We start from the raw sequence: 52,365 nt of genomic DNA on the forward strand, positions 1-52,365 counted from the left end.
CCGTTCAAGGATGCGATCGGCAAGCCGTTGGTCGGCGCGTTCCACAACGGCGCGCAACCGATCGACCCGTTCGCGTTTCGCGATCACGATAGCCAGGTCTATCTGTTCTACGGCGGCTGGAAGCATTGCAACGTCGTCCGGCTCAGCCCCGACCTCAAGCGCATCCTGCCGTTCGCCGATGGCTCGACCTACAAGGAAGTGACGCCGCCCGGCTATGTCGAGGGCTCTTTCATGATCGAGCGCAAGGGCGTGTATTACCTGATGTGGTCGGAGGGCGGCTGGACGGGGCCGGACTATAGCGTCGCCTATGCGACCGGGCCGGGACCGACCGGGCCGTTCACGCCGCGCGGCAAGATCCTGTCGCAGGACCTGCGCATCGCGCGCGGCGCGGGGCATCACTCGGTCGTCAACGTGCCCGGCACCGACGACTGGTACATCGCGTATCACCGTGGCCCGCTCGACACCGATCGCGGCGAACACCGCCAGATCGCGATCGACAGGATGGTTTTTGCCGCCGATGGTCGGATCGAGCCAGTGGTGATGACCGAAGCGGGCGTGAAGCCGCGACCGATCGGCGTGCAGAAGCCGACACGAAATTCAGGGAGAGCGATGTGAGAAACAGGGCGATCGCCTATTTGCGCGGCACGGTAGCGGCGGTCGCGTCGCTCGCTCTCGTCGCGCCCGCGCCGATTCTGGCCCAGACCAAGGCGACGGCGGCCGCGTCGGCCAACGGCGCGATGCAGCCGCAGGATCAGCCCTCGGTCGATCTGGTCAACCCGCTGATGGGGACCGATTCCGACTACACCTTGTCCTACGGCAACACCTATCCCGCGGTGGCGGTGCCGTGGGGGATGAACTTCTGGACGCCGGTCACCGGCAAGACGAACAGCGGCTGGGGCTACACCTACGACGCGAACACAATCAACGGCATCAAGCAGACGCACCAGCCCAGTCCGTGGATGAACGACTACGCCGCGTTCTCGCTGATGGCGACGACCGGTGCGTTGAAGGTGAAGGAGGACGAACGCGCGTCCTGGTACAGCCACAAGGCGGAGGACAGCCGGCCGTACAGCTACAAGGTCTATCTCGCCGATTACGACGTGACCGCGGAGGTCGCGCCGACCAACCGCGCCGCGCAGTTCCGCTTCACCTTCCCGCAGAGCAACGACGCGCACATCATCCTCGACGGCTATGCCGGCGGCTCGATGGTCTCGATCGACAAGGCCAAGCGCCGCATCACTGGCTATGTCCGCAACAACCACGGCGGCGTGCCCGACAATTTCCACAATTACTTCGTCGCCGAATTCGACCACGACTTCACCGTCAGCCAGACGTGGGACGGCAAGGGCCAGGTCACCGCGACGCCGACGCGCGAGGGCGATCATGTCGGCGCGGTCGTCAGTTTCAAGACGCGCAAGGGCGAGCAGGTCGGCGTGAAGGTCGCGTCGTCGTTCATCAGCCTCGAACAGGCCGAGCGAAACCTGCGCGGCGAGATCGGCGGCGACGGGTTCGAACAGACCAAGACCAAGGCAAAGGCGATCTGGCAACGCGAGTTCGACCGCGTCCAGGTCACCGATCCCAACCTCGACAACCGCCGCATCTTCTATTCCGCGCTGTACCGCATGCTGCAGTTCCCGCGGATGTTCCACGAGGTCGATGCCAAGGGCCAGACCGTCCACTACAGCCCGTATGACGGCAAGGTGCACCCGGGCTTCCTCTACACCGACAACGGTTTCTGGGACACGTGGCGCGCGGTCTTCCCGTTCTTTGCGCTGATGTATCCCGAGCGCGACAGCGAGATCATGCAGGGGCTGGTCAACACCTACAAGGAGTCCGGCTGGCTGCCCGAATGGGCCAGCCCCGGCCACCGCGACGTGATGATCGGATCGAACTCGGCGAACCTGATCGCCGACGCGTATCTGAACGGCGTACGCGGGTTCGACGTCGAGACCTTGTATGAGGCGATGGTCAAGAACGCGACGACATCGCAAGGCCGCCCGGTCGACAAGAAGGGTAAGGTCGTCCGCGCGATCGGGCGCGAGGGCGTCGAATACTATAACCGCCTCGGCTATGTGCCGTATGACGTCGGCATCAACGAGAATGCCGCGCGCACGCTCGAATACGCCACTGCGGACTTCTCGATCTCGCGGCTCGCGGCGGCACTCGGCAAGACCGAAGATGCGAAGCTCTACGCCACGCGCGCGCAGAATTACCGCAAGCTCTACGACACGCAGAGCGGCTGGATGCGGGGCCGCAACAAGAATGGCAGCTGGTCGACGCCGTTCAGCCCGTACAAATGGGGCGATGCGTTCACCGAGGGGAATGCGCTGCATTACAGCTGGTCGGTGATGCAGGACGTGCAGGGGCTGGCCGACCTGATGGGTGGGCGCGAGGCGTTCGTGAAGCGGCTCGACTCGATCTTCACCACGCCGCCGATCTTCGACGACAGCTATTACGGGCAGACCATCCACGAGATCCGCGAGATGCAGATCGTCGACATGGGGCAATATGCGCACGGCAACCAGCCGATCCAGCACATGACCTATCTCTACGACTGGGCCGGGGCACCGTGGAAGACGCAATATCACGTCCGCGACGTGATGAAGAAGCTCTACTCGCCCGCACCCGACGGCTATCCGGGCGACGAGGACAATGGCCAGACCTCGGCATGGTACGTGTTTTCGGCGCTCGGCTTCTACCCGGTCACGCCTGCGGTCGGGCAATATGCGATCGGCAGCCCGCTGTTCCAGACCGTGAAGCTGACCATGCCGGGCGGCAAGACGCTGACGATTGAGGCGGCGAACAACGGCCCCGGCAATGTCTACATCCAGTCGGCGAGCTTCAACGGCACTCCGCACGACAAGCCCTGGCTGACGCGCGCGGCGTTGCAACAGGGCGGCACGCTACGGTTCGTGATGGGGCCGACGCCGAACACCGCCTGGGGATCGGCGAAGGCGGATGCGCCGTTCTCGATGAGCGCACCGGTGGCGGGACATTGACCATGGAGACCGGAATGCGCCTTCGTCGACGCGACGTGATGACGGGCGCCGCCGCGCTGGCCGTCACCGCCAGCCTCCCGCGCGCTGCGTCGGCCGCTGCCGCCGCGCCACTCGTGAGCAAGCGACCGCCACGCGGCCAGCGCCGCTTCGTCAGCCCCGCGGTCGAGGCCGAGATCGCGCGCGTGAAGGCGAAGATCGCCGACCCCGAACTCGCCTGGCTGTTCGAGAATTGCTATCCGAACACGCTCGACACCACGGTCAAGATCGGCACGGTGGACGGCAAGCCCGACGCGTTCGTCATCACCGGCGATATCGAGGCGCTGTGGCTGCGCGACAGTTCGGCGCAGATGCAGACCTATGTGCACCTCGCGCCGAAGGATGCCGGCTTGCGCCGCGTGTTCACCGGGCTGATCGCGCGACAGGCGCGCTGCATCCTGATCGACCCCTACGCCAACGCGTTCATGGAGGATCCGACCGCCAAGTCGAACCTCGGCGCGCGGACCGACCAGACCGACATGAAGCCGGGCGTCGCCGAGCGGAAGTGGGAGATCGACTCGCTCTGCTACCCGATGCGGCTCGCGCACGGCTATTGGACCGCGACGCGCGACAAGACGCCGTTCGACGATCTTTGGGCAAAGGCGATGCGCCGCGCGGTCGCGACCTTCCGCGAACAGCAGCGCAAGGACGGCAAGGGCCCGTATCATTTCCAGCGCCTGAACGTCTCGCCGACCGAGACGCTGATGTTCGAGGGCTATGGCGCCCCGACGCGGAAAGTCGGCCTGATCCATTCGATGTTCCGCCCGTCGGACGATGCGTGCCTTTATCCGTTCCTGATCCCGTCGAACCTGTTCGCGGTGTCGGCGCTGCGCATGCTGGCGACGGTCCAGCGTGAGGCGCGCGGCGATATGGCGGGCGCGACCGATAGCGAAGCGCTGGCGAGCGAGGTCGAGGCGGCACTCCGCGCGCATGGCCGGATGCCGGACGGGCAGGGCGGCGAGGTCTGGGCGTACGAGGTCGATGGCTTCGGCAACGCGATCTTCATGGACGACGCCAACGTGCCGAGCCTGTCGGGCCTGCCGCTGCTCGGCGCGGCCGATCGCAGCGACCCGCTGTTCCGCCGCACCGCCGCGCTCGCGTGGAGCGATCGCAACCCGTATTTCTTCACCGGTACCGCCGCGCGCGGGATCGGCGGGCCGCATATCGGGCTCGACATGATCTGGCCGATGTCGATCATCACGCACGCGATGAACAGCGACGACGACGCCATGATCCGCCAGTGTCTCGCCTGGCTGAAGACGACGCATGGCGGCACCGGGTTCATGCATGAATCCTTCAACAAGGACGATCCGGGCAAGTTCACGCGCAGCTGGTTCGCCTGGGCCAATGGATTGTTCGGCGAGCTGATCCTCGACCTCGAGCGCCGCAAGCCTGCCTTGCTGGCCGCCCGCTACTGACCAGCGCGTTACTGATTTGGAATACGGGAGATACACATGACCACCGCCAACCGCCGCCAGGTGCTCGCCGGCACAGGGCTTGCTGGCCTCGCCGCCGCGTTGCCCGTTACCAACGCCGCGGCCGCGCAGGCGCCGGTCGCGGGCAAGCCAGACCTGTTCGTCGGTACCGGCGGGCACGGCCATACCTATCCCGGCCCGTCGCTGCCGTTCGGGATGGTCCAGCTTGGCCCCGACACCGACAACAGCCGTTGGGATGCGTGCTCGGGTTATCACCAGGACGATGGCTCGATCATGGGCTTCAGTCACACGCATCTGTCGGGCACCGGGATCGGTGACATGCTCGACGTGCTGGTCGTGCCGACGCGCGGGCCGTTGCAGCTGAAGCCCGGCGCGCTCGGCAAACCCGAACAGGGGTATCGCCAGCGTTTTACCGACGAACTCGCCGAGCCGGGCTATTACCGCGTGAAGCTCGAATCGGGCGTGCTCGCCGAACTGACCGTCACCGAGCGGACCGGCCACCATCGCTACAGCTTCCCGCAGGGGCCGGGGCACATACTGGTCGACTTCGCGCACATGATCCTCGACGTCTGGGACAAGGGGACATTGATCGACGAGGCATCGCTGGCGCTGTCCGCCGACGGGATGCTGACGGGCAGCCGCCGCGTCCACCGCTGGGCGAAGGGTCGGCGCATCCATTTCGCGATGCAGATCTCCCGCAAGCCCGACCGCGTCCAGTTCTTCGGCGACGACGACGCGGCTGCACCAGCGGGTGCGAAGGGCGTCACCGGCAACCGCCTGAAGGTCGCGTTGTTCTTCGACCAGGCGGGCGGCGCGCCGATCCTGATCAAGACCGGCATCTCCGCGGTCGACGTCGCTGGCGCAAAGGCGGCGCTCGAGGGCGAGGCGGCAGGCTGGCAGTTCGACGCGGTGCGGCGCTCGGCGGCGAAAACGTGGCAGGCAGAACTCGACCGCATCCGCGTCGATGGCGGTACGCCCGAACAGCGTACGATCATGGCAAGCGCGCTGTACCACGCGTTCCTGTCGCCGACGCTCTTCACCGACCGCGACGGCCGCTATGTCGGGCTCGACCGCAAGGTGCACCAGACGACCGCCGCCGAACCCGCGTTCAGCACCTATTCGATGTGGGACACCTACCGCGCGCTGCATCCGCTGCTGACCCTCGTCCAGCCCGACAAGGCGGCGCAGTTCACCCGCGATCTCGTCCGCCAGACGGTGCAGAGCCCGACCGGATCGCCGGTCTGGCCGCTGCAGGGCGTCGAGACCGCGTGCATGATCGGCTGGCATTCGGTGTCGGTGCTCGCCGAAGCCCGCGCCAAGGGAATCAAGGCGGATTACGCCGCGGCGTGGCCGCAGATCCGCAGCCGTGCGTTCGATCGCAGCTTTCCGGACGTCGACAGCACGCTTGGCCGCGGCTTCTATTACGACCTCGGTTTCGTGCCTGCGGACAAGACCTGGGAGTCGGTCAGCCGCACGCAGGAATACGCCTATGACGACTGGGCGATGGCGGTGCTCGCCGACGCGGCTGGCGCCAAGGCCGACGCCGCCGCGCTGCGCAAGCGCAGCCTCAACTACCGCAACGTCATCGATCCCAAGATCGGCTTCGCCCGGCCGCGCTTTGCCGATGGCAGCTGGTGGGTCGATTACGACCCGATCCAGCTTGGCCACAAGCCCGAGAAACAGCGCGACTATACCGAGGCGAACGGCTGGCAGGCGACGTTCCTCAACCAGCACGACGTCTATGGCCTGATCGGTTTGTTCGGTGGCGATGCGGGGTTCGTGACGAAGCTCGACGCGCTGTTCACCGCGCCGTCGACGCTCCCCAAGAATGCGCCGCCCGACATCACCGGACTGGTCGGCCAATATGCGCACGGCAACGAGCCCGACCAGCACGCCGCCTATCTCTATGCCTATGCGGGCGCGCCGTGGAAGACGCAGGCTATGGTCCGTCGCCTGCTGACCGAGATGTACAAGGCCGAGCCCGACGGCGTCATCGGCAACGACGATTGCGGCCAGATGAGCGCGTGGTTCATCCTCTCCGCGCTCGGCTTCTACCCGGTCGACCCGGTCAGTGGCGTCTATGTCTTCGGTTCGCCGCTGTTCGATGCGGCGCAGGTCGATCTCGGCCAGGGACGCACGTTGCGCGTCGTCGCGAAGGGCAATGCGCCGGCCAGCCCCTATGTCCAGTCGGTCCGCTGGAACGGCAAGCCCTGGACACGGAACTGGATCGCGCATGCCGACCTCGCGCGCGGTGGCGAACTGGAATTCACGATGGGACCGAAGCCGTCGTCGTTCGGCACCGCCAAGGCGGATCGCCCGCCGTCGTTCGGATACCAGCCGCGATAGAGGTGCCGCGCCGGGCGCAGGCAGGAGACGTCGGCGTCCGGTCAGCCGTCGAGCCCGTACCGCGCCGCGCGTTTGGCGACGTTTGGGTTGATCGCCAGCGCGGCCTTGCGGTCCGCGTCTGCCGCTTCGATCTTGCCCGCGCGCCGTTCGGCGATCGCGCGGGTGTAGAGCGACCAGGCGTTGCGCGGGTTGGCTTTGACCGCGGCGTCATAGTCGACGAGCGCGGCGTCGAGCTTGCCCAGGCGCAGGTTCACCAGCGCGCGGCTGTCCAGATAGGCGGCATAGCCGGGGCGGAGCTTCACGGCGGTGTTGCAGTCGGACATCGCACGATCGAGCTCGCGGTTCAGCAGTGCGCGCGCCCAGCATCGGCCGTTATACGCGGTGGAGCGGGCGGCGTCCTCGGGATGCATCTTCAGCCAGGCATCGTAATTGACGATCGCGAGCTCGGGCTGGTCGAGATTTTCGTACAAGCCGGCAAGCTGGAGCCGGCGATCCGACCCGGCCGGCAGCGCGCGATCGGCGACCTTGGCATCTTCGCCCGCGCCATCCGGATCGCGGCTCATCAAGCGGAGGCGTGCGCGCAGCAAGCGGACGTCGGTATCGTCCGGCATGAGCGTCACGGCCTTGTCGAGGTCGGCCGCGGCGAGCAGGAGCTGGCCGTGCGCGAGCCGGGCCTGCGCGCGCTGATACACGTAGCGGCCTTCGGTCGGCGCCATCGCCACCGCCTTGTCGAGATCGGCGAGACCTTCCTCGATCCGGCGTTTCGACAGGAACACCGCGGCGCGTCGGCTGAACCCCTCGGCATCGGTCGGCACGGCGGCGGTGTCGGTCAGGTCGAGCTTTTCGCCCGCGGTGGTACGCGCGCCGCTCGGTGTCAGCCCAAAGACCGGGCCGCCTTCATAGGTCATGTAGAGCAGGTGGTTCGCGTTCGACACGAAGATGCGGTGCGTCAGGAAGAAATCGAACCCGATCAGCATGTCGCCGTCGATCCGGATGTCGGCGATCTGGAATTTCGGGTGCGGCACGATCTCACCGCCGAGGTCGATCGTATCGAACGGAGCGCGCCAGGTCGCGAGCTGCTTCGAGCCGATGCCCGAGTTCAATCCGACCGCGGTCACGCCTGGGCTGGTCGGCGTGATGCCTGCGCGCTTGGCCGCGGCGAGCGTCATGACGGTGGTCTGCGCGCCTGAATCGAACACCGCGCGCATCTTGACCCCGTTGACCAGGACAGTGCCGATCGTGTGCGGCTTCCACGGTCCGGTGCCGCCGCGTTCGAGAGGGATCGTCGAAAACGGTTTTCCCGCGGCCCAATAGGCGAGCCCGACATTGCCGCAGCCATCGACCCGGATCAGCCGCACTGCGCTATGCGGTAAATCGTATTCGACATCGGCGAGACCGAGGATGTTCTGGCCGAGCAAGCCGGCCGTCCCCGTGTCGGTGCCGCCGACGATGAAGCTGACCCGCGGAATAGGCAGGCCGGCGAGGGAGAAGTCCTTGGCGGTGGCGACGGCTGCGGACGTGTCGCCGTTGACGCCGCGCAGCCGGAACCAGGGGGGAGCCGGTTCGCTCGACAGCCCGAACTCCGCAGCCGACGCGCGCGACACCGTACTGTAGAACGCGCCGCTGTCGACGATGAACCGCGTGTCGTGCGTGCCGAATTTCGCATCGACCATCGCGCGGCGACCAATGAGGGTCACGGGCAGTTCGGCGATCTTGCTGACCTTGCACGCGGCCACCGCCGGGCCAGCCGCCGTCAGGCCCATCAGCGCGAGCACACTTAACCGAACCCGTACCCGTCCGTGCATGCCCGTCTCCCGATCCCGACTCTCGATTCCAAGCGGAAGACTATCGGAGCGACTGTCACGAGCAAGTGACGACGGTGTCACGCGGAGCATTTGGATGATTGAGCGGAAACCGGATTTCGGGATGAAGTTTTTGTTAAGGAGCAGCCGTACTGGTAGTCGTGCGTTGCGGCGAAGGGGACCCTGGAGCATCACGCTGTGGGACGGCTTCTTTACGGAGCTGGCGCGAAACCGTTCCTGGGCGCGGGCGGTGCGACAAGGGGGCCAGGTGTTCGTTCGATTGAAGTGGAGTCTATCGCGGTTGGCGCCGCTCTCGATCCTGATGGGTCTAGGGGGCTGCACGGCGCTGTCGCACGGGTTCTTCAACCCGCAGGGGCCGGTCGCGGGGCATGAGCGCGACCTGTTCGTCACCGTGTCGATCGTGCTGCTGTTCGTCGCCGGACCGGTGCTGCTGCTGACGCCGCTGTTCGCATGGCATTACCGGTTGTCCAACCGCGGCGACGCGTACCGGCCGAAGTGGAATTTCTCTTGGTGGGTGGAAGGGCTGATCTGGATTCCGCCCGCCGGGATCGTCATCGGGCTCGCCCTACTGCTGTGGCACTGGACGCAGATCGACGATCCGTATCGGCGGTTGCCGGGCGCGGCGCCGGTCGAGGTGCAGGCGATCGCGCTCGATTGGAAATGGGTGTTCGTCTATCCCGACCTCGGCGTCGCGTCGGTCGATCGGCTGACCATTCCTGCCGGGCGGCCGGTACATATCAAGTTGACCAGCGGCACGGTGATGCAGTCGATGCTGATCCCGCAACTCGCCGGGCAGATCTATGCGATGGGCGGGATGACGACCGAGCTGAACATCCAGGCGCACCGGCCGGGACGGTTCCGCGGCGAGAACACGCAGTATAACGGCGCCGGCTTCCAGCAGCAGAAGTTCGATGTCGTTGCGGTGTCGCCGGCGGACTATGATCGCTGGGCGGCGAATGCACGAAGCGGCAAGCGCACGCTCGATGCGCAGACGTGGCGGCGGCTGTCCGCGCGGTCGATCATCACGCACCCCATCGAGTTCGCGCATGTCACGCCGCACCTGTTCGAACACGTCGTCGCCGCGACCGGCGGCATGACCCATTCTTCTCCGAAAGCCGTTCGATGACCGTTTCCGTTCCCCTCTGGCCCGCCGTGCTCGGCCGGTTCGGCTGGCAGGACCTGCCGTTCGTGCGCGTATGGGAGAACCCGACGATCAGCGAGATCATCGGTGCGTTCGCGGGTGCGCTGGTGGTGGTCGGCGCGGTCGTCGTCGCGGCGCTGCTGACGCGCTATGGTAAGTGGCGGTATCTGTGGACCGAGTGGCTCACCAGCCTCGATCACAAGAAGATCGGCATCATGTATATCGTCGTCGCGTTCGTGATGCTGTCGCGCGCGCTGGTCGAGGCGGTGCTGATGCGGATGCAGCAGGCGGTCGCGATCGAGAACCCCGGCTTCCTGACGCCCGATCATTTCGGCCAGCTGTTCTCGACGCATGGTTCGATCATGATCTTCTTCATGGCGATGCCGTTCCTGACGGGGATGATCAACTATGTCCTGCCGCTCCAGATCGGCGCGCGCGACATGGCATTTCCCTGGGCCAATTCGATCGCGTTGTGGCTCACCATCGGCGCCGCGGGGCTGATGATGGCCAGCCTCGTCGTCGGCGAATTCTCGACCGGCGGATGGAGCGGCTACCCGCCCTATACCGAGCGCGCGTTCAGCCCCGGCGTCGGCGTCGACTATTGGATATGGGCGGTGACGTTGGGGTCGATCGGCTCGACGATGGCGGGGATCAACATCGCCTGCACCGTCTACAAGCTGCGTGCGCCGGGGATGCGGTTCATGCGGATGCAGATGTTCGCATGGACCAGCCTGTGCACGTCGATCCTGATGATCTTCGCGATGCCGCCGCTGACCGTCGCGACGCTGCTGCTCGCGCTAGACCGCTACCTGGGGTTCCATTTCTTCACCAACGACCTCGGCGGCAACATGATGAACTATGCCAACATGTTCTGGCTGTTCGGTCATCCCGAGGTCTACATCCTGATCCTGCCCGCGTTCGGCGTGTATTCGGAGGTCGTGTCGACCTTTTCGACCAAGGACCTGTACGGCTACACCTCGCTGGTGATCGCGACGATGGCGATCGCGGTGCTGAGCTTCACCGTCTGGGTCCACCACTTCTTCACGATGGGGCAGTCGGCGAACGTCAACGCGGCGTTCGGGATCGCGACGATGACGATCGGCGTGCCGACCGGCGTGAAAATCTACGACTGGATCTGGACGATGTTTCGCGGCGAGGTGCGGTTTACCGTGCCGATGCTGTACGCGCTCGCGTTCATGATGACCTTCGTGCTGGGCGGCTTCACCGGCATCATCCTGGCGATGCCGCCGCTCGACTATCTCGTCCACAACACGCTGTTCCTGGTCGCGCATTTCCACAACATGCTGATCCCGGGGCTGCTGTACGGGATGCTGGCGGGCTATTATTACTGGTTTCCCAAGGCGTTCGGGTTCCGCCTCAACGAGCGCTGGGGACGGATCGCGTTCACCTGCTGGGTGGTCGGGTTCTACCTCGCCTTCTTCCCGCTGTACGTGCTGGGCGCGAGCGGGATGGCGCGGCGGACGCAGGCGATCTTCGAACCGTCGTTCCGGCCGTGGCTGTACGTCGCGGGCGTCGGCGCGTTCATCCTGCTGGCGGCACTGACGTCGCTCGGCATCCAGTTGTGGGTGAGCATCCGCGACCGTGCCAAGACGCAGGTCGAAGCCGGCGACCCGTGGGATGGCCGCGGGCTCGAATGGTCGGTCAGCGCACCGCCGCCCGAATATAATTTCGCGGTCCTGCCGCTGATCGACGGGCGCAACCCGTTCTACGACCACAAGCATGACGAGGGCCAACCTGATCCCTACGCCTCACCAGCGGCTTATGAGGACATCGTCTTGCCGCGGGGCAGCGCGACCAGTGTCGTGATCGGGCTTGCCGCTGCAGTCGCCGGGTTCGGCCTGATCTGGGAGATCTGGGGGCTGACGATCGTCGCGCTGCAGGTGATCGTCGCGGCGGTCGTGCTGCGCAGCTTCGGTCGCGACCAGCACCGGACCATTCCCGCGGCGGAGGTCGCGCGCGCGCATGAGGCCTGGCTCACGCGCGTCCGGGCGACGCCCGCGGTTCCGCGGCAACTGGAGACCGCCGCGGTCAATCGTGGCCTTGCGGAGATCGTGGCGTGAGCGAACCCGAACTGTCGCACGCCGGCCTCAACCTTGGCGATACCGGCGAACTGACGCAGGACCAGGCGGAGAACGCGATCTTCGGCTTCTGGATTTTCCTGATGAGCGACGCGGTGATCTTCGCGCTGCTGTTCGCCACCTATGGCACGATGATCGCCAGCACCGTCGGCGGCCCGACGCCCGCCTCAGAATTCAAGCTGCTGCCCGCGTTCGTCGAGACGCTGCTGTTGCTGACGAGCAGCGCGACGTTCGGCCGCGCGACGATCGCCATGAAGTACGACGAACCGCGCCGCGTGCTGTTCGGCTGGCTCGGTGCGACGCTAGGTCTCGGCCTCGTCTTCCTCGCGCTCGAGGCGAACGACTTCGCGACGATGTTCGCGCACTGCGCCTATCCGATGCGCAGCGGCTTCCTGTCGTCGTTCTTCGCGCTGGTCGGGCTGCACGGGCTGCACGTCGCGGTCGCGTGCTTCTGGCTGGTCGTGATGGTCGGCCAGGTCTGCGCCTATGGCCTGGATGCGCGGGTGAGGATCAACCTGTTGCGGCTGGGGCTGTTCTGGCACCTGCTCGACATCGTCTGGATCGCGATCTTCTCGGTCGTCTATCTGCAGGGGAACATCGGATGAGCGACCGGACACGCGAACTCAGAACCTATGCGATCGGCTATGGCCTGTCGCTCGTGCTGACTGTGGCGGCTTTCGCGATGGTCCGTTGGCCGTCGTTCGGTGCGCGCGCGATCTTCGGCATCGTGCTGGCGCTGGGGCTCATCCAGATGGCGGTGCAGTTCCGCTGTTTCCTCCACATCAGCTTCAAGCGTTCGTCGCGCCACGACCTGCAACTGATCCTGTTCTCCGCGCTCATCATAGCGTTGATGGTGTCGGGAACGCTGGTGATCCTGTTCAACCTGCGTGGGCGGATGATGGGGTGAGGGAGGGCGACCGCATAGAGGGGTGAACCGAACGAGGGCCCGCAGCGTTTGAACGGCAGCCGACACGCGCGACGTGCGCGGCGCAGTAGGAGAGTAGAGCGTGGCGCAATCACCGTTCCTGAACGATCCGCGGGAACAGCTGGCCAGGCATATCGCTGCGGCGGTCGTCTCACCGATCAACGAGGTCCGCGCCATGCACATCAGGGCGGCGGAGCATCTCTCCGAACTGGCGAAAGAGAACCGCCTGCCGGCGCGCTCGGGCAAGACCAAGACGGCGAAAGACGCTTAGAGGTTTCGGACCGTATCGACCTGTCGGCGAGTCGACGAGGGTGACATCGATCGGCTGGATGCCGGCGGCTCGGCGAGCCTGTGAGAATTTTCGCGCCGCGACCGCCGGTTCGCGCAACGCCAAGCACTCCGTCTATATCGTGCTGCTGCATGATTCGCGGTTCCCGGAGCGGTGGGGATTGTATGTCGGGCAGACGTCGCGCGATCCGGACTGGCGGTTCGATCAGCACAAGCTGGGGTACAAGGCGAGCGGTGCGGTCAGGAGGTTCGGGGTGCATCTGCTGCCCGAGCTCGTCGAGCATCTGAACCCAATGCAGCAATGGGAGTCGCTGGACCTCGAAGCCGCACTCGCCGATGCGCTTCGGGAGGCGGGCGTTCCGTGGGTCGAGGGCGGCCATTAGCGCGCGACTGGCATCGATGCGGAGCCTATCGTTCGATGCAGTGATCGACCTGGTCGTTGGGGCAGAGAAATAATATGCGGCGTAACTGCATGGAAACGCCTCGCTTCTTGGGATACGCGCTATCCCGATCAACGGGAATGGCACGCGCATGGCGACAATCGGGACAGTAATCGACGAGACCGGGATGCTGCTTCGCGATGGCGGTGCCTTCTATCTGCGTCGGGATATCGGTGGTCGCTATCAGCTCGAGCTGCACCGCGTACCGGTCGATCTGGTCGAGAAGCGGGTGCGCGTGCGTGGTACGCTCGTCGGCGCCGACCTGGTCAACGCGGACGGTGTCGCCCCGGAATAGACGCGTTCAGGTATGGATGGCGGCGTGAGGCCTGGGCCGGAGCCGGGACGGGCTCAACTGCCAAAGTCGTTAGGCAGCCGTCATCGTCAGCAGCGATGATTCTGCTGTGAACTCACAGTTACGTCGGCAGGATGTCGGGATCGAGTGGATACGCGATGTCGCGAATCAATCGGCCAGTGCTGCAGGCGCCATTCCGGAACGGCGCATGATGTCGGACCGGGCTTGCACGACCATTATCGTGCAAGACCCGGTCCGGGAACGATCAGTTATCGCGCTCGGCGCGCTTGCGATCGGCCTTGCGTGCACGGCTGACAGCGGCAGCATGCTCTCGTGCACGCTTCTCCGACGGCTTCTCGTAATGACGACGAAGCTTCATCTCGCGGTACACGCCTTCGCGCTGCAGCTTCTTCTTCAAGGCGCGGAGGGCCTGGTCGACGTTGTTGTCGCGAACGATTATTTGCATGCTATCTAGGGCTCTCGGCTATCGTGACGGTCTTTCGAATCAACGCCCGCTTTATGAGCGACGCGACAGGAAGCCAAGTCCCTATCGGCCTGGCCGACCACGCGGCCGTCGTTCAGGGGGTTTTTCGCCTGTTTGGGTCGATCGTCACAGCTTGAAGTTGACGCCGAACGTCACCGTGCGACCGATCCGGGTCTGGAACAGCGTGTCCTGACGGACGCTATCGGTATAAAGCCGGTTCTGCTCGTCGGTCAGGTTGGTCCCCTCGAGGATGAGCTTCACGGTGTCCGTCACTGCAAAAGACGCGGACGCATCGACGAACAGCGTGCTGTCGTTGCCCTGGAGATCGCTGCCGGGGGAGGCGGGGATGCCGCGGATGAAGCCGTCGCGGTAATTGGCGGTGCCGCGGATGCTGAACTTGCTGTCCTCGTAATAGAGCGTGCCGGATGCGGTGTTCGTCGACAGGCCGATCAGGTTCGCGGTGGTCGTGACGGTCGGCACGCCGTTCACGCTGGCGAGGATATAGTCGATCCGCGAGGTGACGTGCGTATAGTTCGCCAGCGCGCCGAAGTTCCTTAGGAACCCTGGCAGGAAGGTGAACGGCACCTGCGCGTTGACCTCGACGCCCTTCAACGGGCCACCTGGCGTGTTGAGCGGCTGCGCGATCGTGAACTGTTCGCTCGGCAACGTGTTGCTGCCCGCAAGGAGTTCGTTCGGTAGGCCGAGATCGCTGAAAGGGATGAGCGTGTTGACGCTCTGCACGTAGGATTTCAGATCCTTGTAGAAGAACGCGGCGGACAGCAGTGCGCCCGGGCGGAAATACCATTCGATCGCGGCATCGAAGGTGTTGGCGCGGATCGGATCGAGCTGTGGGTTCTGTACGCTGCCGTTGCGCGTGATCGCGTTGACGCCGCTAGTGGGGGTCAGCACGCCGAGTTCCGGTCGGGCGAGCACTTTCGCGCCCGAGAAGCGGAACAACAGGTCTTCGATCGGCTCAATGACGAGGTTACCGGAGGGCAGCCAGTCGCTGTAGCGCTTGTTGGCGGTGGCGAACCGCCCGGTCACGCCGGTTGGCGAGCCTGCGAGCGCGACCGAGATGAAGCCCGACGACAGCTGGTCGGTGTGGACGAAGCGGACGCCCGCATCGCCGCGGACACCGATGCCGCCGAGCCGGTCGCCGAGATCGAACGCCGCCATCGCATAAGCCGACGAGACTTCCTCGAGCACCCGGCTGGACTGCGCGCCGCATTCGGTGCCGCAATAGCGCACCGCATCCAGGTTGAACGTGCTGATCAACTTGTCGGGATCGAGCGAAACCCAGCTCGACGGCGCGCCGTTGCCCCAGAGATTGCCGACGCCGCTGATCTGGTGCGTGATGTCGGCGAGCGTGGTACCGGCGGGCAGCGCCCTAGTGAGCGTGTCGGCGGTGTACGGAATGACGTTGCGCAGTGTGAAATCGCTGCGGCGATATTGGCCGCCCGCCTTCAGCGTCAGCACGTCGGCGACCTTCCAATGTAGATTCGCTTCCGCGGTCAGTCCGTTGTTGGTGTTGGTCGAGGGACGCGCCTGGAAGCTGTAGCCGCCGCGCACGGTGCCATCGGCAAGCGCAGGTCCGTAGTTGAAGCGGGTCGGATCGGACACGTCGAAACCGAAGCCAAGCTTCGGCGTATCCTTGCCGTCGCGGTAGTCGATCGAGAAATTGGGCGTGTCGATGGCGTCCATGAAATACTGGAAACGCCGTTTGCCGAAGGCCTTAGCCTGATTGAGCCCGAACAAAGCGGTGATCCCGAAGCTGTCGGTGAAGTCGTGCTTGATGTTGAGATTGACCTGCTTGAACGTCGACGTGAAATCGTCGACCAGCCCTTCGGAGCGAACGTCGACGCCGTCGAACAGGCCGTAGATCAGGCCGCCTTGCGGTGTCAGCTGGACGTCCTTGATCGACATCACCGGCTGGCCGTTGTTCGCCGCCGACCGCGCGAACGAAATCGCTTCGATGTAATTGTCCCGGCGCACGACGTGGAAACGCGAATAAAGCAGGTCGAGCGAAATATCGGTCGCCGCGTCAGGCTGGAACTGGAAGCTGAGCGTCCCGCCGAGCCGCTTCTGCTTTTGCTCCGAATTCAGATAGCGCGGGATGCGCGGGAAGAACGCGCCGCTGCCGGCGGTGTTGGGCAGGTCGGGGCGGCGCGCGGCGAGCACCGTGTTGAACGCCGCCGCCGTGCTGGTACGGGGCGTGCCGGGATAACAGTTCGCGGCATCGGCACCCTTGCTGCCGATCGCCGGCGTGGGGGGCGCGAAGCCGACCGGCGAACAGAACAGCCCGTTGGTATTGGCGGACAGGATGTCGACCGCGGAATAGCCGACTTCGCGGATGTCGCGCTCCTGATAGGCGACCGAGCCGAGGACGCCGAACCGTCCGTCGTCGAATTTCTTCGCGATCAGCAGCGAGGCGCGTGGGTTCACCTTCTTCGCCAGTTCGCTGTAGACGCCGCGGACGGTCGCGCTGAGCGTGAAGTCCTGCTTGCCCGCCAGTGGCTTCGGTGCAGAGAGGTCGACGGTCGCGCCGAGCGAGCCTTCCTCGACATCGGCCGACGGCGTCTTGCGCACCGCGAGCGACGAAAAGATCTCGGTCGGGAACACGTTGAAATCGAAACTACGACCGTTGTTGCCACCGCCATAGATGTCGGACGATCCGGTCTGCGATGTGCCTTCCATGCCGTTGATGCGGACGCGGGTGAACGCCGCGCCCAGCCCGCGGACCGAGATGTTGCGGCCTTCGCCACCGTCGCCGCGGGCAAGCGCGACGCCGGGAATGCGCTGCATCGATTCGGCCAGGTTCGAGTCGGGGAACTTGCCGATGTCCTCCGCGACGATGCTGTCGATCGCGGCGGTTTCGTTGCGCTTCTGGTTGATCGCGGTGGTGAGCGAGGCGCGGAAACCCGTGACGATGATGTCGTCGGTCTGGACTACGTCGGCGGGCGTTGCGGGTTCAGCGGGAGTCTCAGCAGTTGTCGTCGTCGGCGGGGATGCCTGCTGAGCCGTGGCGGTGGTCGCAACCCCGGCAGAGAGCAGCGCGAGCATCGATGTGCCGCTACGAATGCAGGCCGTGAGACATAAACCGTTCATTGGTATCCCCCCTTTGCGCAGAACCACTCTTTGGTGATTTACCACATTGTAAGATGACTGATCACATATCATCTATTTATGGCCGTGTCAGGCCTTTTCCGTGGGGTGGTTGGATGTGACCCGGTCCGCAGGCTGCACGAAGGATTTCCAGTATCAGTTCAAGTCTGGGTTTGACGCGGACATTCTCATCAAGTAATCATTCGTCTCACAAAATGAGATGATGCAAATCATCGGGTGAGACGTGGATATGCTGCGTTGCCGGGTTGAACGAGACCGGGCGGGCAGGACGCGGACATCGTTCGATGGTGTGTACGACGCGCCTCCGGTGGGGCGCGGGGGATGAGGAGCGTTGAGCGTGGCGATTGTGACTTTGCCGAAGATCAAGCACGTCCGGGCGTTCGTCGTTCGTGGTGGTGGTGCCGATTATCACGACCAAGGCGCGGGGCACTGGATAGATGACCACATCGCGACGCCGATGAGCCGCTATCCCGAATACCGCCAGTCGCGGCAGAGCTTCGGGATCAACGTGCTCGGTACGCTGGTCGTCGAGATCGAGGCCGAGGACGGCACGGTCGGCTTCGCGGTCACGACAGGGGGCGAACCCGCGGCGTTCATCGTCGAAAAGCACCTCGCGCGCTTCCTCGAAGGGCGCTCGCCGACCGAGTATGAGAAGATCTGGGACCAGATGTACTTCTCGACGCAATATTACGGCCGCAAGGGGCTGGTCGTGAACGCGATCTCCGGCGTCGATCTCGCGCTGTGGGATCTGCTCGGCAAGCTGCGCCAGGAGCCGGTCTATCATCTGCTCGGTGGTGCAGTGCGCGACGAACTGCAATTCTACGCGACCGGCGCGCGGCCCGACGTCGCCAAGGAGCTCGGCTTCATCGGTGGCAAGATGCCGCTCCACCACGGCCCCGCCGAGGGCGCCGAGGGCATGAAGAAGAACATCGCGATGATCGCCGACATGCGCGAGAAATGCGGTCCCGATTTCTGGCTGATGCTCGACTGCTGGATGGCGCTCGACGTCGACTATGCCACGCGGCTCGCGATCGCGGCGCACGAGCACGGCCTGAAGTGGATCGAGGAGGCGATCAGCCCCGACGATTACTGGGGCTATGCCGAACTGAAGCGCAACGTGCCCAAGGGCATGCTGGTCACCACCGGCGAGCATGAGGCGACGCGCTGGGGCTTCCGGATGCTGCTCGAAATGGAGTGTTGCGACATTATTCAGCCGGACGTCGGCTGGTGCGGCGGCGTCACCGAACTGCTCAAGATCAGCGCGCTGGCCGATGCGCATGGCAAGATGGTCGTGCCGCACGGGTCGTCGGTCTACAGCTATCACTTCGTCATCACGCGCCACAATTCGCCGTTCGCGGAATTCCTGATGATGCATCCCGGACCGACCGAGGTAGTGCCGATGTTCCACCCGCAGTTGCTCGGCGAGCCCGTGCCGCAGAACGGCCGGATAAAGGCGAGCGCGCTCGATGCGCCGGGCTTCGGCGTCACGCTCAACCCCGAGATCGCGATGCACCGCCCGTACACGCATTGATCCAGTCTCTCTTTTCGCCATTCTCTTTTCCGAAAGTCCCCTCATGAAACTCTGCCGCTACGGCCAACCCGGCCAGGAAAAGCCCGGCATCGTCGATGCCGATGGTGCGATCCGCGACCTGTCGGGCGTGATCGACGATCTCAGCGTCGCAACGTTGGCGCAGGCGCTCGCGGCCGATCCCGCGTCGCTGCCGGTCGTCGACGGTACGCCGCGCTACGGCGTGCCGATCAAGGGCATCGGCAAGATCGTCGCGATCGGCCTCAACTACCGCGATCACGCGATCGAATCCGGCCTGCCGATCCCCACCGAGCCGATGATGTTCATGAAGCCGCTGTCCAGCCTCAGCGGCCCCAACGACGACGTCGTCCTGCCGCGCGGTTCGACGCATGGCGACTGGGAGGTCGAGCTCGGCGTGATCATCGGCAAGACCTGCCGCTACGTCGCGGAGGACGAGGCGCTTGACAAGGTCGCGGGCTATGTCCTCGCCAACGACGTGTCGGAGCGTTTCAACCAGAAGCAGCGCGGGTCGCAGTGGAGCAAGGGCAAGGGCCACGACACCTTCTGCCCGGTCGGCCCGTGGCTGGTGACGCCCGACGAGATCGGCGACGCGCAGGACCTCGACATGCATCTCGACGTCAACGGCGCGCGGATGCAGACCGGCAATACGAAGACGATGATCTTCGACCTGAAGCAGCTCATCTCCTACGTCAGCGAATACATCACGCTGTACCCCGGCGACCTGCTGATCACCGGCACGCCGCCCGGCGTCGGCGAGGGCAAGAAGCCCGAGTCGATCTTCCTGAAGGCGGGCGACGTGATGGAACTCGGCATCGCCGGGCTCGGCACGCAGCGCCAGTCGGTCGTCGAATGGCGCCATCTGGGTGAAGGGTCGATCGCATGACGATCTATCGGGGGCGGTTTGCCGGTCGCTGCGCGATCGTCACCGGCGGCGCGTCGGGGCTCGGCAAGGATGTCGCCAAGCGGATCGTCGCGGAGGGCGGCAGCGTCGTGCTGTGGGATCTCGACGCGGCCAAGCTCGCGGTGGCGAAGGACGAGGTCGGTGCGGCGCACGTCGTCGCGCTCGACGTGTCCGACGTCGACACGGTCGTCGCGGCGGCGGACGAGAGCGCGGCCGTGCTCGGCAAGGTCGACATCCTGATCTGTTCGGCCGGAATTACGGGGGCGACCGCACCGGTCCACGAATACCCGCTCGACAGCTGGAAACGCGTCGTCGACATCAATTTGAACGGGCTGTTCTATTGCTGCCGGACGGTCGTGCCGTTGATGCTCGCGAACGGCTATGGCCGCATCGTCAACGTGTCGTCAGTGGCGGGCAAGGAGGGCAATCCTAACGCGTCCGCCTATTCGGCGACCAAGGCGGCGGTGATCGGGCTGACCAAGAGCCTCGGCAAGGAGCTCGCGGGCAAGGGCATCATCGCCAATGCGCTGACCCCGGCGACGTTCGAGAGCCCGATCCTGGAGCAGCTTCCGGCGAGCCAGGTCGAGTATATGCGCTCGAAGATCCCGATGGGGCGGCTGGGCGAGATCCCGGAATCGACCGCGATGGTGTGCTTCATGGCGTCGGAGGAATGCAGTTTCACGACGGCGTCGACGTTCGACACGTCGGGGGGACGGACGACGTTCTAGGGGCACTTTTGTATCCTCCCCCGCCAGGGGGAGGTGGCTGGCCCTTGCCAGACGGAGGGGGAGGTAAGGGGAAACCGCTGTTCCGTATCCTCCCCCTCCGTCGCCTTTGGCGCCACCTCCCCCTGGCGGGGGAGGATCGTTCCGACTGTCATCCCAAATCGCTTAGCCAACGCTGCCCGGCACGAGGCGGTACGGTTCAACAAACCCAGGAGAGAAGGCGATGATCCCATTCGTCGACGCGCATATCCACCTCTGGGACCTGAGCCATATCCGCTATCCGTGGTTGTCGCCGCCATTCGCCAACGACGGCCCCAATGGCAGCGTCGAGCCGATCGCGCGTGACTTCGGAGTCGCCGAGTACCGCGCGGCGCTCGCGCGGTGGAATGTCGTCGGCGCGGTGCATGTCGATGCGGGTGCGGATTCGGTGCAGGCGCTCGACGAGACGGGCTGGCTGGAGGGAATCGCCGCCGAGCACGGCTTGCCCAACGCGATCGTCGCCTACGCACCGCTGGACGATGCCGACGTCGATACGCACCTCTCTGCGCAGGCTGCGTTCCCCCATGTTCGGGGCATTCGCCAGATCGTCAACTGGCACGCCGATCCGGCTCGCAGCTACACGGCGCGCGACCTCACGCAGGACAGCCGGTGGCAGGCTGGCTACGCGCTGCTGCGTACGCACGCGCTCTCGTTCGACCTGCAATGCTATCCCGCGCAGATGCCGGGCCTCGCGCCGCTGATCGCGCGCCATCCAGACATCTCGGTGATCATCAACCACCTTGGCATGCCCGTGCTCACCGATCCCGATGGCATCGCGGAATGGCGCAACGGCTTGCGCGCGCTCGCGGCACTGCCGCATGTCGCGATCAAGCTGTCGGGGCTTGGCTTCATCGCGCGCGACTGGACGCCGGAGAGCGTGCGGCCCTTCCTGCTCGAAGCGATCGACCTGTTCGGCACCGAACGCTGCCTGTTCGCCAGCGACGCGCCGACCGACACGCTGTTCGCGCCGATCGATCGCTACCTCGAAACCTATCATGCGCTGGTCGCCGACTTCGCCGAAGACGAACGCCGCGCGCTGTTCGGCGGCAATGCGAACCGGATCTACCGGCTGGGTCTCGACCTTTGAACCCGCTGCTCGGGGTGCTGTATCACTGGCTCGGCGGGCTCGCGTCGGCCAGCTTCTACGTCCCCTATCGCGGGGTGAAGCGCTGGTCGTGGGAGATCTACTGGCTGACCGGCGGCGTCGTGTCGTGGCTGGTCGCGCCGTGGTTCTTCGCCAGCCTCCAGACGCAGGACCTGCTCGGTGTGCTCGGTCGCGCGCCGTCGACTGCGTTCTGGTGGCCGATGGTGTTCGGCGTGTTGTGGGGGTTCGGCGGACTCGGTTATGGACTCGTCATGCGGTATCTCGGGCTGTCGCTCGGCATGGCGGTCGTGCTTGGCCTTTGCACCGTATTCGGCACGCTGATCCCGCCGGCGTTTACGGGCGAGTTCCACGAAAAGCTGATCGCGACCACTTCCGGCAACATCGTCCTCGCCGGCATCGGCCTGACGCTCGCCGGCATCGTCGTCGTCGCGATCGCGGGCGCGATGAAGGATGCGCTGCTGACCCCGGAGCAGAAGCTGGCGGTCGTCGCCGAGTTCGATTTCCGCAAGGGCATCGTCGTCGCGATCGGCGCCGGGATCATGTCCGCGTGCTTCGCGTTCGGGCTGGCTGCGGGCGAGCCGATCAAGGCGCTGTCGGCGACCGCGGGGACCGGGCCGCTCTGGACCGGGCTTCCGGTGTTGTGCCTGATCATGGCTGGCGGGCTCGTCACCAACGGCGCCTGGTGCGCGTGGTTGATCGTCAGGAACCGCAGCGCACCGCAATGGCTCGGCCGCACGACCGACGGCGCCCGTCCGCCGCTTCTGCGCAACTACGCACTGAGCGCACTCGCGGGCGTCACCTGGTATTTCCAGTTCTTCTTCTACACCATGGGCGAGAGCCAGATGGGGCGGCTCGGCTTCTCGAGCTGGACGCTGCACATGGCGAGCATCATCATCTTCGGCACGCTGTGGGGCTTTGCGTTCCGCGAGTGGAAGGACGCCGGCGCGCGGATCAAGGCGGTGGTCTGGGCGGGCGTCGCGCTGCTCCTGATCGCGACCGTGGTGATCGGCTATGGCAACAGCATCGCGGTGGAGACCGTCGCATGAGCCGGATCGCGCACCTGATCGCCGCGGGCCTTCTGGCACTCGCGGGGGCGTCACCCGCAACCCCGCCGCGCGAGCCCGACGCCCCGCTGGTGATGACCGCGATGCACCTCCACGATCCGTGGATCGTCGCCGACAAGGCAAGCCGCACCTATCACCTTTTCACCCGCAACGAGGTCGCGATGACCGGCGACTCGCGGCTGGGCACAATGATGTATGCAAGCCGCGACCTGAAGCACTGGACCAAACCCAAGCTCGTGTTCGTGTTGCCCGGCGACGTCTGGGCCAAGGCGGGAAGCTGGGCGCCGGAAGTGCACCGCTGGAAGAACCGCTGGTATCTATTCGCGACGTTCCACGATCCGGCCTCGCCGCTGACGCCCAACGGCAACCGCGCGACCTATCGTCGCGGCACCGTCCTCGCGGTCGCGGACAAGATCGACGGGCCTTACGCATTGGTTCGGGGTGGCGAGCCGATCGTGTCGAAGGACGAGATGTCGCTCGACGGCACGCTGTACGTCGACCCGAAGGGCAAGCCGTGGCTCGTCTACGCGCACGAATGGTGGCAGACGACGATCGGCACGATGGAAGCGGTGCCGCTGAACGATGACCTGTCCGCGACGGGCTCGCCGAAACGCCTGTTCGCGGCGAACGATGCTGCATGGGTGGTCGGCCAGAAACAGGCCGACGGCGACACGGTCTATGTCACCGACGGCCCCGAACTGTATCGCAGCAAGACCGGCGCGCTGCTGATGCTGTGGTCGAGCTATGGCAAGAAGGGCTATGTCGAGGGGCAGGCGCGCTCGCGATCGGGCGGCATCGAAGGTCCGTGGGAGCAACTCGGTCCGCTCGTCGAACGCGACAGCGGCCACGGCATGCTGTTCCGCGCGTTCGATGGCCGGCTGATGATGATCCTCCACCGCCCGTTCAACTTCGCGCTCGGCAAGCTGTACGAGATGCGCGACGAGGGCGATCGGCTGGCGGTGGTACGCGAGGCGACCGAACTCGACGGCGAGGCGTATCCGACTCACCCCTGCATGCCGGGGCACTCGTCGTTCGACAACGCTAAACCGGGGTGTTCGTGATGCTGGGTGCAGATGATGTGTGGCCGCTGTGGGCAGACGAGCCCGCGGTGACGTTCGAGGATCCTTCGGTCGCGGCCGAGGTCGCCGTCGTCGCGGCGGTGGACCAGCCGGTGCTGCTCGGGTTCCGTGCCGCCAAGCCCAATGGCCGGGCGATGCTCGTGCTTGGCGGCGGCGGCTACACGCAGTTGATGGCGGGCAGGGAAGGGGTGCAGGTCGCCGCCTGGCTGACGGGGCTAGGCTATCACACGTTCGTCCTGATCCACCGTTTCCCCAACGCTGCCCACGGCATCGCCGCACCGCTCGACGACGCGCGCGAGGCGATGCGGTTGATCCGTGGAAGCGGACTCGCGCCGGCGGGGCTCGGCGTGGTCGGACTATCGTCGGGCGGTCATCTGGCTGCATGCCTCGCCGCGGCGTATCCGGACGAATGGACGGCGCCGGTGTCCCGTCATCCCGACGAGCCGACGCGGCCCGACGTGATGGTTATTGGCTATGCCCCGATCTCCACCAACGCGGCGGGACGGACGATCATCGCCGACAAGCCGCCTTTGCCGCCGGTCGAGAAACAGGCGATGTACGACCGGCTGCAACCCGATGCGCAACTGCTGCCGTCGCCACCGCCTGCGTTCATCGTCTACGCCGGCAACGATCCCGTCGTCCCGGTCGAGAACGCCCGCCGGCTCCACACGGCGTGGCAGGACGCCGGCGGTGCGGCCGAACTCCACGTCTTTGCCAATGCGCCGCATGGTTTCGCGCTCGATACGCGAGGGCTGCCCGTCTCGATCTGGCCGACGCTGTGCGAGGCCTGGCTGCGGCAGGTCGGCTTTCTCGACTAGCGGCGTGCGAGCCGGATCACGGTCGGCGCGTCGCGGTCCACCGTGAGGATGCCCTCGATTTCCTTCAGTTCGGCAATCTGGAGCACGCTGCGGCGGTGCCATTCGGGATCGCGCGTGGACTGTGGTTCGCCGGACTGCTGGACGAAATAGACGATGTACGCGCGATCTCCCGCGACGATCACATCGGGATGCTGCCCTTTGGCGCGATCGGTTTCGGCGTGGCCCGGCGTCGCGAGCAGATAATCAGGTTGCCGCGTCCAGTGCTCGCCATCCGTCGAGCGCATCGCCAGCAATCCCTTCCACGCATCGGAGATCAGCCACCACCGGCCCTTCCAGCGGAACGCCTTCGGTCCCTCGCCGGGCGTGTCGACGATCGTGCCCTTCACGCGCCAGTGCACCAGATCGTCGCTGTCGGCGTAGCGGATCGCCTTGTTCAGCCGCTCGTCGTTATACCAGAGTCGATAGCCGCCACCGGGCAGCGCCGCGACGCTCGCATCGATCACCCGGTCGGAGCCGAGCGACAGCCGCTCGCCGCAGGTCCAGCGCTTCAGGTCGCGCGAGGTCAGGTGGACGATGAACCGCGGGGCGTTCCAGTCGCGGAAGACGCCCGGCACGACGGTCAGCCACATATGCCACCGCCCTCCGAGATACTGGACATCGGGCGCCCACAACGTCGCGCCGGTGCAGGATGCGGGGATCGCCGCGGTGCCGCCGTAGCGCCAGTGCACGCCGTCACGCGAGCGCGCGGTGCCTATCGCGGTACCATGCACCCAGCGCACGTCCTTCGCGTCGGCCATCGGCAGGTCGGCGCGGCGGTTGGTGTAGAACATCACCCATTCGCGGCGGGCCGCATCATAGACAGTCGAGGGATCGGCGGCGCCGTCGTGTACCGGATCGCGGAACAGAGGTTTCGGCGCAACCGGCGCGCCGGCGAGCAACGCGGCGGCGAACAGGATCACCGCGTGCCCGCCGCCGCGACGGGGTTGTTGCCCCACAGCTTATCGTAGGACCAGCCCGACAGATCCTCGACCACGCGCGCGTTGTCCGGCGTCGATGGAGTCCGCTCGCCGCGCCGCAGATGCTCGATCTCCTCCAGCAGGATCGCATGCGTGGCGGGCGTCAGCCGGAAACGCGTCGACACGAGCACCCCGAACACCAGCATCGCGATCGTCCCCGCGCCGAGCACCGCGACGATCGCGTAGATCGCCTGCGGGCTCTGCGCGGTTGCCTTCGAGACGAAGCCCGACGCCTGCATCACCTGCCCGACCAGGATCACCGCCAGCGCCTGGCTCATCTTGCGCACGAACGTCATCACGCCGGCGAACGCGCCTTCGCGACGGCGCCCGGTAACGATCTCGTCGACGTCGGCCATGTAGTTGTAGGTCGCCCACGGGATGTAGTTGAGTGCGCCGCGGCCGAGCCCGGCGAACACCACCGGCAGCCAGAATAGCGCCGACGTCGCGGTATAGCCCGCCGCGTACATCGCGAGGAAGATCACCACGCCGATCGCGAAACTCAGCGCCGCGAACCGGTAGGCGGCAGCCGGGGACAGCCGCAGTGCGAAGTTGATCGCCAGCACCACTGCGACGAGTTGGACGATATACGTCACCCCGACGAGGTTCGCGACGATCGCGGTCGATCCGGCCAGCGCGAAGATCACGAAATAGGTGAACGCTGCGTTGTAGATGTCCTGGCTGATATAGCCGCCCAGATACATGCCGAGATGCAGACGGAACGCGCGGATCCGCAGCGTCGAGAACAGGTTGCGGTAGAGCGCCTTGAACGCCACGCCGAGCGATGCTTTCTCGACTGCCTGGACCTCGTCGAGCCCCTCCGGCCGCTGCCGCTCCCAGCTGAACGCGTACAGCAGACCCGCAGCGCCCATGAACAGGACCGAGAAGATCATGCCCATATACAGATACGTGTCGGGCGAATCCGGCCCGAGATACGCGATCAGCCAGCCCGGCAGGAACGCCGCCGCGATCGCCGAGCACTGGCCGCACAGGATGCGCGCGCCGGCGAACTTCGCCTTGGTGCGGTAATCGGTCGCCATCTCCGACGCGAGCGTCTCGTACGGGATGATCTCCATCGCATAGACCATCTCGAACAGCACGTACGTCACGAGGTAATACCAGAAGCCCTGGCCTGCGACCCACATGATCGCGAACGACGGCAGCAGCGGGATCGCGGCGAGAATGAAGAACCGCCGCCGGCCGAACTTGCGCCCCAGCCAGCTCCGCCCGAGATTGTCGGACAGGTGGCCGATCGTCGGGCTGGTGAACGCGTCTAGCACGCGCGCGACGCCGAAGATGATCGTCGCCTGCGCTGCGGACAGTCCGCAGAAGCTGGTATAGAAGATCAGGATCCACGTGCTGATGACCGCCATCGACCCCGCGCCGAGCACGTCGTTCGATCCATAGGCGAGCAGATTATACCAGCGTACCGGACGGGCGGGCGCGAGCGGCAGGGCCGGACGGGCGGCGATCGGATCAGTGGCCATGCGAAAGTCCTTGGGTACCGGCGTTGGCTGAAGATGGGGCGGCTGAAGATGAGGCGGCTGGAGTTGAGGCGGGAAGCGGATCGAAGCGCAGCGCGTCGAACACGATCGCGGGGTCGTCGATCCCGATCGTCACACTGTGTCGTCCGGCCCCGAGCGGTGTCGGTAGCGTGAGGTCGAGGCGGTTATCGAGCACTGCAAGCGCCCATGCTTTGTCGCCGGTCTTGCGCGGAGCACCGACGTGTACGGGCGGCCCGCCGTCGATCGCGACCGACACCGCGAGGTCGGCGCCTTCGATCGTCGGGTAGGTCGGCAACGTTTCCGCTGAAAGCTGCCAGCGACCGGGCGGGAGCGTCACAGTATACGACAGCGTCGCCGGTACGCTGGTCGCTACAGCGGCACCGTTGCGGCCGAGGCCGTCGACCACGCGCCAGCCGGTGCGTGGACCTTCTGCCTCTTCCGCCTCGATCACTATCGTTGCCGTTGGCAAAACCTCCCGGTTCCCCGGCGAAGGCCGGGGCCCAGTTGGAACGACTGAGGTAACGGAGGGCGGCGCGATCTCACCAGGGACCTTCCAACTGGGCCCCGGCCTCCGCCGGGGAGGTGCAGTTGGGGCGGGCAGGATTGGAACCGACAAGCGGTAACGACGCCACTGCCCGTCGGCGGGTTCGACGGCCATCATCCCCCGCCACTTCCCGCCCGCGATCTCGGTATTGTAGCGGCGCGTCAGCGCGGCGATTTCAGCATCCGCCGCGCGCGAACGCTCGCCAGCGACTGCCGCACCAACCGGATCGGTATCGCGCAGGCGATCATGCGCCTCGGCATCGAACACACGCGTATTGGCGAGCGCGGCCGCGGTCACCGGATAGTCGACCAGTTCGAAGAACGCGTCGCGACGGTTGGGCGCAATGCGAGGCGCGATCGAGCGGACGCGCGCGCGCAACGTATCGAAGGCGGCGAGGCGGGTTGCGATCTCGGCAGGGGCAAGCGGGCTCGGCTTCGAGAGTTCGCCGGGCAGCCACCATTGCAGATGCTCGGGCCGGCGCTGGAAATTAAGCCGGTGATGCTCAGCCATGATCGCGGCGATCTCCGGCGCGACATCGGCGCCGACCGTGCGGGCCGCCCAGTCCGTGACGACGGTATCGATCGGTTTGCCGCGCGTGCCCGGTACGTCCCAAGCAAGCTGCAGGAAATAATCGGTCGCGAGTTCCGCGGGCTTGAGGTCGCCGACATTGGCGACACACATCCGCCGCGCACCCGCATCCCAAGCCCGCCCAAGTTCCTCGCGGATCAGCGCGGGCGGGGTGGTCGACAGCCAGAGATACGACAGCGGCGCGCCAAGATAGGACAAGTGATAATAGATGCCCGATCCGCCCGACCGCGCGCGCTCGGCGGCGTCGGGGACGTGGCGGATATAGCCGAAATTATCGTCGGGCCACATCAGCGTGACATCGTCGGGTACCTTCAGCCCGCCGCGATAGACGTCGAGGACTTCCTTGTACGGCGTGAAGACCTGCGGAACGCGCGTTAGATCCCGGTTCACGCCGCGCGCCAGCATCGCGCGCTGATCGGTGAATATGCGTTCAAGCAGAGATCGCCGCGCATCGTCGGTGGCCGGGCCGACGATCCCGCTGTCGTGGATGCCGCGCATCCCGAGCGTCCAGACGCTCTCATACTGGCCGTTCGCCCGGACGCGTGCGCGCCAATAGTCCGCGACGCCGGCAGGGTTGGTCACATAGTTGAACTCTGTCGCCGGCGCCGTCCATTCGCCGACATTGTTGCGCAGCATCGGCTCGGCATGGCTCGATCCCATGACGATCGCATAGCGGTCTGCGAGGCGCGCATTCGCGGGGTTCGCGTTGAACGGCGCGGTGACCTTGTGCATCGCCGGCCAGACCATGTTCGCCTTCAGCCGCAGCATGAGCTCGAACAGTTTGGCGTAGGTCTTCGGCCCGATCGTGCCGGCTTCTGGCTCGAACGTGCCGGCAGCCCAGGGTTGCAGTCCCCAGTCCTCATCGTTGAGGAAAACCCCGCGATACCGGACCGACGGCGGCCCGAAGCGGTGGAGACCGGTCGCCGCATAAATCGCGGCGTGATGCTCGGGCGTGACGTCGGCCCACCAATGCCACGGCGACACACCGATCGCGCGTGACAGCTCGTACGCGCCGAACGCAGTCCCGCGACGATCGCTGCCGACGATCACCAGCGCTGCCGGGATACCGGGTGCGGGGTTGGCGACGGTGGCGATCAGGAAGCTCTCCCACGCGTCGCGCAGTTTCGAGACGTCGAGTATGCCACGCCGGACCAGCCGGTCGATCGCGGGGTTGCGACCGAGCGTGCCGAGCCAGATCTGCGTGCCGTTGGCGGTCGTGGCACCGGTCACGCGCCGTATGTCACTCGTCAGGTCGGCGGCGGCGATCCGGACGACCTCGTGGTCACCCGGCGCCGTCACCACGCGCGCGATGCCTTGCGCGTCCGCCAGTGCGAGACCCGCCCCGGGCTCGAACGACACGAGACGTGCGACCGGTTCGGCCGAGGCTGGTGCCCCGAGCCACAGTGCGGCCGCAAGCAAGGCACGCCGCAGGGTCAGATATAGGTCCGCAGGAACTCGGCGAGCGCGACCATCGCGAGGCTCTGGCCGTAAGGCATCGAGGTGAGCGCGATGTCCTTGTAGAATTGCTGCGTGTCGCCCATCGCGGTGCCGAAGCTGACCTGCTTCAGTTCGCCGGCCTCGTCGATATTGGCGAGCACGCCCTGCACGGCCTTGATCCCGACCGCCTCGTAGTGGCGCGGCAGATAGCCCTTCCGGACGCCCTTCAGGATGCCATAGGCGAAGCCCGCGGTCGCCGACGCTTCGAGATAGCTGGTCGGGTCCATCACCAGCGTGTGCCACAGGCCGCTCTCGTCCTGCGTCTCGGTGAGCGTCTTCACCTGCGCTGCGAGCGTATCGATCAGGAAGGTGCGGAACGCATCGCCCACCGGCAGGTCGAGGATCTCGATGATCTCGGGAATCGCGATCGTCACCCAGCAATTGCCGCGCGCCCACAGCGCCTCCGCGAAATTGTGCCGCCCGTTGAAGTCCCAGCCGTGGAACCAAAGCCCGGTCTTCTTGTCGAACAGGTATTTGATATGGACGAGGAATTGCCGCTTGGCCTCCTCGACATAGTGCGGGCGGTTGAGCAGCAGGCCGATCTTGGCGAGCGGCAACACCGACATCATCAGCGTGTCGTCCCACATCTCACCCGGATTCTCGTCATTGTAGACGATATGCTGGAACCCGCCTTCCTCGGTCTTGGGCAGGCCGTCCGGCGCCATCAGCCATTCGGCCCAGGTGTCGAGATACGGGATGTAGCGCGGATCCGGCTCGCGCTCGTAGAGATAGGCGAGCGTGATGAACGGCGCGACGGTGTTGATGTTCTTGGTCGGCGTGCCTTCGGCGAAACGATCCTCGAACCACTGCTTGATGATCGCCAGCGCGCCTGCGTCGCCGGTCTGCTCGTAATAGCGCCACATCCCGAACAGGCCGACGCCGTGGGTCCATTCCCAGCCGGCCCAGCCCTTGGTGTCGATGACCCGGCCGTCTTCGAGCCGCAGCAAGAACTCGCCGGTCTCGTCCTTGATGTTGACGAGGTTGTCCATCAGCTTGGCGATCGCGGCGGTCACGTCCGCGCGCGGCACATTATGGGTGAGGGCAGCCACTTATAGTCTCCTGTTGGGACGCGCAGGGCTGAGCCCGTAGTCGCGCGCCATCGTCCGATAGAGGGTGAGAAATTCGGGGTCCGCGTCGTAGCGGCCGCCATGACCGTTCGACGGCGTCGTGCCGTTCGGTGGTGCCGGTGCGGTTGGTGTCGTCACGGCGCCGGGCGCTTCGGCGGCGTTGATCCCCTGCGAGAGGAGGTCGGGCTTGGGCCCTTCGCCGGCGGGCGTGCCGTTGTGCGCGAAGATGGCTTCCTGGTGCCGCGTCGGCTCCCAGATGAAGCTGCCCCAGCCGTGCGGCTGCGCTTGGACGAGGTCGTTCACGTAGCGTTTGCGCGACGAATATTCGAGCGCGAGAAAGCCGTGATCGGGATAGGCTTTGGCGAACTCGGTAAAGGTTCGCGCCCAGTCGCCCTGCGCCTGTTGCTGGTAGCAGGAGAAGCCGGTGGCATCGAATTTGACGCCGCGCTGAAGGAGATTGTCCATCCAGTAGCGGACGATCGGCCAATGCCGCCCGAGATGATTGTGCACCGCCACCCGCGCCTTAGGCGTCGCTTCGCGCGCGCCTGCAATCCCGGCTTTCAACAGCATCGCGAACCGGTCGTACCCGCCTGCGCCGGGCACGTTCATGTGCACCGCATCGGTCTGCGGATTGCCGGTCGGAATCGTCAGCGGCACGCGTCCGTCGGGCCAGAGCATGCCGAAGGTCGTCTCGTTACCGATAACGACCAGGTCGGGGGCGGCCCCCGCGCGCTTCATCGCCGACAGCGCGTCAACGGTATGGCGGTGGACTGCCTCGACCAGTTGGGGGAACGTGAGCGCAGCCCAGGCGGCGGGCTTGTCCTGATGCTGCGGATCGGCCCAGGTGTCGGAATAATGCAGCGTCAGCGACAGGTGGAAACCGGCGGCCTTGATCCGCTTGGCGAACGCGATCGTGCGCGGCAGGTCGCACCACGGCCCGCCCGGCTTGCCGCTCGAATACCCCTTCGCAGGATCGACGAAGAGCCGCAGCTTGATTGCGTTGAACCCGGCATCGCGGAGGATTGCGAGCGGGTCCTTGGTGACGCCGTTCTCGAAATACGTCGCGCCGGCGAACTCGTCCTCCGGGATCCACGAGACGTCCGCGCCGATTAGATAGGGCCATGGCCTCGCGCCGCTTGCGACCTTTGCGGCTGGTGCGATGCTGGCGAGGCAGGCCGCCCCAGCGCCCGCGCCAAATGTTCTGCGCGTGATCATTTGGCGGCGCCCAGCCGGTCGGGTGCCGCCACCATCCGCACCGGCACGCCGCCCTTGACGTTGCGCATCGTCACCAGGCGGACCTGCTCGATCGCATCGCCGGGCGCGCCGTCGGACGTGACTGCGAGCGCGACGGTGTTCGCCCCGTGGTGGTTGAGGATGCCCTCGGGGATCGGGAACACGCGCTGCGGTCCGACATGCGCGATAAATTGGCCCATGTTCCAGCCATTGACGAACAGCAGCGCACGGTAGCGGGCGACCGAGCGCGGCGTCGTCGTGTCGCCGAATGCGAGGGCGATCGTCGTGTCCTGGCCCTTCGGCACCGCGAGATCGAAGTGCGTACGATACCAGGTCGTGCCGGGCGTCGCCGTGGTGGCGGGGATCGTCGCTGCGGCCCAGGCCTTGTCGTCGAAGCCGGGCAGGTGCCAGCCGAACCGTTCGCCATATTGGCCGCCGTTGTTGGCGGGGCCGCGCGCCGGATCGGGGAGGTCCTCGCCGCCGAGCTTGCCCTGGATCTTCCACGCGATCGGTATGCCGAAGCTGCGCCCGCCCGGCGCCTCGATCGACACGGAGACCAGCCCGCGCGCTTCCTTGTGATAATCGTCGGAATCGAGGTCCCAATTATGCCCGTTGTTGCGCACCATGACGCTGACGACATGCTCGCCAGTGGCTTGTGCGGAGGCGGGCAGGTCGAACCGTGCAAGCCCGGTCGTGATCGGCCGCGGCAGGCCGCTGGGGAGTTCGTTCTGGCCAACGAACTGCCCGTCGATCCAGACCTGTACCATCCCGGAGCCGCCCGCGCCGTAGAACAGCGCGATCTGCTTCGCATCGGGCGTGCCGGTGAAGCGGCCGCGATACCAGACGTCGCCGTCGTGGAAGCCGTAGGAGTCCATCGTCAGGTTCGGCTGGCCGTCGGGTTTGGCGGTCGTCGTCGCGCTGCCGCGTCCGTCGATCGCCTGCCAGCTGCTGTCGTCGAAGCCGGGTGTGGCTTCGGGCGAACCCTGCGCCATCCGCCAGCCGGTCAGTGCTGGCAGCATGACGGGTGCAGGACCGGGCAATGCGGTCGTCGCGCTTCGGCTACCGATCGCGGTCGTCTTCGTCGCAACCGCCGTCCCGTTCCACCGCACCGACCGCAGCGCGGCAGGGGCCCAGATTTCGAGCGGCGTCGTGTCGGCAGTATCGCCGGTCAGCGCCAGCGTGCCGCCGGTCGCCTTGGTCGAGCGCAGCAACGCGGGCCCACGCACGAGCACCGCGTCGCTGCCCCGCCAATAGCGTACCGCCTCGGCCTCGTCGGCAAGGATCAGCGTGAGGGCAGGGCGCCCGCCGCCGGTAATTCGCACTACCGCGCGCCCGGCATGCGTATAGTCGAGCCGGAGATCTCCCTTCGCTGCGTCGAACGCGCTGGTGGCGGAGCCTTCGAGCAGTGTCACCGTCGGTGCGGACGCATAGCGCAACACCGTCTCGCCGGTCTCTCCAGCGCGACCGTACAGCAGCATCACGTCGCCGCGATCGATCGTCAGTGCGGTCTGCAATTCGGACGTGGAATATACCACCCGCTGCCCGCCGATGCTCAACCCCGCGACAAGCCATTTCGCATCGAACCCGTTCAGCCGCATCGGCTCCCCTTGCGGGAAGGTGTAGCGCCCGTCGGGCAGGTCGGCGGTGATCGTGAAGCGGTCGTCGGTCTGGCCGTTGGACGGCTTGTGCGTCACCATCAGGAAGCGCGCATCGTTCTCCGGGCTGCGGTTATGATACGCCTGCACGTTCGGCGACGACACCTGTACCGGCGCGGCGGGGACCATGCCCGCTAGATCCGGCACCGCGCCGATCAGCCCACCGAGCTGTTTCATCTCCTCCGCCTTGCTGCGCACCTCGCGCGCTTCGGAGATCGCCGCACCGTAATCGTAGCTCGTGAACACGACGGGGGCGGGGAGCCAGCCCCAGCTCGTGCCGCCATAGCCCATGTAGAAGCTCTGGATATCAATGCCGTTGGCGAGGTTGGTGCCGTAGAACACGCGCTGGAACCGCTTGCCGCGCTGGACGGCGTTGCATTCGTAGCCGCCGTTCGAGCCCCAGTAATCGAACCAGCCGCCACCGAATTCGGCGAGGAAAGCCGGCGTATCGGGCGAGGCGGATGCGCCACCCTTTGCACCGCCGGGACCGTAGAACCCCCAGTCGGGGGCCGCCACGCCGCGCGTCGGCTTGCCCGCGACGGTGCAGGTGCCGCCGGGATAGCCGTCGAACGCGTACATATCGTTCGGCCCCTTCACGACGTTCGCGACGGTCGAGCTTTCGGGCACCCAATATCCGTTGCGGCCCTGGTCGTTGTGGAACAGCGGCACGGTGATGCCGTCGGCGCGGGCCTTGGCGTAGAGATGGTCCATGTAGCGGCGCTGTGCGGGCGTGGTCAGCGCCAGTTCGTTCTCGATCTGATGCAGGATGACGGTGCCGCTATGGCCCTTGCCGTCGCCGTTGATCTGGTGCCGCGCGATGACCGCGTTGACGTGGGTGAGCCACTCGTCGACCGCGGCGAGATATGCCGGGTCGTCGGTCCTTGCGCGGGCCTTCTGGTTGACTAGCCAGCCCGGAAACCCGCCGCGCGACAGCTCCGCATTCACGTACGGTCCGGCGCGGGTGATGACATAAAGCCCTTCTTCCTGCGCCATCGCCAGCACGCGCTCAACGTCGCGGATGCCGGTGAAGTCGTACACGCCCTGTTTGGGGCTGTGATATCCCCAGTCGAAATAGAGCGCGACGGTGTTGAACCCGCTCGCCTTCATCTTCTGCAGAATATCACGCCACAGATCGGGGCTAGGCAGGCGGAACGGGTGGAATTCGCTCGACCAGATTACCTGACGCTTGCCGTCGATCATCAGCGACCGTGCGTCGTACGACACGCGGCCGAAGGTCTTGACCGGCGCGGCGAGGTTCTGCGTCGGGCGTGCGACCTGCGCCGTCGCGGTGACCGGTGTCAGCGCGGTGGCGAGCGCCAAGGCGATCAGGCGGGTGCGATCAATCATGGTGGAAGATCAGCGGGAGCGACCATTCCTTCGGGCGGTTGTTATCCTCAACCTCCATCAGCGGCGCCATGTGATCCCACCAGCGTTTCATCACCGGGTGATCGGGGAGGGCATCGCGCGTGTTCGGTTCGGCGAGCTTCAGGACGGCGAACAGCGCCAGCGTCGCCTCGTCGAGGAAGATCGAATAGTCATGGATGCCGCTCTCGGTCAGCAAGGCGGACAGTTCGGGCCAGATTTCGTCGTGGCGCTTGCGGTATTCGTCGACCACGCCGGGCTTCAGCTGCATCCTGAACGCATGGATCGACATCGCACCCTCCCAATCCACTATGTGGTATTGCTATGTACGATTTGGTAAAGGCGTTCGATGCTCAGGTCAAATGCTAACCGCGCCAGAGTTGGGTCCGTGTCACCGAAAGTCCGGTGGTGTTCTCGATCACGAAGGGCGGACGGGCGTCGGGTCTGGCGGCGGCTAGATCCAGTCGGTCGATCACGAGGCCCTTCGCGTGCCGGACCCACAAGCCCCAGGCGGGCAGGACGCCGAACATGCTCGGCTCCGGGTAGGCGCCGGCGAGGTCTTCGGGTCGTCGTGCCGCGTCCTCCGCAGTGCCGCCGCCGCGATAGGACAAATGGATGCGCGAAAGCGTGACGTCTTCGACCGGATGGCCGGGCAAGCCTGCAATCGTCGCAGCGAAGCGGTGATCGATCCCGGTGGCGTCGATGTCGCTCAACGTTACCCGGCGGATCTCACCGACGTCTGTTCCGGCAGGGCCGCGTCGCCTGTCGCCGATCCGCAAGAACAGCGGCGCAGTCGTCACGTCGCGCATCGTGATGCGGCGCACGACGACGTCCTCCATGACGCCGCCGTCCACCGTTTCCAGCGCAAGCCCGCGGCAGTGGGTGAAGCTGCAATCCTCGATCAGGATACGCCGGTATCCGCCGTTGCTTTCGGTCCCGAGCTTGATCCGCCCGGTGACGCGGTCACGGTCGGGCGCGAGTTGCTGCGTCATTCGCCGCGTGCCGTCGAGCATCGTCCCGAGGTCGTAGCCCGACACCGCGCAATGCCGCACCGTCACGTCCTCCGAAGCAACCGCGCGGCCGAGCGCGAAACTGCTCTTGACGACGATCGCGTCGTCGTTGGGCGTGTTGACGCGGCATCGCTCGACGATCGTGCGCTGGACGCAATCGAGGTCGATGCCGTCGCGATCGGTGTCGATCGTCAGGTCGTGGATGTGCAGGTCGCGCGTGCCCGTCGCGAGGATCGCGAAATGCCCGCATTTTAGCATTGAGAAACCGGACAGGCGGATATTGCGGCCGTTCCTGAACGCGATCGCCTTGTTGCCGAGACCGTTCATGCGCGCAGCATCGGGTTCGAGCCGCGCGATATCGGCCGCGCTCATCTGGCGCATCGATAGCGGCCGCTCGCCGATCTGCGCCTTCCAGCGTGCGCCGGGGCCGTCGCGGGTCAGCCCAAGCCCGTGGATCAGGCCGGGACCGGCGATCGCGACGTTCTCTACATCCTCGCCCCAGAACAGGCTGTTGCGCCAATGGCTGTGGCCGAAATCCTGGTACAGTTGCTCGCCGCGGTCTTCGGGCAGGTCGTAGTGCCCGGCATGGCGCGCCGGATCGGCCGCCTCGATCACCGTGCCCCTGGCAAGCTGGATCGTCACATGGCTTTTTAGCCGGATCGAGAAGCAGAGATAGCGGCCCGCGGGGATGGTCACGGTGCCCCCGCCGGCCTTGGCGGCGGCGGCAATCGCGGCGTTGATCGCAGTGCTGTCGATCGTCCGCCCATCGCCGCGCGCGCCGTGGTCGCGCGCGTTTATCGTCGTCGCGGCATGCGCGGGAAACGGGAGCAACGCCGCGCCTAGCCCCAGTCCGACGTCGCGGCGTGTCACGGACAAGGCCCCGGAGCCGCTTATTGCAGGTTGACGTACATGCCGCCGTCGACCAGCAACGAGGCTCCCGTGACGTACTCCGCGAGATCGGACGCCAGAAACACCGTCGGCCCGACCAGATCGTCGGGCTTGCCCAGCCGGCCCAGCGGAATGCGCTTCTCCATGTACGCGCGCTTGCCCTCATCGGCGAGATCGTCCTTGTTAATGTCGGTCAGGATCGTACCCGGGAACAGCGAGTTGCAGCGGATCCCGTGCTTGCCGAGCGCGATCGCGACCGACTGCATCAGCGAATGCAGGCCAGCCTTGGTCGGCGTGTAGTGCGTCTGATACTCGCCGCCGACCAGCGCCGAGATCGACGACATCGCGATGATCGACCCGCCGTCGCCCTGCTTCACCATCTGGTTCGCCGCCGCCTGGACCATGTAATACGCGCCGTGGAGGTTGACGCGCATGGTTCGCTCGAATGTCTCGACCGGCATGTCGAGGAATGCGTGGAACGGGCAGATCCCGGCGTTGTTGACGAACACGTCGACCCGACCCAGCGCAGCTGCGGCCTTGTCGATGAAGTCGCGCGCGGTATCCGGATCGGCGACGTCGCCCTGGATCGCCACGGCTTTCCGACCGAGTGCCTCGATCTCCGCAACCGCGCTCTCGGCACCGGCCACGTCGCGGGCGAAATTCAGCGCGACGTCCGCGCCGTGTCGCGCACAACCGATCGCCACCGCGCGGCCGATTCCTGCCGATGCGCCGGTCACCAGCACGGTCTTGCCTTCGAGCAACATTATTTTCTCCCAGTTAGTCGGTTGGCGGCTCGAACCCGAGTTCGCGACTGATCGCGCCCGCGGTGCCGCGAACCTCGTCGGTCAGCGTCGTCATGCGGTCGTCGCTCATATATTGCGCCGCGCTCGACACGCTGATCGCGCCGACGATCTTGCCCGCGGCGTCGCGGATCGGAGCGGCGACGCAGCGGATCTGGTCCTCGTTCTCCTCAAGATCGAACGCGCGGCCACAGGTCGCATAGCCTTGCATCCGCTCGCGCCACACTTTCGCATCAGCCTTGGGCGCACCCGCCGCCTGGTCCGCGTCGAAGCGCTCCTGCCAATATTTGGGCGAGGAATCGATCATCAGCGCCTTGCCGAGCCCGGTCGAACTCAGCGGCTGGCGATCGCCGACCCGGCTGGAGATCGTGATCCGGCGCCGACCCGGCACCTTGTCGAGATACAGCGCGAAGTCGCCGTCGAACACGCCGAGATGCACGGTGTCCTCGGTCGAGGCGGCCAGCTCCTCCAGATAGGGTCGTGCGACCTGCACCAGATCGGCCTGCGCCTGCGCAAGCGTGCCGAGCAGCAACAGCTTGGGTCCGAGCCGGTATCCGGAGCGCGGCGTGAACGCGAGATACCCGCGATCGACCAGCGCGCTCAGCAACCGGTGCGTCGTGCTCTTGGTCAGGTCGAGCTTCACCGCGAGTTCGCTCAGCGTCAGTACCTCGTGGCTGACCGCCTCGATCAGATCGAGCCCGCGCATGAGGGTCTGGCTGCCGGCACCGACGCCGTTTCCGGCCGACTCCGACTTGTCGATGTTCGTCGTGGAAGTGTTCATGCCCACTCCATAAGACGGGCTCCTACATGCTGGCAATCGGCGAATCTTGAGTCGATTCCGGTCGCGCTACACAATTGGAAAACCGAGAAAAAATGGCCGAACGTCTTGCGGCGGTCGGCCGAGGAGGGAGCACTCTAGAATTTCAGCTGAAGACCGGCGAAGAACCGCTGACCGGCGTAATAATATTCCACCGGCCGAGCCTTGTCGATGTAGCTCGCCGACGACTCCTTGTTGATGTTCTGGATCTCCATGAACAACTGGGTGTGCTGCTCGGGGAACCGGAACGTCACCTTGGCATCGAAATAGCCTTCGCCGCGACGATAGATCGGGCTGTTGTCGAAGTTGACGTCGGACACGACCGCCAGCCAGTTCGACCGGTAATTGTAGTTGACGCGGATGTTGAGCCAATCCTTGTCGTAGAAAATGCTCGCGTTCGCGGTCCATTTCGACAGGCCGGGATAGTCGTTGAGCGGTTGACCGGTGGCGACGTTGGTCAGGTTGGTCCGGATCGCGCGCGCATAGGTGAAGTTGCCGCTGGCGCCGAGACCATCGAACGGTGCGGGGAGGAACGTGAAGGCGGTCTGTACGCTCCCTTCGATCCCGTCCAGCAACGCGCCGAACCCGTTGACCGGCTGGCGCACCGTGAACAGCGAGCCGTCCTGGAAGAGATCAACATCGCCGCGCGTCACGTTCGAGATGACGAAGCTCTTCTCGTATTTCTTGAAATAGCCGATGCTGACCGCGGTGTCCTTGTTCGGGAACCAGCCGAGGTTCACTTCCCACTGATCGGCGCGATACGGCACGAGATCGGGATTGCCCGCGGTGCAGGCGTCCTGCAGCCCGGTGATGTCGGTCGAGTCATCGAGACAATTGACGTTGGGCACCAGATCGGTCGGCTTGGGACGGGCGAGATTGCGGGCCCAGTTGGCGCGGAAGGTCAGGTTCGGCGTGATTTCCAGCGCACCGTTGAACGCGGGAAGCCAGTCGGTGTAGCTGTTCTTCAACGACAGCGAGTTTGCCGCAAGCGTGACCGTTTCGATCACTGCGGGAATACCGGGCACGCCCGTGCCGGGACGGATCCGCGTCTGCCGGCTGATGTTTGTGCCGGTGCCCTTGTCGGTCGTCTTGATATAGCGAACGCCGGCATTGCCGCTGAACCGCATGCCGAGGACGTCCTGTTCGAAATTACCCTTCAGATATGCGGCGGCGACGGTTTCCTTGATGAAAACGGTCGGGATCTGCGACTGGCCATCGGCGTTGCGCACCAGATCCTGATCGAAGCCTGACAGGTCGTAAATCTGGCCCAGTCGGTCGAAGTCGATCGCCGGTACCGACAGTTGCGACGGCAGGCCGGCCGGCGCACCCTTGAGCCCGGTGAACAGGCCCGCACCCGGCAGGCCGCCGGTATTGGCCGCGATGAACTGTGCGTACTGGGCCTGCGTCATGTAATAGGTGTTCGCGGCGCGCACGGCCGGCGGCGTATCGGTGACGACGGTGGTGTACGAAACGTTGGCGCTCGTCTGATACACGGCAGGGACGGCCGCCGCGCCGGTTGACGGATTCGCCGAAACCGCTGGCGTCAGCAGGCGCGAGCCGCCGCCGTTGTAGTTTTCATACTCCTGCCAGCGGAACTGCCCGCCATATTCGATGCTCGTTAGGAACGGCAGGTTGGTGTTCCAGTCCGCGTCGAGCTTGAGCTGGTCTTCCTTGTTGTTGTTGTCGCTCGGGCGATACTGGACCGTCGGTCCGGCCTGTCGTCCGGGTGCGTTGATCGTGCCGGGGCGGACATAGGCGCCGGTCGAATTCGGGTCGAAGTTCTCGGGGAACACGAAGACCGGAATGCCGAGGTCGTTGCGACGGTCTATGGTAATCCCGCCGATACCGGTCGAATAGGCGAGCAGGTTGGTATCGTTGACGGTTCGGCCCGTCGAATGCGACGCGAGTGCCTTGATCTTGAGATCGTCGAACGTCCAGTCGAACCCGGTCAGGTAATACCGGGTGCGCTGGTCGTATTTGAAATCGCGACGCTGGACGCCGAGGATGTTGCTGGCACCGTTCCAGACCGGTGCAGCGGCTGTGCCGACATTGACCGAATTGAGCGCGGTCAGCGCGCTGGTGACGACGTGGTTCTCGCTGGTCGATGTGCCCGCGGTGATCTGCGGACGCGACGTGGCGCCATTCAGGCCGACCGGCAGCGCGGCGTCGTAATTGAAGCGCTCGAAACGGCCGAGATCGAGCGAGTAGTTGACGTCGTTGAACTGCTGCTTGCGGTTGGTGATGATCGCTTCGGCGTACGCGCGGAAGTTCGGCGCGAACTCATACTGGACCTGGAGATCGGCGGACAGGCGCTGGTCGTCGATCCGGCGCTGGCGCAGGCGCGGCACGGTGGGGACCCAGTCGAAGAACTGCGTCTCGCAGGCCAGCCGCCGCGTCGTCGCCGCTGCCGCATTCGCTCCGCCGACGCCTGCGCAACTGCCATAGGTATTGAAATTGGCATAAGCGGGGTTGGCGATGGTCTTCTCGTCAGAGCGGTCGAAATCCGCGATCCGCTTCCAGTTGGTGTTGCTGATATAGTCCTGGCGAAGCTGCTTCTTCTCGTAGTTGACGGTGCCCAGGATGCCGAGGCCGTCGAGCAGGAAATGGGGTGTCCCGAAGATGCCGGTGAGGCGGGGACGCCATTTCTGTGCGGTGTCGAGATGTTGCGCGGAGGCCACTGCGCTGAGAAGTGGCTTTGCCAGTTCGAGCGGGCGGCGCGTCTCGACGCTGACCGTGCCGCCGAGGCCGCCTTCGGTCAGGTCGGCGCTATAGCCCTTGTAGACGTCGATCGACTTGACGAGTTCGGTCGCGAGATCGCGTAGATCGCCCGAGCGGCTGCCATCGGCGCTGGCCTGGGTGACGCCGTTGATCTCGATGCGGTTAAGATCGGGTTCGACGCCGCGGATCGAGATCTTGGTGCCTTCGCCGAAGTCGCGGTCGAGCTGCACACCGGTGACGCGGGCCAGCGAGTCGCCGAGGTTCTTGTCGGGAAAGCTTGCGATGTCGTCGGCGACGATGGAGTCGACAACGGTACCGGCCTTGCGTTTGCGGGCGATCGCCGATTGCAGCGACGCGCGCGTGCCGACGACGAGGATGTCTTCCGAGGTCGCGCCGTCCGGCAGGGTCGCGTCGGGCGCGGGCTTCTGTGCGGCCTGCGCGGAGTCCGCTGCCGGTGCCGTAGGTGCGGGCGTCTGGGCAGTCGCCGCAGTTGCCAAGCCCAGCATGAGGGCCAGTGCAGATGTCGTGATCGCCAGATTGCGCACCGAACAATTGTGAAGTGTCATCATATTTCCCCCGAAAGACGTTCCGGGCGGCTACTGCTTGCGGTAGCCGGCCCGTCGTGAAGTCACGATGCTAGGCGGCTGGGCTAGGCGGCTGGGCGTGCCGACGAGGCCCGGGCGCGGCAGGCCTTGCGGCACCTTGCGCGATCGATTTCTGTGCTGGGTCCAGTCATCATCATCCCCTCGTCTCGGCGCGGTCGTTACCGTCGCCAATGCCGGTACCATGACCGGCGAAAAACCATATTGTGAAGCTCTGTCCCGTTTATTAGTTTGCCATTTCCTGAAGGGCAATCATAATAATTGGGATAAGTGCGATAATTGGCACGCCGCAATGGAGATGATGATGACGATAGGCAGCCGCGCGTTCCTGGCGCTCATGGTCGGTGTTGCGACGCCCGCGCTCGCGGCATCGCCGTCCCGCGCGGTCGAACGGCTCGATCGCGGTGTCGTCGCGACTCCCGCCAAGGACGGCGGCTGGCTCGTCAGTTGGCGACTGCTGCGGGACGATCCGTCCGCGACCCGCTTCGACGTCTATCGCGACGGCCGCAAGATCACGCCGCAACCCCTCGCCGACGCCACGTCGTTCGTCGATCGCGAGGGCAATGATCGCGGCCGCTATACCATTCGTGCCCTCGTCGGCGGGAAGGCAGCAGCACCGAGTGCGCCCGCGTTGATGGCGCCGCGCGGGTATTTGTCGATCCCGCTTGTACCCCCGCCCGGCGGGACGACGCCCGATGGCGAGGCGTTCACCTACACCGCCAATGATGCCAGCGTCGGCGATCTCGATGGCGATGGGCGTTACGAGCTGATCCTGAAATGGGATCCGACAAACAGTCATGACAACAGCCAGGCGGGCTATACCGGCAACGTCTTCGTCGACGCCTACACGCTTGAGGGCAAGCGGCTCTGGCGGATCGACCTTGGTCGTAACATCCGCGCTGGCGCGCATTACACGCAGTTCCAGGTCGCGGACTATGACGGGGACGGCCGCGCCGAAATCGCGATGAAGACCGCGGACGGTACCGTCGACGGCACCGGAGTCACGATCGGCGATGCGAAGGCCGACTGGCGCGGCCGCGACGGCGAAGTTTCGCAACCCGACAAGACCGGCGCGAAGGTGCTGGCGGACGGCACTAAGGTTGCGCCGCTTGTCGGCCGCATCCTGAAGGGCCCGGAATATCTGACCGTGTTCGATGGCCGCTCCGGCAAGGCGCTCGCCACCGCGGCCTATGATCCGCCACGCTATCCCGGCGGCAATCCGAGCTTCGAGCAGATGCGCGAGACCTGGGGCGACGGCTATGCCAACCGCTCCGACCGGTTCCTCGCAGGTACGGCCTATCTGGATGGACGGCATCCCAGCATGATCTTCGGCCGCGGCTATTATGCGCGCACCGCGATCGCCGCCTGGGATTATCGCGGCGGCAAGCTGACCAAGCGCTGGCTGTTCGACAGTGCCGAGGCGGGTAACGCCGACTATGCCGATCGCGGCAACCACCAGCTCAGCATCGCCGATGTCGACGGCGATGGCCGCGACGAGGTGATCTATGGCTCGATGGCGGTCGACGACGACGGCAAGGGATTGTGGACCGTGCCGCTGTTCCACGGCGATGCGATGCACGTCGCCGATCTCGACCCGCTGCGTCCGGGGCTTGAGAAATGGGGCGTGCACGAACAGGTGAAGACCAATGGCGAGATCGGCTCGGCACTGCTCGACGCGCGCACCGGCGGGGTCCTGTGGACCAAGCCTGCCGATACCGACACCGGCCGCGGGCTCGCCGCAGACATCGACCCGCGCCATGTCGGTGCCGAGCTGTGGGGCTCGAACAGCCGCGACCTGTTCGACGTGAAGGGCAACGCGATCGGTCCGGCGCCGCGCCAGACCAACTTCGCGCTCTATTGGGATGGCGACCTGCTTCAGGAGCTGCTCGACGGCACGACGATCAGCAAATGGAACTGGAAGACGGGCACCGCGACGCCGTTGCTGCATCCGAGCGACGTCGCATCGAACAACGGCACCAAATCCAACCCTGCGCTACAGGCGGACATTCTCGGCGACTGGCGCGAGGAGGTGGTGTGGCGCTCGGCGGACAACCGCGAACTGCGCATCTACGTGACGCCGTATCCAACCAGGCACCGCCTCGTCACGCTGATGCAGGACCCGGTCTACCGCGCGGGCGTCGCGTGGCAGAACACCGCCTATAATCAGCCGCCGCATCTCGGCTATTTTCCGGGCAGCCTCACGCCGTCGGACGACGCCGACTGAGGCTGCGGCCGTCAGGGCTGGGCCTTGGCCGTCTCCACCGCGTAGATCGCCGCCTTGCCCTCGATGTTCGCGCGGAAGATGAGCCATTTCCCGTCCGGCGAGAAGCGGGCGTTGGGCTCCAGCTTGTAGTCCTGCTTGCCCATGTCGACGAGTTTCTCTGCGGCGAAGGTTCCTGCTTCGATCAGGCTGTCGGCATTGTCGGCGCGGATCCCGGCGACGTCGGGCACCGGCTTGGGGCGGAAAAGGTACATCCATTTCCCGTCGGGGGCGTGCGCGACCATCTCGCTGTCGCCGCCGTCGCCCGAGAACAGTTTCTGGTCCGCCGAGACGTTATAGTGGACCGACCATTCGTTGCGGTCGAGGTGGTACCAGCGGCGCTTGGCGGTCGCGACGTCATAGCCGGCGAGCCAGAAATCCTCGCCGCGCGGCGTCTGCAGATCGTACCAGATCGTCTTGCCGTCGGGCGACCAGAATTCGTGGCCGGCGATTTCCATGTTCATCGTCCGAGTGTGGACCTTGGTCATCTGGCTGCCGTCGGTGCGGATGGTCCAGATTCGGTCGACGCGGTGCCACGGCCCCTCATGGCAATACATCAGCAGCGTCGGGTCGGTCGGCGAGAATTGCAGGTGGTTGAGCCAGTCGGTCGCCTTCACCACGCTGCGCTGCTGCCCGGTCGTCACGTCGACGGTGAAGATCTCCATGGGGATCTTGGCGTCGAGCCGCTGGTTCAGCCGGAACTCCTTGGCATCGGCATAGACCATCGGCCGGCCGTCGGGCCAGTTCGCCGCGTACGCCGTCTGTCCGGTTTTGATATCGACGCCCGCCGCGTTGGGCTGGAGCGGCATGTCGCGCGAGGCGACCTGCCCGGCGAGCAATGTCTCGTCGGCGTTGAGCGTATCGATCCGGCTGCCCTTCGGCACCACCGCGATCCTGCGGACCTTGGCGGTATCGATGTCGGCGGCATAGATCGTGATCGGCGCGTCGTCGCCACCCTTTGCCTGTTCGGAGAAATACGCGGTACGTGTCTTGTGCCCGGCGAACAGCAGGTGAGCGCCCGGCCGGTGCAGCAACGACCTGACCGCCCATGTCTTCGTATCCGCCACCGAGATACCGTCGGCAGTCTGGAATATCATCAGGTCGCCCTGCGGCGTGTAGGCATTATAGTTGAAATAGAGCGCGTAATTGCCGGGTGCGTCGGACAGCCGCAGGACCTTGTGGCCGGTCTTCGCATCGATCCATGAGGCCGGTTTTGCCGCCATCGAGGGCGCGGCGATGGCGAGCGCGATGCTCAGCCCGAATACACTGTTTCGCATCGTCAGATCCTTGTCGTCAGGCAGGCCAGCCATGGTCGCGCGACCAGGCCAGGAAAAGGTCCATCCACGGTATCGGCGTGCCGTCGCGGTGCGGGGCAGGCGGGCCGTGGCCGCCCTCTTCGAACACCATCAATTCGGTGGGGATCTTGGCGGCATGCAGAGCTTCGTACAGCAGGATGCTGTTCCGCGCCGGCACCGCAGAATCGTCCGCGTTCGCCATCACGAAGCTCGGCGGCATGTCGGCCGGGAGATCCAGCTGCGTCGAATAGCGGCGCTGCCAGGCTGGATCGGCGGCGTGCGGACCCAGCAATTCGCGACGCGATTGCACATGCACACCGTCGTCGAGCATAGTCACGACGGGAAAGAACAGCCCGGCGATCACGGGCTTTGCGGACAGGCGGTCGGCCGCGTCGATCGGCGTGTAGCTCGGCGTACCCGACCGGGACGCCAGCCGTGCTGCGAGATGCCCGCCAGCGGAAAAGCCTGTGACGGCAACGCGCGCCGGGTCGACCGTCCAGCGCGTGCCCGCACCCGCGCGGATCACGCGCATCGCCCGCTGCGCATCCTGCAACGGCGCATCGGGACCCGCCGCCCAGCCATCGTGCGGCAGGCGATAGAGCAGCTCGAACGCGGTGATGCCGCGCGCCGCGAAGTCGCGTGCGATGCCGCCGCCGGTCCGGCCGACCGCTACGCGTGCGTAACCGCCGCCGGGACAGATCAGCACCGCGGCGCCGTTGGGCTTGGCCGGTCGCACCACCGTCAGCATCGGCGTCGCGACATGCGGCCAGGCGATGTCGTCCGCCGCGCCGGTCGGCGAACGCTTGACCCACTGGTCGGCAACCGCCGGTGTCGGGGATCCGGGTGCCGCACCAGGCCAGAGCGCGAACCGCTCCACCGCCAGCGTCGTATTCTGTGCGAACGCGCGGAGGGGCAGTAGGCTCGTCAGTCCACTGGCGAGACCGCGGGCCAGGATCATACGTCGCGTGGTCATCTCAGTTTCCGTCCGGTCGGGTGGAATCATGCGCCACGCTCGGCGCAAGCCGGAACGCGGCAGGGTCGGGCGGATGGCCAGCGTCGAATGCTGTCAGGTTCGGCTTCAGATGCTCGGCGAGCGGCAGTTTCGCGGTAGCAATGCCCGCCGCGACCGCGCGCGCAAGCACCCACGCGCCGTAATTGTCGTGGTGTGTCGCGTCCTTGCCGCCATCGTTGAACGCGAGCGGCGCACGGGCCGGTCCGAGCGCTTCGTAGAAACGGATGCTCGCGGCATTCAGGTCGATCACTGGCACGCGCAATTCCGCGCCGACCGCCTTCACCGCCGCGGCATACTCCGCGAGAGTCGGGCGGATCTCGTCGCCCGCCCACATCCGCCGCTCTGGCGAGGTCGCGAGCACAGGCTCGACGCCCCGTCGACGAAACTCCGCGATCCACGCGCGGAGATAATCACGATAGGTCGTCTCGGCCGCGGCATAGGTCTGCGGCCACTGCGTTTTCTGGTCGTTGTGCCCGAACTGGATCAGCGCCCAATCGCCCGGCTTCGCGGACTCCAGCACCTTGGCGAAGCGCAATTCGGTCATGAAGGATTTCATCGTCTCGCCCGATTCCGCATGATTGGCGACGGCGATGTCCGGACGGAAGAACGTGGGGAGCATCTGCCCCCAGCTCGCGGCAGGCTCGGCCGGCTGGTCGGTGACGGTGGAATCGCCGAGCAGGAATATCGTCGGCACGCCCACCGGCTCGATCGTGATCGCGGTAACCCCGGGCTTCGTGCCGAGCATCTCCAGCGTCAGCCGGTCGTCCCAACTGAACGAACCGCGCTCGCGTGGCTTGAGCAGCACCCCGGTCCCACCCGGCGCATTCAGCGGCGGCGGGGTGAGTGCGGCGTTACGGACGTTGACGACGAAGTTCTGCGTGATCGATCGCCCTGCCGGCACGACGACCGCATCGAGCATCAACCGTCGCGACTCCGCCTTGATACTGGTGTCGGTACAGACCTTGGGCAGGCCGAGAGTCACCGTGACCCGATAATTACCTGGCGGGACCGCAATCGAGAACAGCGCGGGGTTACCGCCCTCGAAACCGAAGCCGTTCGCATAAACGCGCCCGGCCGCCACCGACACGGCGTCTTTCGGAGCCGAGCCACCACCGAACACGAACCTCCGTACCTGCGCTTCGGCCGCCGTACTCATCAAAGCAAATCCCAGAGCCAGCGCACCGATCAGCCGCACGATGGGCCACCCGCCGGCGTCGCACGCGTCAGGGCGGGAGTGCCAGGCGTCACGTACCGCGCGATCGGCAGCTTCAGACGGTGGAGCCCGGTCGCCACCAGATCGGCAACCCGCCGCGCGCCGATCTCGCTGAAATGCGTGTCGTCGGCAACGCCGGTGGGATAGCCGGGCGCTCCTGCCGCCCCGGTGTAATGCAAATAATAGCCCTTCGCCGCGTCGGCCCCGGCCGCCTGCACCCACGCCTGTGACGTCTTGCCGAGATCGATCAGCGGCGTCCGCGTCTCGTGCGCAACCTGTCGCGCCGCATCGGCATAGGTCGGAAAGCTCGGTTGCTCGACCCCGTCCTTGAAGTCGCGGCGCGCGACCGGGGTCAGGATCACCGCCTTCGCACCCGCATGGCTGGCGACATCGAGAAAGCGGCGGAGGTTCGTGCGATACTGCTCGATAGTCGTGAAGCGTTCGGGCTTGTCGACACTCGCATCGTTGTGACCGAACTGGATCAGCAGCGTGTCGCCTTTCCGCAGGTCCGCGGCGATCTTGTCGAGCCGCCCCTCGCGGATAAAGCTGTTGGTGCTGCGCCCGCCGATCGCGCGGTTCTCGATGCTGACGTTTGGCGCCACCGCACACCGCAGCATCGTGCCCCAACCCGACTGCGGATAGCGATCCGCCTTGTAGTCCTGTGCGGTCGAGTCGCTGGCGATGAAGATCCGCATCGGGGCAGGGGCGGCTCCGCCCAATGCAGGCGCAACCAGAGCGATGGCTATCAACAGGCCGTTCTTCACCCACACTCTCCCGCGTCTTCTTTCTCGCATGATGCGACGCCGTTCCGCAAAGAGCAACCGGCATCTCGATAAAATAACCATAATGTGGAATGCCTAACTAATATTCGGCACGAACTTGGCGGCGGCGATTTCGCGGCCTATGCAATGGCGGAGCGCGATGACAGCGCACGGGGAGGGCAGCATGCGCTTGAATGCACGGCTTCACATCGCAGCGGGTATCCTCGCCAGCGTGCCGTCGATGTCGATCGCCCGCCAGCCGCTCGCCGATTGGGTCGTCGAGGCCGAGGACCCCGCGGCGCGAGTCACCGAACGCGGCGGGATCATCGATATCGATACCGCGAAGGGCCTGACGCTCTGGTGGCGCAAGCCGGTCGCGGGGCCGGTCGTCATTCGGTTTCAGGCGATGGCGGTATCGCAGGGCGGCGTGAACGACAATGTCAGCGACCTCAACGCGTTCTGGATGGCCAGTGAAGACGACGGGAGTTCCGTTCTCGTCCACCACCGCAGCGGCGCCTTCGCGGACTATGACAGCCTGCGCACCTATTATGTCGGTGTCGGCGGCAACCGGAACACGACGACCCGCTTCCGCCGCTATGTCGGACGCGCCGGCGATCGCCCTCTGCTGCCTCAGCACGACAGGCGCGACACCGCCGACATGCTTCAGCCCAATCGCTGGACGACGATCCGGCTGATCGCGGACGGGCGGACGGTGGCAGTCGAGCGCGACGGGCGGCGGGTGTTCACGCTCGACGATCCCGAACCCTATGCCTCCGGCCTGTTCGGGTTGCGGACCACGTGGAGCCACCTGCGCATCCGACGCCTGTCGATTACGCGCCGCTGATGGAGACGATCATGACCTTAATGAACCCTACGCGGCGCGATACGCTGAAGGTCGCACTGCTTGGCGGTGCGACCGCGTTACTGCCGGTCCGGCTCGATGCCGCGCCTGCGCCTGCGTTCCAGTCTGTCCCGATCCGCTGGATCGACGGGGCAGCGCCGACGATGCACATGGGGCAGACGTTCGGCGTCGCCTGGCCGCGCGGCGTGCTGAAGCGCAACACCACGCTCGCGGTCCGCACCGGCGATGGCGCCAACGTGGCCGCGCAGACCTGGACCACCGCGACCTGGCCGGACGGTTCGATCAAGTGGACCGCCCACGCGATTCCCGCCGATGTCGCGCCCGCTGGCCTGATCGTCACGCGCGGTCGGGCGACAGCTCCGTCGCGCGCGGTGAAGGTCACCGAGACGACCGATGCGGTCGTCATCGACGTCGGCGACCTGCGCTGGGAGATCGGTCGCAACGGGCCCGCATTGGTCCGTTCGGCAAGCCAGTCCGGGCGGCCCGTGCTCGGCGCCGTTTCTCTCGTTGGTTCGGTAAAGTCCGACCCGCTCCACGGCGAACCCGTGTCGTTCGCCGGCGAGATCGAAAAGGTCATCATTGAGCAACGCGGCCCCGTCCGGGCTGTCGTCAAGATCGAGGGGCGGCACGCGATGGCCGATCGTCGCTGGCTCCCCTTTACGGTGCGGCTCTATGCCTATGCCGGATCGGCGGCGTTGCGGATCGTCCACAGCTTCGTGTTCGACGGCAATGCGGGCCATGACTTTCTGGCGAGCCTGGGCGTACAGGCGTCGGTCCCGATGCGCGGCGCGCTTCACGATCGCCATGTCCGCATAGCCACCGATGGGCAGATGTTCGCCGAGGGTATCCGCCCGCTCACCGGTCTGCGTCGCGACCCCGGCCGAACGTTCCGCGAGGCGCAGGTCGCCGGACACGCAACCCCGCCGCTGGCAACGATGGCGCCAGCCGTGCGCGATACGCTCGAGCGGATTCCACCCTGGGGTGACTTCCGGCTTGAACAGCCCAACGCCAATGGCTGGCAACTGACTAAGCGGACCGCGCCCGGCCAGGGCTGGATCGACGCGGACGAAGGTCGCCGCGCGCCTGGGCTCGCCTATGTTGGCGGTCCGGATGGCGGCGTCGCGCTCGGCCAGCGCTATTTCTGGCAGCGTCATCCGACCGCGCTCCACATCGACGGTGCGGATGGCAATGCGGCGCGACTGACCGCCTGGCTATGGTCGCGCGAGGCGCCAGCGATGGACCTGCGTCCCTATCACGGCACAATGGGGATGAAGGAATTTGCCGCGCAAAACGAGGGGCTGTCCGTCACCTATGAGGATTACGAGCCCGGCTGGGACGACGCATCCGGCATCGCGCGGACCAGTGAACTGACGCTCTGGGCCTTGCCCGCGACGCCGGACACCGTGACGCTCGCACAGATGGCGAAGGCCCAAGCGACACCGCCGCAATTGATGGCGAGCCCCGAACACCTCCACGCCGCGCACGTTTTCGGCGACTGGGGCCTGCCCGATCGCTCGACGCCGAACCGCACCGCGATCGAGAATCAGCTCGACAATCTGATCGACTTCTACGCTGGCGAGGTGGACCGCCGGTCCTGGTACGGGTTCTGGAACCACGGCGACATCATGCACACCTACGACAGCGACCGGCATCGCTGGCGCTACGATATCGGAGGGTTCGCATGGGACAACAGCGAACTCTCGCCCGACCTCTGGCTCTGGTATTCGGTCCTGCGCACCGGCAACGCGCAGGCGTTTCGCTTTGCCGAGGCGATGACTCGTCACACTGGCGAGGTCGACGTGTATCACGGCGGTCGCTTCGCCGGCATGGGCACGCGCCACGGCGTCCAGCATTGGAGCGACAGCTCGAAACAGCCGCGCGTCAGCAACGCCAGCTATCGCCGCATCTTCTATTACCTGACCGCGGACGAGCGCGTCGGCGACCTGATGCGCGACCTGCTGACCTCGGACCAGACGCTCCAGAAGGTCGAGATCGGGCGTAAGGTACCGGGCGCGAAGAAGCCGACCCTGCCGGCGGGCACGATCGAGATGACGTTCGGCACGACCTGGTGCCCGCTTGCCGCGGCGTGGCTGACCGAATGGGAGCGGACCGGCGACATGCGCTGGCGCGACCGGATCGTCGCGGGGCTCGACAGCATCGGGCGCCTGCCGCACGGCTGGATGACCGGTAGCGCGCCGTTCGATCTCGCCTCGGGACGGTTCATCGACCAGAACCGCGGTATCCGGCTCTCGCATCTGAACGCGGTGTTCGGCGCCGTCGAAGTGAGTTCCGAACTGATCCGCCTGCTCGATGTGCCACGCTATCGCACCGCCTGGCTCGATTATTGCCGATGGTACAACGCGCCCCAGGCCGAATATCTGGCAAAGTTCGGTACACCGTTCGGCCCGCGCAACCTCCGTGAGGCCCATTCGCGGCTCACCGCGTACGTCGCGCACGAAACGCAGGATGCGACGCTCGCGGCACGGGCGGCGGGAGAGTTCCTGTCCGGTGATGCAGGGCTTGGCACATGGCCGACCGATCCGCGACATACCGAGGGGCACGTCACCGAATGGCCCGGCGTTTCGACCAACGCGTCCGCGCAATGGGGTCTCGCCGCGATCCAGTGCATGGCGCTGATCCCCGAGGCGCTCGACCGCGCGACCATCCAATCGCCGGAGACATTGGGCAAACGCCGTCTTGGCGACGCCGGTCGCGATTGATTTGAAATCCCGTATTGTGGTCACTTGCGCCAAAATATGCGGAGCGGTATCGGTTCTATCAACTGAGGTGTCGCTTCCGGCATCCATCTCTCGGCCATCGGAGTCCCGCATGTACGACCGCACGTATTACGCCACCCATCCCGACATGATGGAGTGCGTTTCCAACGACGAACTGCGCGACCGGTATCTGATTCAGGACCTGTTCCGCGACGGCGAGTGCGTGCTCAACTA

Annotated in this window: 39 protein-coding genes and 1 pseudogene (1 of these 40 running past the window's edge); 22 read left to right on the top strand and 18 right to left on the bottom strand. The window is 65.8% G+C overall.

The genetic code is table 11. The annotated features are described in order from the left end of the window. The 4 genes from C8J25_RS11375 to C8J25_RS11390 all read left to right on the top strand — a co-directional run. On the top strand, nt 1-615 hold the 3' portion of the coding sequence (locus C8J25_RS11375) for a glycoside hydrolase family 43 protein (protein ID WP_244187019.1). The gene continues 564 nt to the left of window position 1, outside the view; only the last 615 of its 1,179 coding nucleotides appear in the window; its start codon lies off the left edge, out of view; its stop codon occupies nt 613-615. A 122-nt stretch (nt 616-737) separates the two neighbouring features. Then, nucleotides 738-2,999 carry a GH92 family glycosyl hydrolase gene (locus C8J25_RS11380; RefSeq protein WP_208622590.1) on the top strand — a complete coding sequence of 754 codons (2,262 nt, stop codon included), beginning with the start codon at nt 738-740 and terminating at the stop codon, nt 2,997-2,999. Nucleotides 3,000-3,013: 14 nt separating this feature from the next. Then, nucleotides 3,014-4,453, top strand: a complete 1,440-nt coding sequence (locus tag C8J25_RS11385) for a glycoside hydrolase family 125 protein (protein WP_107954579.1) — start codon at nt 3,014-3,016, stop codon at nt 4,451-4,453. 36 nt (nt 4,454-4,489) lie between these two features. Beyond that, a complete protein-coding gene (locus C8J25_RS11390; RefSeq protein WP_107954521.1) occupies nt 4,490-6,817 on the top strand; it encodes a GH92 family glycosyl hydrolase in 2,328 nt (775 codons plus the stop codon). Nucleotides 6,818-6,858: 41 nt separating this feature from the next. Here the strand turns inward: C8J25_RS11390 and C8J25_RS11395 are convergent, their stop codons facing one another. Beyond that, nucleotides 6,859-8,622, bottom strand: coding sequence for an aspartyl protease family protein (locus tag C8J25_RS11395; protein ID WP_107954522.1), 1,764 nt, complete (start codon nt 8,620-8,622; stop codon nt 6,859-6,861). A gap of 265 nt (nt 8,623-8,887) precedes the next feature. Here C8J25_RS11395 and C8J25_RS11400 point away from each other — a divergent pair, with 265 nt between their 5' ends. From C8J25_RS11400 to C8J25_RS11430, 7 genes are all read left to right on the top strand, one after another. Next, the gene (locus C8J25_RS11400; protein ID WP_107954523.1) at nt 8,888-9,766 is read left to right on the top strand and encodes a cytochrome ubiquinol oxidase subunit II family protein; all 879 of its coding nucleotides are present in this window, start codon (nt 8,888-8,890) and stop codon (nt 9,764-9,766) included. Then, entirely contained in the window at nt 9,763-11,862 is a 2,100-nt protein-coding gene (locus tag C8J25_RS11405) for a cbb3-type cytochrome c oxidase subunit I (protein WP_107954524.1), read from the top strand. Before C8J25_RS11400 ends, C8J25_RS11405 begins: the two co-directional genes overlap by 4 nt. After that, the gene (locus tag C8J25_RS11410; protein WP_107954525.1) at nt 11,859-12,485 is read left to right on the top strand and encodes a cytochrome c oxidase subunit 3; all 627 of its coding nucleotides are present in this window, start codon (nt 11,859-11,861) and stop codon (nt 12,483-12,485) included. Before C8J25_RS11405 ends, C8J25_RS11410 begins: the two co-directional genes overlap by 4 nt. Next, nucleotides 12,482-12,787: a cytochrome o ubiquinol oxidase subunit IV gene (locus tag C8J25_RS11415; RefSeq protein ID WP_107954526.1), complete on the top strand. Its 306-nt coding sequence runs from the start codon at nt 12,482-12,484 to the stop codon at nt 12,785-12,787. Before C8J25_RS11410 ends, C8J25_RS11415 begins: the two co-directional genes overlap by 4 nt. 100 nt (nt 12,788-12,887) lie before the next feature. Next, nucleotides 12,888-13,076, top strand: a complete 189-nt coding sequence (locus C8J25_RS11420) for a hypothetical protein (protein WP_107954527.1) — start codon at nt 12,888-12,890, stop codon at nt 13,074-13,076. Between the two features lie 40 nt (nt 13,077-13,116). Then, entirely contained in the window at nt 13,117-13,476 is a 360-nt protein-coding gene (locus tag C8J25_RS11425; protein ID WP_208622580.1) for a GIY-YIG nuclease family protein, read from the top strand. A gap of 148 nt (nt 13,477-13,624) precedes the next feature. Further along, nucleotides 13,625-13,828, top strand: a complete 204-nt coding sequence (locus tag C8J25_RS11430) for a DUF5818 domain-containing protein (RefSeq protein ID WP_107954528.1) — start codon at nt 13,625-13,627, stop codon at nt 13,826-13,828. 262 nt (nt 13,829-14,090) lie between these two features. On the opposite strand, the gene rpsU is transcribed toward C8J25_RS11430, so the two are convergent. Together rpsU and C8J25_RS11440 are read right to left on the bottom strand one after the other, a co-directional pair. Then, on the bottom strand, nt 14,091-14,291 hold the full coding sequence (rpsU, locus tag C8J25_RS11435; RefSeq protein ID WP_031393196.1) for a 30S ribosomal protein S21: 201 nt from the start codon (nt 14,289-14,291) through the stop codon (nt 14,091-14,093). A 144-nt stretch (nt 14,292-14,435) separates the two neighbouring features. Then, on the bottom strand, nt 14,436-17,414 hold the full coding sequence (locus C8J25_RS11440; protein ID WP_244187020.1) for a TonB-dependent receptor: 2,979 nt from the start codon (nt 17,412-17,414) through the stop codon (nt 14,436-14,438). Between the two features lie 364 nt (nt 17,415-17,778). On the opposite strand from C8J25_RS11440, the gene rhmD reads away from it, so the two are divergent. From rhmD to C8J25_RS11480, 7 genes are all read left to right on the top strand, one after another. Beyond that, nucleotides 17,779-18,963: an L-rhamnonate dehydratase gene (gene rhmD / locus C8J25_RS11445; RefSeq protein ID WP_107954581.1), complete on the top strand. Its 1,185-nt coding sequence runs from the start codon at nt 17,779-17,781 to the stop codon at nt 18,961-18,963. A 43-nt stretch (nt 18,964-19,006) separates the two neighbouring features. Continuing rightward, a complete protein-coding gene (locus C8J25_RS11450) occupies nt 19,007-19,864 on the top strand; it encodes a 2,4-didehydro-3-deoxy-L-rhamnonate hydrolase (protein ID WP_056064897.1) in 858 nt (285 codons plus the stop codon). Further along, nucleotides 19,861-20,610, top strand: a complete 750-nt coding sequence (locus tag C8J25_RS11455; protein ID WP_107954530.1) for an SDR family NAD(P)-dependent oxidoreductase — start codon at nt 19,861-19,863, stop codon at nt 20,608-20,610. The genes C8J25_RS11450 and C8J25_RS11455 overlap by 4 nt, the downstream gene beginning before the upstream one ends. 220 nt (nt 20,611-20,830) lie before the next feature. Continuing rightward, complete coding sequence (locus tag C8J25_RS11465; RefSeq protein ID WP_107954531.1) at nt 20,831-21,733, top strand: amidohydrolase family protein; 903 nt, start codon at nt 20,831-20,833, stop codon at nt 21,731-21,733. Further along, nucleotides 21,730-22,797, top strand: a complete 1,068-nt coding sequence (gene rhaT, locus C8J25_RS11470; RefSeq protein ID WP_107954532.1) for an L-rhamnose/proton symporter RhaT — start codon at nt 21,730-21,732, stop codon at nt 22,795-22,797. Before C8J25_RS11465 ends, rhaT begins: the two co-directional genes overlap by 4 nt. Further along, a complete protein-coding gene (locus tag C8J25_RS11475; RefSeq protein WP_107954533.1) occupies nt 22,794-23,876 on the top strand; it encodes a glycoside hydrolase family 43 protein in 1,083 nt (360 codons plus the stop codon). Before rhaT ends, C8J25_RS11475 begins: the two co-directional genes overlap by 4 nt. Further along, nucleotides 23,876-24,712 carry an alpha/beta hydrolase gene (locus C8J25_RS11480; protein ID WP_107954582.1) on the top strand — a complete coding sequence of 279 codons (837 nt, stop codon included), beginning with the start codon at nt 23,876-23,878 and terminating at the stop codon, nt 24,710-24,712. The genes C8J25_RS11475 and C8J25_RS11480 overlap by 1 nt, the downstream gene beginning before the upstream one ends. Here C8J25_RS11480 and C8J25_RS11485 read toward each other — a convergent pair. From C8J25_RS11485 to C8J25_RS11535, 11 genes are all read right to left on the bottom strand, one after another. Next, on the bottom strand, nt 24,709-25,707 hold the full coding sequence (locus C8J25_RS11485; protein ID WP_244187022.1) for a glycoside hydrolase family protein: 999 nt from the start codon (nt 25,705-25,707) through the stop codon (nt 24,709-24,711). The two genes, C8J25_RS11480 and C8J25_RS11485, sit on opposite strands and share 4 nt — an antisense overlap. After that, nucleotides 25,668-27,212 carry an MFS transporter gene (locus C8J25_RS11490; RefSeq protein WP_107954534.1) on the bottom strand — a complete coding sequence of 515 codons (1,545 nt, stop codon included), beginning with the start codon at nt 27,210-27,212 and terminating at the stop codon, nt 25,668-25,670. The genes C8J25_RS11485 and C8J25_RS11490 overlap by 40 nt, the downstream gene beginning before the upstream one ends. Beyond that, a complete protein-coding gene (locus C8J25_RS11495; protein ID WP_107954535.1) occupies nt 27,202-29,781 on the bottom strand; it encodes a glycosyl hydrolase 115 family protein in 2,580 nt (859 codons plus the stop codon). Before C8J25_RS11495 ends, C8J25_RS11490 begins: the two co-directional genes overlap by 11 nt. 14 nt (nt 29,782-29,795) lie before the next feature. Next, entirely contained in the window at nt 29,796-30,908 is a 1,113-nt protein-coding gene (bglB, locus tag C8J25_RS11500) for a beta-galactosidase BglB (protein ID WP_107954536.1), read from the bottom strand. Continuing rightward, nucleotides 30,909-32,141: a glycosyl hydrolase 53 family protein gene (locus tag C8J25_RS11505; protein ID WP_107954537.1), complete on the bottom strand. Its 1,233-nt coding sequence runs from the start codon at nt 32,139-32,141 to the stop codon at nt 30,909-30,911. Next, entirely contained in the window at nt 32,138-35,161 is a 3,024-nt protein-coding gene (locus C8J25_RS11510) for a glycoside hydrolase family 35 protein (protein ID WP_107954538.1), read from the bottom strand. Before C8J25_RS11510 ends, C8J25_RS11505 begins: the two co-directional genes overlap by 4 nt. After that, entirely contained in the window at nt 35,154-35,468 is a 315-nt protein-coding gene (locus C8J25_RS11515) for an L-rhamnose mutarotase (protein WP_056065402.1), read from the bottom strand. The genes C8J25_RS11510 and C8J25_RS11515 overlap by 8 nt, the downstream gene beginning before the upstream one ends. A 73-nt stretch (nt 35,469-35,541) precedes the next feature. Continuing rightward, nucleotides 35,542-37,056 (bottom strand): rhamnogalacturonidase, encoded by a 1,515-nt coding sequence (locus C8J25_RS11520; RefSeq protein WP_107954539.1) that lies wholly within the window; start codon nt 37,054-37,056, stop codon nt 35,542-35,544. A gap of 20 nt (nt 37,057-37,076) precedes the next feature. After that, nucleotides 37,077-37,841, bottom strand: coding sequence for an L-rhamnose 1-dehydrogenase Lra1 (lra1, locus tag C8J25_RS11525; protein ID WP_107954540.1), 765 nt, complete (start codon nt 37,839-37,841; stop codon nt 37,077-37,079). Between the two features lie 10 nt (nt 37,842-37,851). Then, nucleotides 37,852-38,655, bottom strand: a complete 804-nt coding sequence (locus tag C8J25_RS11530; protein ID WP_107954541.1) for an IclR family transcriptional regulator — start codon at nt 38,653-38,655, stop codon at nt 37,852-37,854. Between the two features lie 134 nt (nt 38,656-38,789). Next, complete coding sequence (locus C8J25_RS11535; RefSeq protein WP_244187023.1) at nt 38,790-41,978, bottom strand: TonB-dependent receptor; 3,189 nt, start codon at nt 41,976-41,978, stop codon at nt 38,790-38,792. 337 nt (nt 41,979-42,315) lie between these two features. On the opposite strand from C8J25_RS11535, the gene C8J25_RS11540 reads away from it, so the two are divergent. Further along, nucleotides 42,316-44,235: a rhamnogalacturonan lyase gene (locus C8J25_RS11540; protein ID WP_244187025.1), complete on the top strand. Its 1,920-nt coding sequence runs from the start codon at nt 42,316-42,318 to the stop codon at nt 44,233-44,235. Nucleotides 44,236-44,246: 11 nt separating this feature from the next. Here the strand turns inward: C8J25_RS11540 and C8J25_RS11545 are convergent, their stop codons facing one another. Genes C8J25_RS11545 through C8J25_RS11560 form a run of 4 tightly spaced genes read right to left on the bottom strand, consistent with a single transcriptional unit; the run spans nt 44,247 to nt 48,555 of the window. Then, on the bottom strand, nt 44,247-45,548 hold the full coding sequence (locus C8J25_RS11545) for an oligogalacturonate lyase family protein (RefSeq protein ID WP_107954586.1): 1,302 nt from the start codon (nt 45,546-45,548) through the stop codon (nt 44,247-44,249). Nucleotides 45,549-45,564: 16 nt separating this feature from the next. Next, entirely contained in the window at nt 45,565-46,539 is a 975-nt protein-coding gene (locus tag C8J25_RS11550) for an alpha/beta hydrolase (protein ID WP_107954542.1), read from the bottom strand. 1 nt (nt 46,540) lies between these two features. After that, the gene (locus tag C8J25_RS11555) at nt 46,541-47,734 is read right to left on the bottom strand and encodes a rhamnogalacturonan acetylesterase (RefSeq protein WP_107954543.1); all 1,194 of its coding nucleotides are present in this window, start codon (nt 47,732-47,734) and stop codon (nt 46,541-46,543) included. A 29-nt stretch (nt 47,735-47,763) separates the two neighbouring features. Continuing rightward, the gene (locus C8J25_RS11560) at nt 47,764-48,555 is read right to left on the bottom strand and encodes a rhamnogalacturonan acetylesterase (RefSeq protein ID WP_244187026.1); all 792 of its coding nucleotides are present in this window, start codon (nt 48,553-48,555) and stop codon (nt 47,764-47,766) included. Nucleotides 48,556-48,736: 181 nt separating this feature from the next. Here C8J25_RS11560 and C8J25_RS11565 point away from each other — a divergent pair, with 181 nt between their 5' ends. From C8J25_RS11565 to C8J25_RS21115, 3 genes and pseudogenes are all read left to right on the top strand, one after another. Further along, nucleotides 48,737-49,396: a DUF6250 domain-containing protein gene (locus C8J25_RS11565; RefSeq protein ID WP_107954587.1), complete on the top strand. Its 660-nt coding sequence runs from the start codon at nt 48,737-48,739 to the stop codon at nt 49,394-49,396. A gap of 11 nt (nt 49,397-49,407) precedes the next feature. Further along, a complete protein-coding gene (locus tag C8J25_RS11570; RefSeq protein WP_107954588.1) occupies nt 49,408-52,134 on the top strand; it encodes an exo-rhamnogalacturonan lyase family protein in 2,727 nt (908 codons plus the stop codon). Nucleotides 52,135-52,243: 109 nt separating this feature from the next. Then, a pseudogene (locus C8J25_RS21115) lies at nt 52,244-52,365 on the top strand (5-dehydro-4-deoxy-D-glucuronate isomerase); the annotation flags it as partial.

This window comes from Sphingomonas faeni (assembly GCF_003053745.1).
Taxonomy (GTDB): domain Bacteria; phylum Pseudomonadota; class Alphaproteobacteria; order Sphingomonadales; family Sphingomonadaceae; genus Sphingomonas; species Sphingomonas faeni.

What these genes read in the sequence shown, in the direction of transcription:
- C8J25_RS11380 (WP_208622590.1), top strand. Translation starts at nt 738, where the DNA reads ATGCAGCCGCAGGATCAGCCCTCGGTCGATCTGGTCAACCCGCTGATG.
- C8J25_RS11385 (WP_107954579.1), top strand. Translation starts at nt 3,014, where the DNA reads ATGCGCCTTCGTCGACGCGACGTGATGACGGGCGCCGCCGCGCTGGCC.
- C8J25_RS11390 (WP_107954521.1), top strand. Translation starts at nt 4,490, where the DNA reads ATGACCACCGCCAACCGCCGCCAGGTGCTCGCCGGCACAGGGCTTGCT.
- C8J25_RS11395 (WP_107954522.1), bottom strand. Translation starts at nt 8,622, where the DNA reads ATGCACGGACGGGTACGGGTTCGGTTAAGTGTGCTCGCGCTGATGGGC.
- C8J25_RS11405 (WP_107954524.1), top strand. Translation starts at nt 9,763, where the DNA reads ATGACCGTTTCCGTTCCCCTCTGGCCCGCCGTGCTCGGCCGGTTCGGC.
- C8J25_RS11415 (WP_107954526.1), top strand. Translation starts at nt 12,482, where the DNA reads ATGAGCGACCGGACACGCGAACTCAGAACCTATGCGATCGGCTATGGC.
- C8J25_RS11430 (WP_107954528.1), top strand. Translation starts at nt 13,625, where the DNA reads ATGGCGACAATCGGGACAGTAATCGACGAGACCGGGATGCTGCTTCGC.
- rpsU (WP_031393196.1), bottom strand. Translation starts at nt 14,291, where the DNA reads ATGCAAATAATCGTTCGCGACAACAACGTCGACCAGGCCCTCCGCGCC.
- C8J25_RS11440 (WP_244187020.1), bottom strand. Translation starts at nt 17,414, where the DNA reads ATGAACGGTTTATGTCTCACGGCCTGCATTCGTAGCGGCACATCGATG.
- C8J25_RS11450 (WP_056064897.1), top strand. Translation starts at nt 19,007, where the DNA reads ATGAAACTCTGCCGCTACGGCCAACCCGGCCAGGAAAAGCCCGGCATC.
- C8J25_RS11455 (WP_107954530.1), top strand. Translation starts at nt 19,861, where the DNA reads ATGACGATCTATCGGGGGCGGTTTGCCGGTCGCTGCGCGATCGTCACC.
- C8J25_RS11465 (WP_107954531.1), top strand. Translation starts at nt 20,831, where the DNA reads ATGATCCCATTCGTCGACGCGCATATCCACCTCTGGGACCTGAGCCAT.
- C8J25_RS11475 (WP_107954533.1), top strand. Translation starts at nt 22,794, where the DNA reads ATGAGCCGGATCGCGCACCTGATCGCCGCGGGCCTTCTGGCACTCGCG.
- C8J25_RS11480 (WP_107954582.1), top strand. Translation starts at nt 23,876, where the DNA reads ATGCTGGGTGCAGATGATGTGTGGCCGCTGTGGGCAGACGAGCCCGCG.
- C8J25_RS11490 (WP_107954534.1), bottom strand. Translation starts at nt 27,212, where the DNA reads ATGGCCACTGATCCGATCGCCGCCCGTCCGGCCCTGCCGCTCGCGCCC.
- C8J25_RS11505 (WP_107954537.1), bottom strand. Translation starts at nt 32,141, where the DNA reads ATGATCACGCGCAGAACATTTGGCGCGGGCGCTGGGGCGGCCTGCCTC.
- C8J25_RS11510 (WP_107954538.1), bottom strand. Translation starts at nt 35,161, where the DNA reads ATGATTGATCGCACCCGCCTGATCGCCTTGGCGCTCGCCACCGCGCTG.
- C8J25_RS11515 (WP_056065402.1), bottom strand. Translation starts at nt 35,468, where the DNA reads ATGTCGATCCATGCGTTCAGGATGCAGCTGAAGCCCGGCGTGGTCGAC.
- C8J25_RS11530 (WP_107954541.1), bottom strand. Translation starts at nt 38,655, where the DNA reads ATGAACACTTCCACGACGAACATCGACAAGTCGGAGTCGGCCGGAAAC.
- C8J25_RS11535 (WP_244187023.1), bottom strand. Translation starts at nt 41,978, where the DNA reads ATGATGACACTTCACAATTGTTCGGTGCGCAATCTGGCGATCACGACA.
- C8J25_RS11540 (WP_244187025.1), top strand. Translation starts at nt 42,316, where the DNA reads ATGACGATAGGCAGCCGCGCGTTCCTGGCGCTCATGGTCGGTGTTGCG.
- C8J25_RS11545 (WP_107954586.1), bottom strand. Translation starts at nt 45,548, where the DNA reads ATGCGAAACAGTGTATTCGGGCTGAGCATCGCGCTCGCCATCGCCGCG.
- C8J25_RS11550 (WP_107954542.1), bottom strand. Translation starts at nt 46,539, where the DNA reads ATGACCACGCGACGTATGATCCTGGCCCGCGGTCTCGCCAGTGGACTG.
- C8J25_RS11555 (WP_107954543.1), bottom strand. Translation starts at nt 47,734, where the DNA reads ATGAGTACGGCGGCCGAAGCGCAGGTACGGAGGTTCGTGTTCGGTGGT.
- C8J25_RS11565 (WP_107954587.1), top strand. Translation starts at nt 48,737, where the DNA reads ATGCGCTTGAATGCACGGCTTCACATCGCAGCGGGTATCCTCGCCAGC.
- C8J25_RS11570 (WP_107954588.1), top strand. Translation starts at nt 49,408, where the DNA reads ATGACCTTAATGAACCCTACGCGGCGCGATACGCTGAAGGTCGCACTG.